The organism is Flavobacterium sp., assembly GCF_039916025.1.
In the GTDB taxonomy this organism is placed as follows: Bacteria; Bacteroidota; Bacteroidia; order Flavobacteriales; family Flavobacteriaceae; genus Flavobacterium.
Map to the genome: position 1 here is coordinate 1 of NZ_JBDSMB010000084.1, position 44,196 is coordinate 44,196.

Genomic DNA, 44,196 nt, shown 5'->3' on the forward strand with positions numbered 1-44,196 from the left:
CAGATAACGTTTGCGGATTTGCTTTTGCAATTGCTGCCAAATGAGAATTATGACAAATTCTGAAAGATGACCAATCTAACTTTTTTGCTAAATCATTTCTCCACTGACGAAGTGCATTAAAATGATTCTGTTCGTTTGGTGACAAATCTTCTTCAGAAAATTTAGCTGGGTTATTTTCTTTTTTCCTGCCCTTTGAGACATAAAAAACTGTTGCTGACCAAAAGTCTTTTGTTCCTGTTGTGACAAAATTTGTAGAAGCTAATTTCACATCTACAGAATCCAGAAACTGATTCATTATTTCCTGATCCATTTGACAGAATTCTTTCGCCAGACGAATATTAAATACCTTGATATTCATAACTTCTGTTTTGAAAATTATTTCCCCAATAAAAGAAGGTCGCTAATAACGATTTCAGTCACATACCTTTTCTCTCCATCTTTGTCGATATAATCGCTATAGGTTAGCTTTCCTTCAACGCAAATTTCTTTTCCTTTAGTTACATACTTTTCGATGATCTCTGCAAGTTTTCCCCATGCTTTTACTTTGTGCCATTGGGTGTCTTCCACTTTTTCGCCTTTGGCGTTTGTGTAACTGTCATTTGTAGCAAGGCTGATGTTTGCTACTTTTTTTCCTCCATCAAAAGTTTTGATTTCTGGTTCTTGACCAACGTGACCGATTAACTGTACTTTGTTTTTCATTGCATTCATGGCGTTTAAAATTCAAATGTTATTGTTAAAAATACTTTTGTTGTTTGAGATTGTTGTTTCAAATCAACGAGGCAAAGTTGTGGCGATTGAAATAAATTATTCGGTAACTTACCATTTACTTTCGGTTGTAATTGTTTGTAAACGTTTGTAAACGGAATTATTTGTATTATATTTGTTGAAAATCAATTAATTATGAGCCAGGAGATTAAATCCGTAGAATTAAGAAATTTACAAGTTGAAGATTACAAGCAACTAAAAAACTCCATGATTGAAGCTTATCCTGGGATGGAAAATAGCTACTGGAAAGAAGAACAAATTGAAAAGTTACTCGATATTTTTCCTGAAGGACAATTAGTAATTGTTGTTGATGATAAAGTTGTTGGTTCTGCCCTTTCTTTAATACTTGCTGAGGATTTGGTTGATAAAAATCATGATTATAAAAAAATTACAGGCAATTACACCTTTTCTACGCACAATCCCAGTGGAGAAATACTGTACGGTATTGATGTTTTTATTCATCCAAATTATAGAGGTTTGCGATTAGGCAGAAGATTATATGATGCCAGAAAAGAACTGTCCGAACAATTGAATTTAAAATCGATAGTTTTTGCAGGCCGAATTCCAAACTATGGCAAGTATGCTGACGAACTATCCCCAAAAGAATATATTGAAAAAGTAAAAAAGAAAGAATTACATGATCCTGTTTTATCTTTTCAGCTGAGTAATGATTTTCACGTAATGCGTGTTATGAAAAATTATTTAGAAGATGATAAAAAATCAAAAGAATTTGCAGTATTGCTAGAATGGAACAATATTTACTATGATGAAAGTCCACAGTATATTAATGCCACAAAAAGTATTATACGGTTGGGATTGGTACAGTGGCAAATGCGCTCACTCAACAATTTAGAGGAATTTTTTAATCAAGCTGAATTTTTTATTGATGCCGTTTCGGGTTACGGAAGTGATTTTGCTTTATTCCCAGAACTTTTTACTGCTCCACTAATGGCTGATTACAATCATCTTTCAGAAGCCGATGCGATTCGGGAATTAGCCAAACATGCTGATCCTATCAAAAAGAAATTCCAGGAATTTGCCATTTCATATAATATAAATATCATATCCGGGAGCATGCCCTATTTAGAAAATGGTATTTTGTATAATGCCGGATTTCTGTGTAAAAGAGACGGAACAAACGAAATATATAAAAAAATTCATATCACTCCCAACGAGGTGTTTCATTGGGGAATTACAGGTGGCGATATTATCCAAACGTTTGACACCGATTGTGGAAAAATTGGAATTATGGTTTGTTATGATGTTGAGTTTCCTGAATTATCTCGATTAATGGCTGATCAAGGAATGAATATTCTATTTGTACCCTTTTTGACTGATACTCAAAATGGCTATACCCGAGTAAAACATTGTGCTCAGGCACGGGCAATTGAAAACGAATGTTATGTTGCTATTGCAGGTTGTGTTGGTAATTTACCAAAAGTAAACAACATGGATATTCAATATGCACAAGCGGCTGTTTTTACCCCAAGTGATTTTGCGTTTCCCAGTAATGGTATCAAAGCCGAAGCAACTCCAAATACAGAAATGACTTTAATAGTTGATGTAGACATAGATTTATTAAAAGAATTACACGAGCACGGAAGTGTTCAAACCATTAAAGACAGAAGACATGATTTATATAGTTTGAAAAAATTGAAATAATTATGAATAAAACCTGCTTAGAATGTGGTGAAAAAATTGTTGGTCGCGAGGACAAAAAGTTCTGCAGTGATGGCTGCCGCAACGCCTTTAACAACAAAATAAATAAAGACAGCACAAATTATATGCGGAACATCAATAACAAGTTACGCAAAAATTACCGTATTTTGTCAAACCTCAATCTGGAAGGGAAATCAAAAACCACCAAAACCAAACTGTTAAGCAAAGGTTTTGATTTTGATTTTTTTACCAACATACTAAATACCGGAACTGGTAACACTTATTATTTTGTGTACGACCAGGGTTATCGAGTTTTGGATAACGATTTTTATATGTTAGTGAAAAAAGAACATTAATTTTATCTCTATGAGAAAAAACGATACTTCCCTACTTTCATTATTAGTGCTTGTCGCATTGATATTCGGCATTTTCTTCTTTATGATGCCGCAGGATTATGACCAAACCGAAGCGCCACTTTCGGAATTTTCTACTAAAAGAGCTTTGTCGACTGTAAAAGAAATTTCAAAAAAACCTCATTATGTCGGTTCCAAAAACCACGAGATTATTGCCAATTACCTTCAAAAAGAATTACAGGATTTAGGGTTAGAAACGTCGATTCAGGAAGGTTTTACCATGACCGAAAAAGGAACGTTGGTAAAGTCGAAAAACATTTTAGCCAAAATAAAAGGCTCCAAAAACACCAAAGCATTATTACTGCTTTCACATTATGATTCGGCGCCGCATTCTTATTCAAAAGGTGCCAGCGACGATGCTTCCGGAGTTGCCACAATAATGGAAAGTGTTCGTGCTTTTTTACACAACAAAACGCCTCATAAAAATGATATCATTATTCTTTTTACCGATGCCGAAGAATTAGGCCTGAATGGTGCCGCTCTTTTTGTGACGCAACATAAACTGGCAAAAGAAGTTGGTTTGGTATTGAATTTTGAAGCGCGCGGAAGTTCCGGTCCGAGTTATATGCTGATGGAAACAAATGAAGGAAACGCCAAAATGGTTGATGCATTCAAAGCCGGAAATGCAAGTTATCCTGTTTCCAATTCGTTGATGTATAGCATTTATAAAATGTTGCCAAACGATACCGATTTGACCGTTTTTAGAGAGCAGGGAAAAATTCAGGGTTACAATTTTGCTTTTATCGACAGCCATTTTAACTATCACACGGCTCAGGACAAATATGAAAATCTTGATCCAAAAACCCTGGCGCACCAGGGAAGTTATTTATTTCCATTGCTGAATTATTTTTCAAATGCTGACCTGACAGATTTGAATTCTACTGATGACGAAATTTATTTCAATGTTCCGTTTGGTTTTGTGAGCTATCCTTTTGGCTGGATTTTACCGATGCTGATTATTGCTTTTGGTTTGTTTTTTATCTTTGTTTTTGTTGGTTTGGGTAAGCGTGCTTTGCGCTTGGACGAAATCATCAAAGGATTTGTGCCGCTTTTAGGTTCGCTTGTAACTGCCGGTTTGGTGACTTATGTTGGCTGGAAATTGCTGCTGAGTTTTTATCCGCAATACAACGACATACTTCACGGATTTACATATAATGGTCACGATTATATTTATGCTTTTGTGAGTTTGACAATTGCTGTTTGCTTTTTGTTTTATCATAATGACGGCAAACGAAATCCGGAAATGAGTCAATTGATAGCGCCGTTATTTGTGTGGCTGCTTATCAATCTTGGAATTGCTTTTAAACTGCAAGGTGCAGGATTTTTGATTATTCCGGTTATTGCCAGTTCACTGATGTTGGGGTTTTATGTGCTTACACAAAAATCAGGTTGGATTTTGAATTGTTTATTGGCTATTCCAACGCTGATTATTTTGGTGCCGTTTATTCAAATGTTTCCAATTGGTTTGGGATTAAAAATTCTGGTTGGAAGCGCTGTTTTAACAGTATTGAGTTTTACCTTGTTATTACCAATTTTTGGTTCGTATGCCAAAAAAGGAATTTGGGCAATAGTTTTCATTTTGGTTTCGATTGGATTTTTTATCAAAGCGCATCAGGCTTCGGCTTATACCAATGAAAAAGCAAAACCAAACAGTTTGGTGTATATTTTAAATGCTGATATCAACAAAGCAAATTGGGCAACTTACGATACCAATCCTGACGAATGGACAAAAACTTATTTAGGTAAAAAGCCAAAGTCAGCTACTGCTTTAAATTCGTATAAATTGTATAGCAAATATGGATCGGAATATACTTTTATGGCTGATGCGCCAATCAAAAATATTCCAAGACCAACGATTGAATTTCTTCGGGATACGATAAAAGGAAACCAGCATTTGTACAAAATAAAAATCACGCCAAACAGAAATGTAAATCGTTACGACATTTTTGTAAACAACGATAGTCAAATTCATAATTTAAAAGCCAATGGCGTACAATCGATAGATTTTAAGAGCAATATTGCTTCCAAAACTTCGGATAAATTGTTGACCTATTATGTTGTCGGTAATCTTCCGCTTGAATTGGAATTCTCAACTTCAAAATCACAAAAAATGGATTTAGATTTAATGGAAAGCTCATTTGATTTGCTGGCAAATCCTTTGATAAAAATGAAGCAAAGAAAATCCGGAATGATTCCAACGCCATTTGTGTTGAACGATGCAATAATTATCAAACAAAAAATAAAACCATCGCCAATATTACCAACAGAAACACCGGCAATGCGGAACTATTATGAACGAAGAGACAGTTTGACGGTTGCAGTTGATAGTTTGAAGTAAAATATATATATTATATAATATAAAAATATTCGTACATTAGATATGCTAATGTAATCATGAATATGAAAGTTGCAAATTTACAATCCAAAATTTACGAAATCAGAAATCTAAAAGTAATGTTAGATTTTGACCTTGCTGAGTTATATGAAATACAGACTAAGTTCTCAATCAAGCTGTTAAACGTAATTATAAAAGATTCCCTTTAGATTTTATGTTTCAATTAAGTCAAGAAGAATGGGCAACTATGCGGTCACAATTTGTGACCGCATCCCAAGAAAAAAGAAATGTTAGAACTGCTCCGTATGCTTTCACTGAGCAAGGTGTTGCTATGTTAAGCGGAATTTTAAATTCTGATATAGCTATAAATGTCAACATAGCCATTATGCGAACATTTGTAATGATAAGAAAATATGCAATTAAGCATAAAGATTTCAATGAAAAGTTGAATGTTTTAGAAACCATATATGACAAAAAATTTGGCGACATTTATGAAGCATTAAACCATCTTCTTCAAAAAGAAGAAACAGAAAAGAAGCAAAAAAGAACGAAAACAAATTGGTTTCAATAAATGATGAAGCAAATCTCTATTTTAGGTTGCGGTTGGCTGGGTTTGCCTTTGGCGAATTCATTGTTGAAAAATGGCTTTTCGGTAAAAGGTTCTACGACTTCTCTGGAGAAAATTTCTTTATTAGAAAATCATAGAATTCAGGCTTTTCAAATTGAATTATCTGAAACCGAAATCAGAGGCGAAATCAATTCGTTTCTGGAAAATTCAGAAATTCTGATAATTGATATTCCACCAAAATTGCGAAGCATTTCAAGCGAAAACTTTGTAAAAAAAATTCAAAATCTAATTCCGTTTATCGAAAAATCAACTGTTGAAAAAATTATTTTTATAAGTTCTGTTTCTGTTTATGGTGATGACAATTCGATTATTACAGAAGCCACAAAACTTCAACCTGATACCGAAAGCGGAAAGCAATTAGTAGAAGCTGAAAATCTTTTGCAAAGCAATTCCAATTTTAAAACTTCTATTGTTCGCTTTGGCGGATTGATTGGAGAAAATCGCCATCCAATACATTTTTTGGCCGGGCGGCAAAATCTTGAAAATCCTGAAGGACCAATAAATTTAATTCATCAAACGGATTGTATTGGTATTATTGAGTCTATTATTTGTCACACTGAGCTTGTTGAAGTGTTCAATGCTGTTGCACCATTTCATCCTTCGAGAAAAGAATATTACACTCAAAAAGCTATAGAATTAGGATTGCCTTTACCTGAATTTGATAAAGAAAAAATCTCTGTTGGAAAAACAATTCTGAGTGATAAAACAGAAACGATTTTAAACTATAAATTCCAAAATACAACCTTATGAATACTACCGACATAATCGGAACCATTGGCGTCAGCCTTATTTTGATTGCTTATTTCCTGAATATTTTTTCTTTGATAAAAAAGGATGGAAACTTATTCTACATCTTAAATATTTTCGGCGGTGCTATAGCTTGTTTTTCTTCTTATCTTATTCGGTTTTGGCCGTTTGTAATTCTCGAAGGAACATGGGCAGTCATTAGTGTCGTTGCCTTATTAAAAAGTATAAAAAAACCTCAAGATTAACTTGAGGTTTTTTATTTATAATTTCAATTTGATTACCAAATCTTAACTCTTTTGTTTGGCTCAACATACATTCCGTCACCTTGTTTGATATCAAACGCTTTGTAGAATGTATCCAAGTTTAACAATGGCACATAAGCTCTGTACATTCCAGGTGAATGCGGATCAGTTTTTACTTGATTTTTCAAAGCTTCATCACGCATTTTACTTCTCCATATTGTAGCCCATGAAATAAACAAACGTTGCTCTGGCGTGTATCCATCGATTAATCCTGGATTACCATTTTCTTTTAAATACAATTGCAAACCATCGTAAGCTGCATTAATTCCACCTAAATCTCCAATGTTTTCACCTAAAGTGAATTTACCGTCAACATGAGTTCCAGGTAAAGGCTCTAAAGCAGAATATTGATCTGCCAAAGCTGTTCCTAATGCTGTGAATTGAGTTAAATCTCCTTCAGTCCACCAATCTACAAGATTTCCTTCTGCATTGTATCTTGAACCTTCATCGTCAAAACCATGTGAAATTTCATGACCAATAACGGCTCCAATTCCACCGTAATTTACAGCTTCGTCAGCTTTATAATCATAAAAAGGTGGTTGTAAAATTGCTGCCGGGAAAACAATCTCATTGTAAGATGGGTTGTAGTAAGCATTAACTGTTTGTGGAGACATTCCCCATTCTGTTTTATCTACTGGTTTTCCTTGTTTTTCTAAATCTTTTTTCCAGTTCCATTCAGCTATATTTCTTGCGTTGTCAAAAAAACTTCCACCTTCGTCCGGGCTTTTAACTGTTAAAGCTGAATAGTCTTTCCATTTGTCAGGATATCCAATTTTAATTGTTAAGCTATTTAATTTTTGAATAGCTTTTGCCTTAGTTTCCGGCGACATCCATACTAAGTTATTGATTCTGTTTTGATAAGCACGCATAACGTTTTTAATCATTTTGGCTGCTTTACCTTTAGCTTCTGCCGGGAACATTTTTTCAACATATAGTTTTCCTAAAGCTTCTCCAACTGTTCCATTAACAACCTGAAGTGCTTTTTCATGACGTGGTCTTTGTTTCAAAGCACCAGTTAATGTTTTTCCGTAAAATTCCCAGTTTGCTGTTTCAATATCAGTTGATAATGTAGAAGCAGAACCTCTTAACAACATCCAACGCATGTATTCTTTCCAATCCTCAACTTTATTGTCAGTGAAAATCTTTTGCAAAGAAGCCATGTAACGAGGTTGACTTACAATGATAGTATCTAATTTTTTGAATCCAACTTCTGATAAATATGTATTCCAGTCAATAGCCGGAACCATTTTTTGCAGATCAGCAATAGCTGTTGGATTGTATTGTTTTCTGGCATCTCTTCTTTCAACTCTGTCCAACCTTGGGCTTGACATTGCTGTTTCTAAAGCTAAGATTTTATCGGCATTTGCTTTCGCCTGCTCTGGTTTTTCACCCAAAAATTGCAACATTCTTGCTACGTGAAGAACATATTTTGCTCTTTTTTCCTGAGAATCTTTATCATCTGCAACATAATAATCTCTGTCAGGTAAACCTAATCCTCCAGGTCCAAGACTTACTACATTTCTGTTACTGTTTTTGTCATCAGCTCCAATTCCAACACCAAAGAATCCAACGCCACCGCCTTTGGCTTCTTCCTGCATCATCAGTTTTTGCAAATCTGACATGTTTTTAACCGCATCGATTTTTGCTAAGTAAGGTCTGATAGGATCAATTCCGTGCTTGTTTCTTGCCACAGTATCCATCGCAGCTTTATACATGTTTATGGCTTTTCCCTGATCGGTATTTGAACCATACTTTGGATTTTTAGCTGCATCATTTAAAATAGCTAAGGCATCTTTGTCTGTGTTTTGACGTAATTCATCAAAACTTCCCCAACGCGTTTTATCAGCTGGAATTTCTGTGTTTTTTAACCAAGTCCCATTTACAAACTTAAAAAAGTCGTTTTTTGGGCTCACCGTTTTGTCCATTAAAGACAAGTTGATTCCCGGTTTTTTTTGCTGTGCATTGATTTGAATAGCGCTTGTAAAAACAGCAGCCGTCAACAATGTTTTTGAGAGAATAGTAAACTTCATAAATAGTTGAATTATTTTTAGTTGGTACAAATTTATTGTTTCTAATGAAAGAAACATTTTTTTAACAGAATTATATGTCTTAATTATTTTCGAAATGTTACAAAGAATGACTTGCTTTTGTACTTTTGCAAAAAAAGAATGCTCGATTTTATAAAGAAATACAGGATTTTCATTGGGACTTTTGTTGTTTTTTCTATCATAACCATTTCGTTGTTTTACAATGTTTTAAAACCAGGTAAAACGCTGCCTATTTATAATCCTTCAGATGTTAACCCGGAATTAGTTGACTCAACGGTTCAATATATTGCACGCGCACATACAATTGCTGACTTTTCTTTTATCAATCAAAACGGAAAAGTAATTACACAAAAAGACTACGAAGGCAAAATTTATGTTGCCGATTTTTTCTTTACTACCTGTCAATCTATTTGTCCAATTATGACCACAAATATGGTTGATGTGCAAAAAGCTATTTTAAATAATCCAAAAGTGATGCTGCTTTCGCATACCGTAACTCCTGAAATTGACAGTGTTCCTGTTTTGAAAAAGTATGCTCTCGAAAAAGGTGTTGTTGATTCCAAATGGAACCTGGTTACCGGCGATAAAAAAGACATTTACAGCTTGGCACGAAAATCCTATCTAGCTGTAAAATTGGGCAAGCCAGATGAATTATATGATATGGTTCATACCGAAAATTTTGTGCTTGTTGATGCTCAAAGAAGAGTTCGTGGATTTTATGATGGTACCAAAAAAGAAGAAATTAATCGCCTGATTGACGATATCAATTGGCTCTGCGAGAATGATAAAAAGTAGTTAAACTGATAATTATCATTTGAATTTCTTTTTTTATGGTTACTTTTGCAATCTTAATTCAATCTAAATAAGCATTGAAAACTACTGTTGATTTATTACAAATTGGAGATATCGCAATAATTACCAATGTTGATTTGGACAAAATCCCGCTAAAGCTATTGGAAATGGGTTGCTTCCCGGATAATACTGTGGAAATTATCCAAATCGCACCGCTTGGCGATCCAATTTATCTGAATGTAAATAATGGTTCTCATTTGGCTATCAGAAAGGAAACTGCTCGTGAAATTGAAGTTGAAATCCTGGAGAAATAAATAAGCATGAGCATCCAAAACATTAATGTTGCCTTAATTGGAAATCCAAATACCGGAAAAACTTCGGTGTTCAACCAATTGACAGGTTTGAAGCAACAGGTTGGAAATTACCCTGGAATTACCGTTGAAAAAAAACTGGGCTTTTGCAAATTGACCAATACAATCAAAGCCAACATTCTTGATTTACCCGGAACTTATAGCCTAAATGCAAGTTCGATTGATGAAAACGTAGTTATTGAACTATTGCTCAATAAAAACGACAAACTCTTTCCTGATGTTGCTGTCGTAATTACGGATATTGAAAATTTAAAAAGAAACCTTTTACTTTTTACTCAGATAAAAGATTTAGAAATTCCGACCATTCTTGTCATTAACATGGCAGACAGAATGAAAGCCAAAGGAATTTCACTCGATATTACGCATCTTGAAGAAGAATTAAAAACCAAAATTGTTTTAGTAAGTACACGAAAAGGATATGGAATTGATGATCTGAAAAATCAAATCGTCGCATACAAATCATTATCAACGGAACCTTGCATGAATGCTTCAAGCATTGATGAAGAATATTTCAATAAACTCCGACATGCATTCCCAAATCAGTTGTTGTACAAGCTCTGGTTGGTTATTACACAAGATGTGAATTTTTTGAATTTGGAACGAAATGAAATCCGAAGTTCATTCACAAAATCACATTCTGATTTAAAACGTCTACAGCAAAAAGAAACCATAAAACGCTACCAGTTTATCAATGACACGTTGAAAGTTGGGCAAACAATTGACTCAACAAACGCTACCGATTTACGTTCGAAATTAGACAAAGTGCTAACGCATAAAATTTTTGGTTATGCTATTTTCTTTGGAATTCTATTGCTGATTTTTCAGTCTATTTTTGATTGGTCAAGTATTCCAATGGATTTTATTGACACATCTTTTGCCGATTTGGCGAACTATGCAAAAACGCATCTTCCGGCAGGAGAATTTACCAATTTAATCAGCGAAGGAATCATTCCGGGAATTGGCGGAATCGTAATTTTTATTCCACAAATTGCATTTCTTTTTCTCTTTATTTCTGTATTAGAAGAAAGTGGTTATATGAGTCGCGTAGTATTTTTGATGGATAAAATCATGCGCCGTTATGGACTTTCAGGCAAAAGTGTTGTGCCATTAATTTCGGGAACAGCGTGCGCGATTCCGGCAATTATGAGCGCCAGAAATATTGAAAACTGGAAAGAAAGATTAATCACAATTTTGGTTACACCTTTCATAACGTGTTCTGCGCGTTTACCCGTTTATGCTATCTTAATTGCGTTGATAATTCCAAACAAACGCCTATTTGGATTTTTCAGTTTACAAGGTGCAACGCTGATGATTTTGTATCTTTTAGGTTTTGGAATGGCGATTTTTTCAGCTTATATTTTAAACAAAATCCTAAAGGTTAAAACCAAATCGTATTTCGTGGTTGAGATGCCCAATTATAAATTGCCGCTTTTTAAAAACGTTGCCATTAACGTAATTGAAAAAACAAAATCATTCGTTTTTGGAGCTGGGAAAATCATTTTGGCGATTTCAATAATTCTATGGTTTTTGGGTTCACATGGCCCGGATGCTTCTTTTAAAAATGCTGAAAAAATAGTGGCTGATAACGCAAAAACGGAAGGCAAAACTCTTGAAAAAGAAGAGCTTGAAAACCTAACCAGCACATACAAACTTGAAAATTCATACATTGGAATAATCGGAAAATCAATTGAGCCTGTAATAAAACCTTTGGGTTACGACTGGAAAATTGGTATTGCTGTTGTTACCTCTTTTGCGGCTCGTGAAGTTTTTGTCGGAACATTAGCAACCATTTATAGCGTTGGAAATAACAACGATGACAGCACTATAAAAAGTAAAATGCAGGCTGATGTTCATGCCGATGGAACCAAAATATTCAACTTTGCCACCGGTGTTTCCTTATTGCTTTTTTATGCTTTCGCGATGCAGTGTGCAAGTACGTTAGCGGTAACTAAAAAGGAAACGAATACTTGGAAATGGCCAATGGTTCAGCTGGTTTTTATGAGTGGATTTGCCTATATAACTGCGCTGATTGCGTATCAATTCCTAAAATAATGGATACTCAACAAATCTTAGTTTATCTTGCAGTTGCAGTAGCCCTGGTTTTTATAATCCGAAAGTTTTTTTGGAAGAAAAAATCAAAGAAAAACTGTGGCGATGACGATTGCGGTTGTCACTAGACAATTTTCACATAAAGATTATTGGCAATTATATGTGAAATTGTGACTGCTTTTTCTTCGACTTTTATTCGCAACGACAAATCAAATTCTTCTTTGGCTAAAACGGTAATTTTAGAACCCAATGTGATTTGATTTTTATCCAGGTATTTTAAAAACTGTGTTGATGAATCTTTTACACCAATGCAAATTCCGGTTTGGTTTTCATCAAGTTCTGCCAATACCAGTTTTTCTACTTTATTGATTTTCCCGTTCGCATCCGGAATTGGATCGCCATGTGGATCTTCTGTTGGATTACCAAGGAAATCATCAAGTTTATTAATAAGTTTTTCCGATTTTATGTGTTCCAATTGTTCCGCAATATCATGAACTTCATCCCATGGGAAATGCAATTTATCTACCAAAAAAACTTCCCACAAACGGTGTTTCCTAACAATCATTTTTGCTGAAAGTTTTCCTTTTTCTGTCAATAAAACACCTTGGTATTTTTTGTAAACTATCAATTCTTTTTCAGCCAGTTTCTTCAGCATATCTGTCACCGATGAAGCTTTGGTTTCCATTTTCTCCGCAATAGCGTTGGTGCTTACCTCAACGCCTGAAGCAGCTGTAATGTGATATATTGTCTTTAGATAATTCTCTTCTGAAAAAGTCATTTTGCTTTTAATATATGTTTTTGATATTCAGATTCTAGCCCAGATAGTAGTGGAAATCCTTTTTTTAAATTCCCACGGGTTTAAACCCGTGGGAATTTAAAAAAAGATTGCAACGGATAGCTGGAAATAGCTCCAAAAAAAATTAATTCTTAACTATAAACAAAGGTATGTTTATTTTATGCCGAACGTTGTCAACCGTTGTTCCAAAAATCAAATCTTTGAAACCTGTATGCCCATGTGTTCCCATAATTAGTAAATCGTAATCGCCTTCATTAATTATTTTTGGAATGATTTTTCCTGGTTTACCAAATCCTAATTTAACCTCAATATGAAATCCTTTTTCTTCCAATAATTTTTTATAATCCAACAATAATTTCTCATCTATTGTTGTTTCGAGATCACTGGTTTTGCTGCCATACATCATTGCTCCTACGGTTTCTACAACATGTATCAATGTGTATTTTGTTTCTTTGCTACCTATGTCGAACGCATGATTCAATGCTTTCTCATCGGCATCTGAGAAATCAACTGAAATAGCGATGTTTTTCTTGTCGTAATTTCTTTCCGGACTGAGTTTTACAATCATGTTGTGAGGCGAATGATTTCCGATTACGTCTTTTGCTTCGGTAACGAATGGTTTGAAAATAATGTATAAAAGCAAAATCAGGAATCCTAATGCAAGCGGAACGACTGTAAACCATAAAACAATAGGGTTTTCTGAAGTTTCCAGCCAACCCTGAATTTCGTTAAAAACCAATTTAGCATTCAATGAAACGATTATGATGGCAACAATCCATGAGGCGATTTGTGTTACTGTGCTAATTTGAAATCCTTTCATCTTCGTTTTATCACTCACAAAATGTATCAATGGAATAATAGCAAAACCTAATTGCAAACTCAAAATCACCTGACTTAAAATCAGCATTTTTCCGGTTACGCCTTCACCAAAAACATAAATTACAATTACTGCAGGAACAATCGCAATCAAACGCGTAATAATTCTTCTTACCCAAGGTTGAATTCTCAAATTAAGATAACCTTCCATAACGATTTGACCAGCTAATGTTCCGGTTATTGTGGAGCTTTGTCCGGCTGCAATCAACGCAACAGCAAATAAAATCGGTGCCCATTTAGTTCCCAATAAAGGTTCCAAAAACTTATGTGCATCCTGAATTTCGGCAACATTAAACATTCCGTTTTGATAAAATACCGCAGCACCCAAAATCAAAATTGCGGCATTTACAAAAAAGGCCAGATTCAAAGCAATAGTCGAATCTATAAAATTATATTTCAATGCCTGCTTGATTCCTTTTTTGCTTCGGTCAAATTTTCGGGTTTGAACCAAAGAGGAATGCAGGTACAAATTATGAGGCATAACTGTTGCGCCAATAATTCCAATTGCAATATATAGTGCGTTTTCATTTGGCAATGAAGGAATTAAACCTGCAAATATTTTAGTAACTTCAGGCTGGGCAAAAATCATTTCAAAAATGAATGAAAACCCGATAATCATTACTAATGCAATGATAAAAGCTTCCATTTTTCGAATGCCTTTATTGATTAAAAACAGCAACAAAAAAGTATCCAAAACGGTTATCATTACACCCTGAATCAAAGAAATATCAAAGAGCAGATTCAAACCGATTGCCATTCCGAGAACTTCGGCCAAATCACAAGCGGCAATGGCAATTTCTGCTAAAAAATAGAGAATATAATTTATAAAAGGCGGGTACGTTTCACGCGATGCCTGCGCCAAATCACGTTGGGTAACAATTCCTAATCGCGCGCTTAAACTTTGTAATAGCAACGCCATTATGTTACTCATTAATAAAACCCAAAGCAAAGCATAACCAAACTGACTACCGCCGGCAATATCAGTTGCCCAGTTTCCCGGATCCATATAACCAACACTGATTAAGTATGCCGGGCCAAGAAATGCTAAAATTTTTCTAAAGCCTGTTTTTTTATTTTCGGTTGCAACCGATTGATTTACTTCTTCTAATGACTTGCTCATTTTAAAATGTTTTTACTTCGTAACAGTCGACCTAACGGTCTCGAGTGCACAAATATAAAAATAAATTTGATTAGGGTAAATATTTTTTTAGTTTTGTCTAAAAAATTAATTATGAGAAAAATTCTACTATTGTTTTGTGTTTTTGGAAGTTTTACAATTCAGGCACAAACGACTGAACCGATTCAATGTGACCGTCCGGACCAAACAGAAACTCCATCAATCGTTCCAAAAGGAATGTTCCAGGTTGAAACAGGTTTCACTTTTCAAAAGAATGATGAAATCAGTACGACTAATAGTTTACCAGCTGTTTTATGGAAATATGGTGTCAACGAAAACTTTGAATTGCGATTGATTACCGAATTTGTTTCAGAAAAAATAAATGCTGAAGAAATTTCTGGTTTCACTCCTGTTTTAATTGGTTTCAAAGTGAAGCTTTGTGACGAAAAAGGAATTATCCCAAAGACATCTTTTATTGGACATATTGGTCTACCAAATGCCGCTTCTTCAAAATACAAGTCTGACTTTGTCGCCCCTGAATTCAGGTTTACGATGCAACACACACTTTCTGATAAACTTTCATTAGGTTATAATTTGGGTTGTGAATGGGATGGAATGACGCCGGAAACTACTTTTGTTTACACACTTACTACAGGATATTCCATCAATAATAAAATGGGCTGTTATGCCGAATTATTTGGTTTTGCTCCTGAAAAAGATAAAGCCAATCACAATTTTGACGCAGGTGTTACCTATTTGATAAACAACAATTTTATGGTAGATTTGTCTTCAGGAATTGGCATTACCGATAATGCACCAGAGCATTATATCGCTTTTGGTTTTTCGTTCCGGATATAGATGAAACACTATCATTACATTTTTACGGGTTCAGGGTTATCGGCTTTGATGACCGTTTATGAAATGGTGCTTTCCAGGAAATTTGAAGATAAAACTATTTTGCTGATAGATGAAGATTCTAAGAAGACCAACGACAGAACCTGGTGTTTTTGGGATGAAAATAATTTGTTTGAACAAGTGGTTTCTAAAAAATGGGATGCTGCCCTTTTTGCTGATAAAAACTTCAAAAGAGAATTAAATCTCGAGCCTTATCAATATAAAATGATCAAAGGTTTGGATTTTTATAAACTGGTTTTTGATACAATTTCGAAACAAGGCAACATTCATTTTATCAATCAGAAAGTTATAGATTTTCAGGAATTAGGAAATCATTGTGTGGTAAAAACAGAAACAGAAAGCTTTACCTGCAACAAAATTTTCAACTCGATTTTCAATCTAATACTCGTAAAAACCCAAAATAAATATCCGTTGCTGCAACAACATTTTATTGGTTGGTTTATCAAATCTAAAGAAGCTGTTTTCAATCCGGATTGTGCAACGTTCATGGATTTTTCTATTCAACAGAAAGGCAATACGCGATTTATGTATGTTTTGCCAACATCTGAAACCGAAGCATTAATTGAATATACTTTGTTTTCCAAAGATTTACTTTCAACAACAGAATATGAAACTGAAATTCAAAATTATATTCTGAAACTCGGAATCACCGAATACGAAATCATAGAAAAAGAACAAGGCAATATTCCAATGACTTCTTATAAATTCTGGAAACACAATTCAAAAAACATTATCAATATAGGTTCTGCCGGTGGTTGGACAAAAGCCAGCACGGGTTATACTTTTAAAAACACAACCAAAAAATCAAAAGCCTTAGTGCAATTTTTATTGACAAAAAATAACTTTAGAAACTTTCATAAAAGAGATAAATTCTGGTTTTATGATTTACTTTTTTTGGATGTTTTAGATAGAAGAAACGACAAAGGTTCCGAAGTTTTTTTAGCACTTTTTAAAAAAGGAAACCCAACATTAATCTTCAAATTCCTTGATGAAGAAACGTCACTTTGGGAAGATTTTCAAGTCATTTGGAAATGCCCAAAACGTCTTTTTATTCGTGCATTATTCGGCAGAATTTTTAGGTTTTAATTTGGCTATGAAATGATAACAAATCTTTATGAGTTCTTTAAATCTAACTTTTAGAATTCTCGTTATCTTTGTAGTGGATTTTTTAAATCCTAATTCGTAATTCCTAATTCATAAATAAAAAATTATGTATCCAGAAGAAATGGTAAAACCAATGAGAGCTGAACTTTCAGACGCTGGTTTTCAAGATTTATATAATGCAGAAGACGTAAAAAATGCTATAAAAGCAGAAGGAACAACACTTGTGGTTGTAAATTCGGTTTGTGGATGTGCGGCAAGAAATGCACGCCCGGGAGCAAAAATGAGTTTAGACGGAGCAAAAAAACCGGATCACTTAATAACGGTTTTTGCCGGTGTTGACAAAGAAGCGGTTGATGCTGCAAGAGAAGAAATGTTCCCTTTCCCTCCATCTTCACCAAGTATGGCTTTGTTCAAAGACGGTGAATTGGTTCACATGTTAGAGCGTCACCACATTGAAGGTCGTCCGGCTGAAATGATTGCTGAGAACTTAAAAGACGCTTACGCAGAATTCTGTTAATCAAAAAAACATTTTTAAACAAAAACCCTTTCGAAACAATTTCGAAAGGGTTTTTGTTTTAGTGATAAGGGAAGAGGCATAAGGGATAAAAAGCATTAAATAAACTTATCCCTTTTCCCTAATCCCTTATTTTAATATCTTTGCACCGAATTCTTCCATTTAGGGTTCAAAAAAATATTTCTGTAATTTAAAGTTTATAGCATGCAACTGTATAACACCTTAAGCGCAGAAGAAAGAGCCGAGCTTATTGACCAAGCCGGAAAACAAAGGCTGACTTTGTCTTTCTATGCGTATGCCAAAATTCAAGATCCACAACAATTTCGCGACGATTTATTTATTGCCTGGAATGCACTCGATGCGCTTGGCAGAATTTATGTTGCCCACGAAGGAATTAATGCCCAGATGAGTGTTCCTGCCGAAAACTTTGAAGCTTTCCGCGACACTTTGGAAGTGTCTGATTTTATGAAAGGCATTCGTCTGAATGTTGCTGTCGATCAAGACGACCATTCGTTTTTGAAACTTACAATAAAAGTCCGTGACAAGATTGTAGCCGATGGTTTGAACGACGAAACTTTTGATGTTACAAACATTGGCATTCATTTAAAAGCTGCAGCATTCAACCAAATCTTAGAAGATCCAAATACGATTGTTGTTGATTTTAGAAATCACTACGAAAGCGAAATTGGTCATTTTAAAGGTGCGATAACTCCGGATGTGGAAACTTTCAGGGAAAGTTTGCCGATTATCAATGAACAACTTCAGAATCATAAAGAAGATAAAAATCTGGTGATGTATTGCACTGGCGGAATCCGTTGCGAAAAAGCTTCTGCTTATTTCAAACATCAGGGTTTTAAAAATGTTTATCAGCTTGAAGGTGGAATTATTCAATACGCCAAACAAATAAAAGAAGAAGGTTTAGAGAGCAAATTCATTGGTAAAAATTTCGTTTTCGATCACCGCCTTGGCGAAAGAATTACGGATGATATCGTTTCACAATGCCATCAATGCGGAAAACCTTGTGATAATCACACCAATTGTGAAAACGAAGGCTGTCATTTATTATTCATTCAATGTGATGAATGCAAAACTGCAATGGAAAACTGCTGCTCGGCTGAATGTCAGGAAATAATTCACATGTCATTGGTTGATCAGGTAAAACTGCGTCGCGGTGTAAAAAACGGAAATATGATTTTCAGAAAAGGAAAATCGGATAAATTATTATTCAAACATTCGGGTGAACTTTCGGATAAATCTTTGGCTCTAGCCGAGAAACCGAAAAACATTCGTCAAAAAATAAAAGTCAAAAAAGTCCTGATTGGCAAAGCCGAACATTACTATGCAAAACCACAGGTTGGGCTTTTCAGTATCGAAAATCATGAATTAGCTATTGGCGATAAAATTTTGATTTCAGGACCAACCACAGGAAACGAGGAAGTTATCGTTGAAAAAATGTTCGTTAACGGAAGTGAAAATACAATAGCAAAAACTGGCGATAAAGTAACCATGAGTCTGCCTTTCCGAATTCGTTTATCTGATAAATTGTTTAAGATTTTAGAATAGGTGTCAAATAGTAAAGAGCCGATAAATCGGCTCTTTATTTAACTAAGTTCTTGTCAAAACTTCAATTACTTGTTCTTCATCTCCATCTCCATCATAGTCATAAGTGCTTTTAACTTTCAACGTTGTTGATGAGAGTTCTGTGATTTGAACTGTTGATGGTTCGCCGCCGAAGGTTAGTGTAATATTATTACCGTTTCTTGTGTAAGTAAAAATTTCATCAAATTCTGCACAATTATATACATCTACTGATTTCCCAGTTCCATCTGCATTAAATTGAATATAATCTTTTCCACAAACTTCATGGTCGTCATAAGGAATAGTTTCTCCTCCAACTCTAGTTTCTTTGAAATACCATTTCCCGGTAAATTCCCCAGATGTTGAAGGACCATCATCTGAAGAGCATGAAAACGCCAGTCCTGATAGTATGGCAAGCGCGATTAATTTTATTTTTTTCATTTAAAATGTTTTTAGAGGTTCTTTGGCTAAAATAACCCTTTTTCCCTGCCAATACAAATAAAATCAAAATATGAGAAAAGAATTTTAAAACCTTCAAAAAATACTATCTTTACACTTTTAACGTTTTATGAATTATAAGTTGCTTTTTGCAACACTACATATATAATTATGGCTTGTCAAAGTTGTTCAACATCCGATGGTGGTGCACCAAAAGGATGCAAAAATAATGGGACTTGCGGCACCGATAGCTGCAACAAATTAACGGTTTTTGATTGGTTGGCCAATATGAGTTTGCCAAATGGGGAAACTGCTTTCGACTGTGTTGAAGTTCGCTTCAAAAACGGAAGAAAAGAATTTTTTCGCAATACCGAAAAACTTACACTTGGCATTGGAGATGTCGTTGCTACTGAAGCTTCACCCGGACATGATGTTGGAATTGTAACGCTTACCGGAGAATTGGTAAAGATTCAAATGAAGAAAAAAGGTGCAAATCACACCAGCCCCGATATCCCAAAAGTATACCGAAAAGCTTCCCAAAAAGATATCGATATTTGGAGCGATTCCCGCGACAAAGAAGAACCAATGAAAGTGAAAGCACGTGAATTGGCGATTACTCATAAATTGGAAATGAAAATTTCAGACATCGAATTTCAAGGCGATGGTTCCAAAGTAACTTTCTATTACACCGCAAACGACAGAGTCGATTTCAGGCTTTTGATCAAAGATTATTCCCGTGTATTCAGCACCAGAATTGAAATGAAACAAGTTGGTTTGCGACAAGAAGCAGCACGTCTTGGCGGCATTGGTTCTTGTGGTAGAGAATTATGTTGTTCTACCTGGCTGACTGATTTCCGTAGCGTAAATACTTCGGCAGCGCGTTACCAGCAATTGTCTTTAAATCCACAGAAATTAGCCGGACAATGCGGTAAATTAAAATGCTGTCTGAACTACGAATTGGACACTTATCTTGATGCTTTAAAAGGCTTTCCTGATTTTGAAACCAAATTAAAAACAGAAAAAGGCGATGCAATTTGCCAAAAACAAGATATTTTTAAAGGATTAATGTGGTTTGCATATACCGATAATTTTGCGAATTGGCATGTTTTAAACATTGAGCAGGTCAAAGAAATAATGGCTGAAAACAAACTAAACAATAAGGTAAGTTCTCTTGAAGATTTTGCTATTGAAACGGTTGCTGAGCCTGAAAAAGATTTTAACAATGCTATGGGACAAGAGAGTTTAACCCGATTTGACCAACCAAAAAAGAGCAAAAACAGAAACAAGAATAAAAGCAAGGTTTCAAATCAAAATGCAAATGCAGCTGAGCCAAAGGCGAACAGAACGCAGTTAATCCAAAAAAAGGAACAAGGTCAAAATCCAAACCAAAACCAGAAAAAGGAACAAGGGAAAGGTCAAGGGCAAAATCAAAATCAAAAACGAGCCACAGGCGAACGGAGTGAAGCTAAACCAGAGAACAAAAAACCAATAATCATAAAAAAGAATGAAAATAAAGAATAGCATCCTTTTTATTTTAATCCTGCTTTTAGTTATTTCCTGTGATAAAAAAAGAGTTTTTGACCAATATAAATCAGTTGGAAAAACCTGGCATAAGGACAGCATTGTGACTTTTGAGCTGCCAAAACTGGATCCAAAAAAGTTCTTTAATCTGTATGTAAATGTCAGAGATAATGACGATTATCCATTCAATAATTTGTTTCTGATTGTTTCTCTTGAACAACCCAACAGAAAGATAAAAGTCGACACGCTTGAATACCAAATGACAAATGCTGACGGAACACTTCTTGGAGATGGCTTTTCGGATATTAAAGAAAGTAAACTTTTTTATAAAGACAAAGTAAACTTTACTCAAAAAGGAATTTATAAAATTCACATACAGCAGGCAAACAGACAAACCGGGAAAATTGAAGGTGTTGCGACACTTCCCGGCGTTTCAGATGTTGGCTTCAGAATAGAATCTACAGAATAAAAATTATGGCACAAAAAAATAACACTCCGGTAAAAGACATTAAATACTACCAAAAGAAATTTTGGAAGTTGTTCTTTTATGGTCTTGGAGTAATTGCTTTGTTTTTCGCTTTGGCTTCATGGGGATTTTTTGGAAACATGCCTTCGTTTGAAGATTTAGAAAATCCGGAATCGAACTTGGCAACCGAAGTTATTTCATCCGATGGTGTAACTATTGGGAAGTTTTATAACGAAAACAGAACGCCAATCAAATACGAAGACTTACCACCACATTTAGTAAAAGCATTAGTCGCTACCGAAGATGAACGTTTCTACGAGCATTCCGGAATTGATGCCAGAAGAACTTTTGGTGCTGCTTTAAAATTAGGTGCAAATGGTGGAGCCAGTACGCTAACGCAACAGTTGGCCAAATTGTTATTCCATGGTGAAGGATCAACATTCAAGCTTTTCCGTGTCATTCAAAAAGTAAAAGAATGGATTATTGCTGTCAAACTTGAACGTCAATACACCAAAAACGAAATTATCGCAATGTACCTTAACAAAGCGGATTTTGTAAATACCGCTGTCGGAATTCGTTCAGCTTCAAAAGTATATTTTGGCAAAGAACCACGCGATTTGACTGTGGACGAAGCGGCAATGTTTGTCGGAATGCTAAAGAATCCATCCTATTTTAACCCTTTACGCCGCATCGAAAAAGTACGTACAAGAAGAAATACGGTTTTGGGGCAAATGGTTAGAAATGGTATTTTGGATAAAGCTACCAAAGATAAATTGGCCGCTCAACCAATCGTTTTACACTTTCATCCTGAAAGCCACAAAGAAGGAACAGCGACTTATTTTAGAGAATTCCTTCGCGAGTACATGAAAAACTGGGCGAAAGAAAACAAAAAACCAGACGGAAGCGATTATGATATCTATAGTGATGGTTTGAAAATTTACACTACCATAGATTCTAAGATTCAGGAACATGCCGAAGAAGCCGTTTCTGCTCACATGAAAAATCTGCAAAAGCAATTCTTTACGGAACAAAAGGATAATAAAAATGCTCCGTTTTTAAAGATTACTCCGGAAGAAACCAAGAGAATCATGGACAAAGCCATGAAGTCATCCGATCGTTGGCGAATCATGAAGGAAGATGACAAATCAGATGAAGAAATTATCGCCTCGTTTGAAGTCAAAACAAAAATGAAAGTCTTTTCATGGAAAGGCGAAGTCGATACGTTGATGACACCGACTGACTCAATCCGATATTACAAACATTTTCTTCAGGCAGGTTTAATGTCAATGGAACCAAAAACCGGACATATCAAGGCTTGGGTTGGTGGAATTGATTATAAATATTTCCAATACGATCACGTTGGACAAGGTGCACGTCAAGTGGGCTCAACATTCAAACCATTTGTTTATGCTACAGCAATCGAACAATTAGGAATGTCTCCATGTGATTCGATTATTGATTCGCCGTTTACAATTCCGGTTGGTAGACATCACGTTACTGAAGCATGGACACCAAAAAACTCAGACAACAAATACCGCGGAATGGTTACTCTGAAAAAAGCATTGGCGAATTCTATCAATACCGTTTCGGCAAAACTGATGGATAAAGTTGGTCCCGAAGCAGTAGTTGCCTTAACCAAAAAATTAGGCGTGAAATCAGAAATTCCTGTGCAACCTTCAATTGCGCTTGGCGCGGTAGAAATTACGGTGGAAGATATGGTTGCGGCTTACAGCACTTTTGCCAATCAAGGTGTTTATGTCAAACCACAATTTATCAGCCGAATTGAAGACAAAAATGGCGTAGTGCTTTACGAGCCTGTTCCGGAAACACACGATGTTTTGAATAAAGATATTGCTTATGCGGTTATCAAACTTCTTGAAGGTGTAACTGAAGAAGGTTCAGGAGTTCGTCTAAGAACACAGGGCGGCGGAAGCGGCGACAATCGTTGGACTGGTTATCCGTATATGTTTACGAATCCAATTGCAGGAAAAACAGGAACTTCTCAAAACCAATCTGATGGTTGGTTTATCGGAATGGTGCCCAATTTAGTTACCGGAGTTTGGGTTGGCTGCGAAGACCGTTCGGCGCGTTTCAAAGGAATCACTTATGGTCAGGGTGCCACGGCTGCTCTACCTATTTGGGGTTATATGATGAAGAAATGTTATGAAGATAAAGATTTGCTGATTTCAAAAGACCCATTTGAAAGACCTGATAATTTATCTATAAAAGTGGATTGTTGGACTCCGAAAAAAGTAGAAGTCGACTCAACTGCACTTCCTCCGGAAGAAGAACAAAACACAGACGAATTTGGGTTGTAATATTTAGGAGCTATTTCCTGCTATTCGCTATATTCCCGATAAATCGGGAGATACCGCTACTATCAGGGCTAAAAAAATAACTATGATTAACAAAAAAGTAAATTCCGTTCACGAAGCACTGCAAGGCATTGAGGACAATATGACAATAATGCTTGGTGGCTTTGGACTTTGTGGCATTCCAGAAAATAGTATTGCTGAATTAGTTAAAAAAGAAACTACTGGCTTAACTTGTATTTCAAACAATGCTGGTGTTGATGATTTTGGTCTTGGATTGCTTCTGCAAAAAAGACAAATCAAAAAAATGATTTCTTCCTATGTTGGAGAAAACGCCGAATTTGAGCGTCAGATGCTTTCCGGAGAATTAGATGTTGAGTTAACACCACAAGGAACTTTAGCCGAAAAATGCCGTGCTGCTCAAGCCGGAATTCCAGCATTCTTCACGCCTGCCGGATTTGGAACAGAAGTCGCTGAAGGAAAAGAAGCTCGAGAATTCAACGGAAAAATGCACGTAATGGAATTAGCCTATAAAGCTGATTTTTCAATCGTAAAAGCATGGAAAGGTGACGAAGCTGGAAACTTAATTTTTAAAGGAACAGCTCGAAACTTCAACGCTTGTATGGCTGGCGCCGGAAAAATTACCATCGCCGAGGTTGAAGAATTATTACCTGTAGGTTCGTTAGATCCAAATCAAATACACATTCCCGGGATATTAGTTCAAAGAATTTTCAAAGGAGAAAAATTTGAAAAAAGAATTGAGCAACGCACAACTAGAAAAAGAGATTAATCATGGCTTTAGATAAAAACGACATCGCAAAACGAATAGCCAAAGAAGTCAAAGACCGCTATTATGTAAACTTAGGAATTGGGATTCCAACCTTGGTGGCAAACTATGTCCGCAATGATATTTCTGTTGAATTTCAAAGTGAAAACGGCGTTCTCGGAATGGGACCATTCCCGTTTGAAGGCGAAGAAGATGCTGATATAATCAATGCCGGAAAACAAACCATCACAACGTTACCAGGAGCAAGTTTCTTCGATTCTGCATTTAGCTTCGGAATGATTCGCAGCCAAAAAGTAGATTTAACGATTCTTGGCGCTATGGAAGTTTCCGAAAACGGTGATATTGCCAATTGGAAAATTCCTGGAAAAATGGTCAAAGGAATGGGTGGCGCTATGGATTTGGTGGCTTCTGCAGAAAATATAATCGTGGCAATGATGCACGTCAATAAAGCTGGAGAAAGCAAAATCCTGAAAAAATGTTCATTACCATTAACTGGTGTTGGCTGCGTCAAAAAAGTTGTTACCGAATTAGCTGTTTTAGAAATCACCCCAAAAGGTTTCAAACTTTTGGAACGTGCGCCAGGTGTTTCTGTAGAACACATCATAGCTTCCACTGAAGCCAATTTAATTATTGAGGGAGAAATTCCGGAAATGGTTATTGATTAAGATACTCCAATAAAACTTCTGAAGCGTTACCAAAAGTATTCCCTTTTTCAGTGATACTGACTGCTCTTTTTTTATTCAGTTTATAAGTCAAATCAAATTCTGTAGTGAACAATATCGCCGACATAAACGGATTGTTGATATACGTAACCAATTTATCCCGAGCAGCATCAATCGTATGAATTTCTATTTGTTCTTCCTGCTGGAATTTGTATTTAAGTTCCATTTTCAAAACACCATCTTCTACAATCGGGCGAACATAAATATTCATCAAATCGGTATTTCCAATAGTTTTTGCCATAGTTAATTTGGCAAACGTTCCATCAGCTAAACTCGCTTTAACTTTGTTGTAGAAATCGGAAAAGGTTTCGGTAAATGACATTGTTTATTTTAAAAAATTTATAATTATAAGAGTGACAAGGATTAGTATTCCCAATGAAACATAGCCTATGCTCGTGTTCCCTTTCTGCTCCAAAACTTCTGAAAAAGAAACTTTGAATTTTAAGTAAATCCATTTTAAAAAGGCTCCAACATATCTTGGGATAAATTCGAAAGCAATTTCTATAATTTCTCCGAAGACTTCATTTGCCATAATTTAATTCTTTAAAAAAACCAGCTCGCCACAAAAATAGCGGTAATCACACAAACCAAATCTACCAAAAGCATCGTGCCAAGCGTATACCTTGTGTTTTTAACATTGATGCTTCCAAAATAAACCGCAATCACATAAAACGTAGTTTCGGCACTGCACTGGAAAATACAGCTCAATCTTCCGGTAAAGGAATCCGGGCCAAAGGTTCGCATCGAATCAATCATAAATCCTCTTGAACCACCAGAACTAAACGGTCGCAACATCGCAACAGGCAACGAATCCGTAATTTGTTTGCTAACACCGATATTCGAAAATACAATTGAAATTCCGTCACTGATAATCTCAAACAAACCACTATTCCTAAAAAACGAAATCGCAACCAACATTCCCATTACATATGGGAAAATTTTAACTCCGGTTTGTAATCCATTGTTAGCTCCTGTCACAAAAGAGTCAAAAATGGTCGTGTCTTTTTCAACAAATTTTTTCTCATGTATAAAAGAAAATATCAAGGTAAAACCAATTATCGCGACAAGCATTAAACCAGATAGATTAGAAGTAAACTCATTTTTACCTATCAAATCCAAAGTGTTAATGTAGAACAACAATCCAACAATAGCAGCAATTATTGTCATTAATGCAACCACAAGAGAAGCGCTTTTAAAATTTATTTTTTGTCGGATTCCAACAATTAAAAACGCTGCAATGGTTCCAATAAATGAAGTAATAATACAAGGCAGCATTACATCGGCAGGATTGCTTGCATTTTCTGCAGCACGATAACCGATTATAGAAGTCGGAATCAGTGTTAAGCCGGCGGCATGCAAACACATAAACATGATTTGGGCATCGCTGGCTTTGTCCTTTTCGGGATTGAGTTCCTGCAAACTCTGCATGGCTTTTAATCCAAAAGGTGTTGCTGCAGAATCTAATCCAAGAAAGTTTGCGGCAAAATTTAAAGTCATGTATGAAATCGATTCGTGGTTTTTTGGCACTGTTGGAAAGACTTTTACAAAAACCGGACTTAGTTTTTTGGCTAGTTTTTCAGAAGCACCCGAGTCTATTAATAACTGCATCAGTCCACAGAAAAATGCTAAATAAGCAATCAAAGGAAGAATTAAATCGAGTAAGCTGTTTTTGCATGTTGGCAACAGTCCATCCGATTTTTGAACACCCGAATATATTTTAACAGTCTTAGCTTTATAAACATACGTGGTATCGGCATTAAGCGTATCTCTGTTAATAATCATGGTTTGCTCTGGTGCTTTTTTGATGCTATCCATGATAAATTTTGGCACTTGCTCCAAATATTTTTCAGAAATTAAAATTGGATCATCTTTTTTTCCATTCAAAACATTATCAATTGTGTAGCTACTTCCAACGCACAGACTAAATATTACAAAAGTTATGGAGGAAACAAAAATAGCCAGCCAGAATCTACTTAAAACCATAAATTGTTTTTTTGTAAATATAACATTTATCGATTTCGAATAAAACAATTGAACTCGATTTTTATAAATACCTATTATTAAGTCTTAAGTAATGCTTAATTTTTTATGAATAATTGATAATAAAATGCGGATATTAACCTAGGGTTTATATATTTGCTAACTTTTATTAACACACAACACCCATTTCAATAAATTATGAAAAAGAGTTACTTCTTATTGTTAGGAATTATACTTGTTTCGTGCAGCGTTTTCGCTCAAACACAAGCAGATATAAAAAAAATCACTGCCAACTACGATATGGCAAAACTTAAAAAAACTGAAGAGTTTTACAGAAAAAAACAAGCCGCGGAAAAACAAAAAGCAATTGCTGTTGCTTTAACCAAAAACTGGCCACTTATTATCAAAAATAATGATGGGAATTTTTCTGAATTAATGAGACTTACTCCAGAAGGATTACCAATTTATTATTCAACACAAAATGTAAATGCCGCAAAATCAACCAGAGCAAATCACTTGAATACTGGTGGCTCTCTTGGTTTGAACTTAAATGGCCAGGCAATGGTTGTTAGAGAATGGGATGGCGGGAATGTTAGAGCGAGTCATAATGCTTTTGGCGGAAGAGTTACTGTAGTAGACGATCCCACAGGTACAACGTACGCAGCACATTCAACACACGTTTGCGGAACTATGATTGCCGCTGCCAGTCCAGCTACTGTAAAAGGTATGGCATGGCAGGCTAATGCAAGAACATTCGACTGGGATTTAGACGATTCTGAGGCTATTTCTGAAGTACAACTTGGAATGCTTATTTCAAACCATTCTTATGGTGTTCCAATAACTACTAGTGGAACAACATTGCCTTCATGGTTTATAGGTTCTTATTCATCAGATGCTTATATCTGGGATGAACTTGTTTACAATGCTCCTTATTATCTGCCTGTAATGTCGGCAGGAAATGATGGAGATAATGAAAATAATCCAGATCCTCTTTCATCTGGATTTGACAAACTGGTTGGTAATAAAACCGCTAAAAACAATTTAGTTGTTGCGAGTTGTGCAGATGTAGCAGCATTAAGTGATGGATCTGTGATTCTTGCAAACATAAACATCAGTTCGTTCAGTAGTCAAGGTCCAACAGATGATTTAAGGGTAAAACCGGATATTACAGGAAACGGAGAAAATTTAACTTCAACTTCAAATACAAGTAATACTGCTACGACAGTTATGTCGGGTACATCAATGGCTTCGCCAAATGTTGCAGGAACTTTAGTTTTAATACAACAACATTATAAAAATTTCACCAATAGCTTTATGCGTGCTGCTACTCTGAAAGGTTTAGCTTGCCACACTGCGGATGATGCCGGAGAAATTGGTCCTGATCCACATTTTGGTTGGGGTTTGTTAAATGCAAAAAAAGCGGTAGAAACAATTAGTGGCAATGGATTGACTTCATGGATTTCGGAAGAAAATTTAAACACAGGACAAGTTTTCACAATGACTGTGAATTCAAATGGAACAACTCCTTTAGTTGCTTCAATTAGCTGGACAGACCTTCCTGGTACAGTAAATTCTGGACAGACCGGTCCAAATGATCCAACTCCAGCTTTAGTAAATGATTTAGATATCAGAATTACAAAAAACACTACTACTTTTTTACCTTGGAAATTGACTGGTGACCCAAGTTCACCTGCTGTTAGAGGAGACAATGATGTAGATAATGTTGAGCAGGTAAAAATCGACGCGCCAACTGCCGGACAATACACTGTTACTGTTACTTCAAAAGGAACTTTAGTAACAGGAAGACAAAAATATTCTCTTGTAATCACAGGGATAAATTCAGCCTTCGCTATTAATTCAACTTCAGATGATTTAACCGTTTGTGCTAATCAAAATGCGGTTTATACTTTTAATTATACTCAAACTGGATCGGGAACAACTACATTCTCTGCAGTTGATTTACCAGTTGGAGCAACAGCTACATTTTCACCTACATCATTAAGTGCGAATGGAGTAGTTACTATGACAATCTCTGGCTTAACAAATATTACACCTAATGAATATATTGTTGGAATTAGAGGAACAAGTGCTACTGATACCGAAACGAGATACAAATCGTTACGCGTTTTCAATGGAACTTTCCAACCAATTGCTTTACAAAGCCCAACAAATGGACAAACTGGATTATCTACTACGGTTGATTTAACATGGGCTATTGAACCAAATGCTTTAAGTTATACAATTCAGGTTTCGTTAACTCCAGCTTTTACAAGTTTTGTAGTAAATGAATCTGTAACGACTAACACTTATAATGTTTTAAACCTGAATGAGGTAGCAAGATATTATTGGAGAGTTATTCCAGCAAATGACTGTGGTACTGCTGTTGATTCTAATGCGCCTGTTTTTTCATTTGTAACTGGAAATCTGACTTGTGACCTGACTTTTACTGCAACTGATTATTCAAATAATGTTATTGCTGAAGTTCCAAACTCAGAAGCTACTGTGCCTTTAACAATCACTGGTGGATATACTATTGGAGATATTAATGTAGAAATGGATATTACTCATACCTGGATTGGAGATATAACCATAACACTTGAAGGTCCGGCTGCTATCGGAAGTCCAATTATTACCTTATTGGATTTGCCTTGTGGAGATAATAAAGACATCAACTGTATTATGGATGATAATGGCGGAGATCCTGCTTGTAGCGGAATTCCAGCTGTAACCGGAAGCATTGCTCCAGTTGATCCTTTAAGTTCTTTAAATACCTTACCTGCAGATGGAGAATGGATTTTAAGAGTTTTTGACCATAATAACGAAGATGGAGGAACAATCAATAACTTTAGCATTAACTTATGTAGAGTGGAAAATGTATTAGGTGTAGTAACTAACCCTGTTTTAAACAGCAGCGTTTATCCTAATCCAACAAAAGGCATTGTAAATGTGTCGATTCCTGCTTTAACAGATAAAGCTGTTATAAATCTATACGATATCCAAGGAAGACAAATTCTTTCGAAAGAAACGAATCAGGTATACACTTCATTCGGAATTGAAAATCTTCAGGACGGAATCTATCTAGTGAATATCGAAACTGATTTAGGATCGGTAACAAAAAAGATAATTTTAAGAAGAAACTAAAACTCATAAAAAAGCCTCGAAATTCGAGGCTTTTTTTATACATGAATAATTTCATCATCTATCAATAAATCTTCTCTTCGCATTCGGAGAAAGATTTGTGCCACTGCAATGACATCTTTTTCGCAGTAGATAACAATTCTGTCAATATCTTTTTCGATATAAAAAACATGCGCTACCTGACTTCCGTCGATGTCGCCTTTTGGAGATGGAACTCCCAGAATCTTGGTTAATAATTTTAAAGATGTAAAGTGTTTGTAGTCGCCAAATTTCCATAATTCCAAAGTGTCCAAATGTGGAATTTCCCATGGTTTTTTACCAAATAGATTGAGTTTGTTTGGAATGGCGATTTGATTGATTATCATTCTTCGGGCAATAAACGGAATGTCAAATTCTTTGGCATTGTGTCCGCATAAAACATGTTGCGCCTGATTAAAATGTGTATCCAATAGATTAGAAAAGTCTTTTAAAATTTTCTTCTCTTCTCCAAAAAAAGAGGTGACTCTAAAATTTCGAATGTCACTTTTATTGACAAAATATCCAACTGAAATACAGATTATTTTTCCAAACTCTGCCCAAATTCCGGCACGGTCATAAAAATCTTCAGGAGTAAATTCGTCGCGTCTTTGGTACTGCGTTTTTTGCTCCCAAAGTTGTTTCATGTCATCATCCAAAGAGAGAAAATTTTCTTCTTCGGGAACCGTTTCTATATCAAGAAACAATATGTTATTGAGATTTATCTTTTCTATCATCTTAAAAAATTTAGGAATTTACCGACTTAAAATTAAGCAATGTAATTCATATATGAAAGAAAATTATTAAAAAAGTGATTGTTGCTGTGACGGACTTTCATGTTCCAATAACCATTTTTTGCGCCACAAACCACCGGCATAGCCAGTTAATGAACCATCGGTTCCAATAACGCGGTGACACGGAACCACAATCCAAAGTGGATTTCTTCCATTAGCGGAAGCCACAGCACGAATGGCTTTTACATCACCTAGCTTTTTGGACAAATCTAGATAAGACATGGTTTTTCCATAAGGAATATTCAATAATTCCTGCCAAACTCTTTGTTGGAAATCGGTTCCCTGCGGATTCATTTTAAAATCGAAATCGTTTCGCTGACCGTTAAAATATTCCCGAAGCTGGGAAACGCATTCTTTAAGATTTTGTGGAATTTCAGCCGTAGTTTCGCCTTCGCTTAGAACAGAAATCACAGCAATACCGTTTTCATCTCCAACAATTTTGGTGATTCCAAGCGGCGATTCTATAAAGGCAGTTTCCATTTGATAAAGTTATCAAATATTATTTTGAAAAGCTATAAATATAATCTTCCAAAGCTTTCAATTCTTCATCGCTCATACTTTTGGTGATGGCGAAATTGGTCTTCATAATGTCGTATTGGCTTGGGTCGACGATTGGTTCACTTTGTTCCTGTAGGAACGAAACAATATTTCCTTTTTTGGTTTTGTAGATTTTGGAAATTTCCTCTAAGCTTGGTCCAATGATTTTTTGGTCGGGTTTATGACAGGCAATGCAGTTTCCTTCGCCTTCAAAAAGCACCTGACCGGAAATTTTAGTTGCTGTTTCGTCTATGGAAGTTTCTGTTTTTTCTTCTTTGTTCTGACATCCAATTAAAGAAAAGAATGATAGTAGTAGTAATATGTTTTTCATGGATAACAAAAATTCAATACATTTTTTCAATTAGCCCCGATTGCAGTGGAAATCCTCGAAGAGATTGCAACGGAAAGCGGGAACATGGTTTGTCTAAAACTCCCGAGCCTTTCGCTCCTATTTATTCAATAAAATCGCAGCTTCTTTAGCAAAATAAGTCGAAATCAAACTGGCTCCGGCGCGTTTGATGCACATCAGTTGCTCCATCATGATTTTGTCATGATCAAGCCAACCTCTTTCTGAAGCGGCTTTAATCATAGCATATTCGCCCGAAACGTGGAAAACTGTAACTGGAACATTGACTGCATTTTTGACTTCGCGGACGATATCCAGATAAGCAATTCCTGGTTTTACCATAACCATATCGGCTCCTTCTTCAACATCCATTAGCGCTTCTCTGATGGCTTCGATGCGATTGGCGTAATCCATTTGATATGTTTTTTTGTCTTTCGGAACTTCCACATCCGCTTCTCTCGGAGCACTGTCCAAAGCATCTCTAAACGGACCATAAAATGCAGACGCATATTTAGCTGAATAACTCATGATTCCAACATTTGAAAATCCTGCAGCGTCTAAACCCTGACGTAAACGCAAAACCCTTCCGTCCATCATATCGCTTGGTGCAACAAAATCGGCTCCAGCCTGAGCATGTGAAACCGCCATTTTTACTAATGCTTCGTTCGTTGCATCGTTGGCAATATCTCCGTTTTCGATGATTCCGTCGTGACCATAAATTGAATACGGATCTAAAGCTACATCAGGCATTACAATCATTTCAGGACAAGCTGCTTTGATAGCTTTTATGGCTTGCTGCATTAATCCATTTGGATTCCAGGCTTCTTTTCCAGTGTTGTCTTTTAGGCTTTCGTCAACTTTTACATAGATGTTTACAGCACGGATTCCGAGAGCAAAAATCTCTTTTACTTCTTCCACCGTCAAATCAATCGAACGACGGAAAATTCCCGGCATCGATGAAATCTCCGACTGATAGTTTTCGCCTTCTGTTATGAACATCGGGAACATAAAATCGGCCGGACTTAAGCTTGTCTCACGTACCAGCGAACGAATGCTTTCGTTAACGCGTAATCTTCTGCCTCTTTGTAATGGGAACATATATTTAGCTTTTAGCTTTCAGCAATTAGCCGTTAGCGTTGTTTAATTTTGTTATTAATCCATTTAGCATTTTTTTAATTTCTTCGATTTGAATCAAAAATTTTTGTCCTTTTTCTAAATCGATAAAATTTAAATCTATGCTTAATAATATTTGATATTCTAATTCGTTGGCCGAACCAAAAGCAATATATAGAAATCTGCAAAAATCTTTTTCTGAATTTCTGCCACAACCTTCAGCTATATTTGTTGGAATAGAGCTTGAAGACCTTTTCATTTGACTTATTAATCCAAATAATTCTTCTTTAGGAAATGATGACATGCATTTATAAACATCAAGGGTTAGTTGATGTGATTTTTCCCAAACTAAGAATTTTTTATAATCTCTCATCTTTATTTTTTCTGAAAGCTAATTGCTAAAAGCTGACAGCTAAACTATCCAATCGACTGGATTTTCTAATACTTTAATTAATTTTTCTTCTGCGCTTCCAACTTCAGGATGATGGTCATAAACCCACTGCACATGCGGTGGCAAACTCATCAAAATACTTTCAATTCTTCCGTTGGTTTTTAAGCCAAATAAAGTTCCTTTATCGTGAACCAAATTGAACTCAACATAACGACCACGACGGATTTCCTGCCAGGTTTTTTGTGCGGAAGTATATTCTAAATCTTTTCTTTTTTGAACAATCGGAACATAAGCTTCAAGGAAACTATTGCCAACTTCTGTGACAAAATTAAACCAATTTTCCATTGACATTTGTTCAGTTTCTTTACAATAATCGAAAAATAAGCCGCCGATTCCACGGGCTTCATTTCGGTGTGCATTCCAAAAATAAGCATCGCATTGTGTTTTGAATTTTGGATAAAACCCCGGATTGTGTTTGTCGCAAGAGTTTTTACAGACTTGATGAAAGTGTTTCGCATCTTCTTCAAACAGATAATATGGTGTCAAATCCTGACCGCCGCCAAACCACGAGTTGATTACTTTTCCGTTATCATCATACATTTCGAAGTAACGCCAATTAGCATGAACTGTTGGCACCATTGGACTTTTGGGATGGATAACCAAACTCAGTCCACAGGCAAAAAAATCAGCTTCACCAACATTGAACATTTTCTGCATCGCTTCGGGCAATTTGCCGTGAACAGCTGAAATGTTTACTCCGCCTTTTTCAATTACGTTTCCGTTTTCTATAACACGCGTTCTTCCGCCGCCGCCTTCGGGTCGTTCCCAAATATCTTCACGGAATTTGGCTAAACCATCAACCGCTTCCAATCCGGAAGTGATTTGGTTTTGGAGTTGTAATATGTATTGATAAAATTTATTTTTCATAATCTGATTTCAATAATCCAAAATACACGACATCTTCTAAATTTCCTTCGTTGTTTTTGAATTCTTCACGCAAAATCCCTTCTTGCTGAAAGCCATGTTTTAAAGCAATCTGCTGGCTGGCTTTGTTAATTTTAGACGTACAAATAAATACTTTATTCATTTTCAATTCACCAAAACAGCGGGAAATTGTTTGCGAAACTACTTTCGAAATAATGCCCTGTCCTTCAAAATCCTTATCGATGAAATAGGCAAATTCACATTTCATAATATCTCTTTTGACATTTTTAATGCAAACGTAACCTATGAGTTTGTTGGTTTCTAAATTCCGAATGTAGAAATAGTAGCCTTCTTTATTTTTTCCTTTTTCAATGTTTTCTGCAATGAAATTTGATGCCTTTTCTAAATTTAAACAATTGGCAACAGTAGCCGGAAAAGTACTATGAATATGGATTTTGTTTTTCTGAATCAATTCAAAAAACTCTTCAGCACGAATGTTTTCAATAGTTTCTGTTTTCCAGTTTTCAAATTTCATGATGCTCCGGGGGTTCGAATCCCTCTTTCTCCGCTATTGTTTATACTCTTTCACTGCTTCAATAAAAGCTTTGGCGTGATCAACTGGAATATTTGGTAAAATTCCGTGGCCAAGGTTTACGATATAATTATCTTTCCCGAATTCGTCTATCATTTCATGAACCATTTTTTTGATGGTTGGAATTGGCGAAAGCAAACGGCTTGGGTCAAAATTTCCCTGTAAAGTAATTTTTCCGCCTGAAAGATAACGGGCATTTCTTGCCGAACATGTCCAGTCAACACCAAGAGCTGATGCTTTTGATTTTGCCATATCGTTCAGTGCAAACCAACAACCTTTTCCGAAAACAATAACCTTTGTGTCTTCTGCTAATGCTTCAACGATTTGGTTTATATATTTCCATGAGAATTCCTGATAATCAACTGGCGATAACATTCCGCCCCAGGAATCAAAAATCTGAACTGCATTACAGCCAGCTTTTACTTTTTCTTTTAAATATAGAATTGTTGTATCGGTGATTTTTTGCAATAAAGTGTGTGCTGCAACCGGATTTGAAAAACAAAATCCTTTAGCAGTATCAAAACTTTTTGAACCTTTGCCTTCAACAGCATAACAGAAAATTGTCCATGGCGAACCCGCAAAACCAATCAATGGAACTTCATCGTTCAGCATTTCTTTGGTCAATTTGATTGCGTCAAAAACATAACCTAATGTTTCATGAACATCAGGAACAAATGTTCTGTTCACATCTTCCATTGAACGGATTGGATTTGGAATTATTGGTCCCAAATTGTCTTTTAATTCCACGTGAATTCCCATTGCGCGTGGCACAACTAAAATATCCGAAAACAAAATCGCAGCATCTGGTTTTACAATTCTGATTGGTTGCACTGTAATTTCAGCTGCTAATTCTGGAGTTTCACAACGTGTGAAGAAATCATATTTATCGCGTAAAGCTCTGAATTCCGGTAAATATCTTCCTGCCTGACGCATCATCCAAACTGGCGGACGTTCAACGGTTTCATTATTTAAAGCTCTTAAAAAAAGGTCGTTTTTAATCATTTTGTTGTCTATAATATTCTATACATTTCATTATCGTGCTTTCAACCGTTGGCTGATTGGCAATGATTCTGTTTGGTGTTACATATTTTAATGCTTCGGCAGTAGTATTGCCAATGCAGAAGCAGTTTTCATTTACAATTTTATTTTCCTGCAGATAACTTTTAACTCCGGATGGACTAAAAAAGAAAATTCCGTTTGGGATGAAATCAATTTTATGTGGTGTCAAAATCGTTTCATATACTTCAACTTCATCTAACTCAATTTCCACCAATCGCAGCGCAGCGGGTAAAAAATCTCTTCGCATATTTCCACAAAAAAAGGTGAAACTATTTTTGGAATATTGGTTACAAATCATCGAGGCTAATTCGGCAGCATACTCCGAAAATTCTATAACTTCAAATCCATTTTCTTCTAACAATGCCTTGGTTTTTTCACCAACACAAAAGCACTTTTTTATTTTAATGTCTGATCCGTTTCTATTTTTAAGAACGCTTTCTACTGCATTTTGACTCGTAAAAATCAAATAGTCATTCGTTTTATCAATGTCAAAATTTCTGTTTTGAATAGTGATAAAATCGGCTTCAAAAACTGAAAAATCCACAGTCAACAACGTTTGCTTTTGTTTTTTAGAAAGCTTTTTGGTTGATACTATGCGAATTTTATTTTGCATCATTTCTTTAATTCACTTTTGATTTTTGTCATCAATTCAGCGCCGCCATTATCTAAAATTTGCTGAGCCGAATTGAACCCCAATTTCTTCCATTCTGAAATGTCGACAGCTTTGTCAATTTCAAGTTTTTGTTTTCCGTCTATTGATAACAAAACTCCTTTGAAATCTATTGTATCGTCATGTTCATTATATTTTGCCAAAGCGCCAATTGGTGCTGTACATCCGCCTTCGAGAGTTTTTAAAAACTGACGCTCGATATAGGTGCAAATTTCTGTTTCAATATCATTGAGCTGTGAAACTGCATCGATTGTAAATGCATCATTTTCCATTGCAACAATAACCATTGCGCCTTGCGCCGGTGCTGGAATCATCCAATCTAAATTGATAAAACTATCCGGTTTTAGATTAATTCGTTCCAAACCTGCAGCGGCAAAAACGGCTCCGTTCCAATCGTTATCTTTCAGTTTTTGCATTCTGGTATTCACGTTTCCACGTAAATCTACAACCTTGTGATTTGGGTATTTATTCCACCATTGCGCCTGACGACGCAGACTCCCGGTGGCAATTGTTCCTTCTTTCTCAAGAAAATCAAGATTTCCTTTGTGAACCAAAATATCCAATACATTCGCACGCTCTAAAACTGCTGCCTGTACGATTCCTTTTGGCAAAGCCGTTGGGACATCTTTCATCGAATGCACCGCAATATCGACTTGCCCATTTATCATGGCAATGTCTAAAGTTTTGGTGAAAATTCCGGTAATTCCGAGTTCGTAAAGTGGTTTGTCCAGCATAATATCGCCATCCGATTTGACAGCAATAATTTCTGTTTTATATCCTAAATCCTGGAGTTGTTTTTGGACTGTGTGTGCTTGCCAAAGTGCTAATTGGCTGTCACGGGTTCCTATACGAATGGTTTTTTTGGTCACTTTGTTTTGGTTTTTCCTATAAAAAGCAACTTTTTAAAAGAATGATCTCTCCTGTTCTAATTGAAATACTTTTTCAATCCATTCAATTCCTTCATCCATTGAATCGCCATCTTTTAGATGATTTACAAAATGATTCGTGATTTTCTGGATGATTTGGTTGCTGATAAATTCCGCTTGTTCTTCGTCAAATTTGACATTTTTTTTGCGTTGTTTATTCAGCTCGCCATCTTTAATAGAATTTAATTTCTCTTTTAGCGCCTGAATGGTTGGTGCAAACTTTCTGTTTTTGGTCCAGGCTGTAAACTCTTCTTTGATTTCCTCAATAATAGCTTCAGCATGTGGAATATGAAGTTTACGGTTTTCTAAAGTTTCATCCGTAATTTGAGAAAGATGATCAAGGTGAATTAAAGTTACACCTTCTACTTCCTGAACATTTTCGTTTACGTTTTTCGGAATCGATAAATCTAAAATCAACAATGGTTTTTTCAGATTCAATATGGCTTTGTCAACAGTTGGATTTTGTGCGCCAGTTGCCACAACAACAACATCTGCTTTTTGCAGTTCTAATTGCAAATCGGCATAATCTTTTACAACTACATCTAGTTTTTGAGCTAATTTCTCAGCTTTATCTTTTGTTCTGTTGATTAAAGTTATATGATCGTGCTTCGTGTGTTTTACCAGATTTTCGCAAGTATTTCTTCCAATTTTTCCAGTTCCGAAAAGCAGAATGTTTTTATTGGCGATGTCTTCTACGTTTCTAATTATGTATTGAACAGAGGCAAAAGAAACCGAAGTAGCTCCAGAAGAAATCTCAGTATCCGTTTTGATTTTTTTACTGGCCTGTATAACGGAATTTACTAATCTTTCCATGAAGGAATTAGCTAATCCGTTTGATTTGCTTTGGGTAAATGCAATTTTTAATTGACTGATAATCTCGAAATCTCCAAGAATTTGACTGTCTAAACCAGTACCAACACGAAACATATGACTAACAGCATCTTGATTTTTGTAAATATATGCGACTTCCTGAAATTCTTCAACTGTTCCCTGACTGTTCTCGCAAAGCAATTTGATTAACTCATACGGATGATTGGCAAAACCGTAGATTTCGGTTCTGTTACAGGTTGAAGTAACGATTAACGATTCAATTCCTTCGGCTTCGGCCTGCATCAACAAAGTCGATTTAGCATTGGTATCCAAACTAAATTTACCTCTTACCTCAGCATCTGCTTTCTTATAACTCAATCCAATGGCGTAAAAAGAAGTATGTTTCGTCATATTAAAATTTTCCATATTATACTTTCCTTAAAAAGTTCAACAAAATTATTATTAACTAATTTATAAAAGTAACGCTGTAGGGACTTTTTGTATCGCTGTGAGATATTTTAATCCAAAATGATATAAACAACGTAAATTCTATTAAATTTGTACTGAAATCAAGTGCTCCGAAATAGCTTATGTAGATTAATTCTAAATAAGAATTCTTGTTGATTTCAAAAACATGTACGAAAAAATATCGCTATGGGTTCTCAGGAAGTAATAACAATTGAAAATGATTTTACCCTCATTCGGTTTCAGAATGACGGTAGCGAAATTTTTCAGATAAAAAGACCTATAAATCAAGGGCTTATTCAGTTTCATTTTGGCATAAAGGGGAAAGCGAAATTTGTCTTTAATGAAGGAACTTATGCTTTAGAATTGAAAGATGAGAAGTCACTTTTGTTTTATAATCCACAAAAAGAACTGCCACTGAATTTAGAATTAGCACCAAATTCCTGGGTGATTTCGGTTATAATTTCAATTCAAAAGTTTCACGGTTTGTTTTCAGATGATGCTAATCACATTCCTTTTTTGAGCGATGAAAATAAAGACAGGAAATATTATAAAGAGAACGACATAAGTCCGTCGATGGCAATTGTTTTGAGCCAACTTTTTCATTATAACCTAAATCCGTCGATAAAGAATCTGTATTACAAAGGTAAAGGTTATGAATTGTTGAGTTTGTATTTCAATCGTTCCGAAGATCCAAATGCAGAACAATGCCCATTCCTGATTGATGAAGAAAACGTTTTGAAAATCAGGAAAGCCAAAGAAATAATTATTGCTAATATGGCTGAGCCACCAGGTTTAGAAGAGTTGTCAGAGAAAGTAGGTTTAAGTCTGAAAAAACTAAAAATGGGTTTCAAGCAAATTTATGGCGACACAGTTTATGGTTATTTATTTGATCACAAAATGGATTACGCCAGACAATTATTAGACAGCGGCTCGTATAACGTAAACGAAGTTGGTCTCAAAATTGGCTACAGCACCGGAAGTCATTTTATTGCGGCTTTCAAAAAGAAATTTGCCACGACACCAAAGAAATATTTGATGTCATTGAATCAAAACGCGTAAAAAAATTATTATTTTATAAAATTGCCAAATGAAAGGAGTATTATTAGTCAATCTGGGTTCGCCCGAGAGTCCAACTGCAAAAGATGTAAAGCCATATTTAGATGAGTTTTTAATGGATAAATACGTCATTGATGTGCCGTTTTTATTGCGTGCATTATTGGTTCGAGGAATCATCCTGAGAAAAAGACCTGAGAAATCTGCAGCGGCTTATGCCAAAATCTGGACAGAAGATGGTTCTCCGCTGATTGTGTTTTCTAAAAAAATGCATCAGAAAGTTCAAAATCAAGTTGACATTCCGGTGGCTTTGTCGATGCGTTACGGAACAATGACCATTCAAAAAGGATTGCAGGAACTTAAAGATAAAGGCGTTACTGAAGTGATGCTTTTTCCTTTGTATCCGCAGCATGCTATGGCTTCAACGGTTACCATTCTGGAATTGGCTGAAGAATTGAGAAAAAAACATTTTCCGGAAATGAAATTTACAATCGTTCCTGCTTTTTATAACAAACCGGATTATATAAAATCGTTGGCGAATTCGATGAAAAAATATCTGGACACTTTTGAATACGACCATTTATTGTTTTCGTATCACGGAATTCCCGAACGTCATATCCGCAAAACAGACATCACTAAATCCCATTGTAAAATTGATGGTTCGTGCTGCAACACACCTTCGCCTGCGCATGAATTCTGCTATCGTCATCAATGTTATGAAACTACGAAACAAGTTGTAGAGTTACTTAATATTCCAAAAGATAAATACAGCCAGACTTTTCAATCGAGATTAGCTGGCGACAAATGGCTAGAGCCTTACACAGATGTCGAAGTCAACAAAATGCCCGAAAAAGGAATTAAGAAATTAGCGGTTGTAACACCTGCTTTCGTTTCGGATTGTTTGGAAACTCTGGAAGAAATCGCAATGGAAGCCAATCATCAGTTTAAGGAACACGGCGGCGAAGAATTTTTGGCAATTCCGTGTATGAATGATGGTGATGAATGGTGCGAAACTGTTGCAAAATGGATAAAAGATTGGTCAAAATAACATTTAAAAATGGAACTTTACAACTACATTAAATCGTTACACCTCATCTTTGTCATAACCTGGTTCGCTGGTTTGTTTTATATCGTGCGTTTGTTTGTTTATCAAATTGAAGCCAACGACAAACCTTCGCCTGAGAAGGAAATTCTGCAAAAGCAATACAAAATAATGACCTATCGTTTGTGGTATATTATCACATGGCCAAGCGCAGTTTTGGCTGTAATTTTTGCGATTTGGTTGCTGATTTTAATGCCTGTTTGGCTTCAAATGCCATGGATGCATGTCAAATTGGGATTCGTAGTTTTACTGATTGCATACCAGATAAAATGTCATTTGATTTTTAAGGAATTACAAAATGATGTTGTCAAATATTCTTCCAACTTCATGCGATTATGGAATGAAGGCGCAACGATTATTCTGTTTGCCGTTGTTTTTTTAGTAATTTTAAAAAATGCTTTAAACTGGATTTATGGCGTCATCGGAATTGTTTTGTTTTCGGTTTTGATAATGCTTGGATTCAAATTTTACAAACGAATAAGAGAGAAAAAGTAATTAGTGATTAGTAAATAGTGAATAGCATTTACAATTTATTACAAACGAAAACTAATTACTAATAACTATTTACTAATTACTCAATAATGCTCAACGGTTTCAAAATGTCAATGCTTTCACTTCGAATTAGGATTTTCCTATCGATGATTATATTGATATTAATTGCTTCCATTTTGATGGCTTCCATTTCGATTATTCAGTTTAAGAATGAAGCCAAAGATTACCATCAAAAACGGTTAGACCAAAAGGAATTTGCGATAAAAGAACATATCAATTATGTGCTTGCCAATACAACTTATCCGCTTACAGAGAAAAATCTACCGCTGATTTTTAAGGATAAAATCCACGAACTGGCAGACATTCACAACCTCGAAATCAATATCTACGGCTTGAACGGAAAATTGCTGAAATCTTCCAAAGCTTCATTTTCTGTTGATAAAGTCGCCCCGCCAATTCCGAATTATGTGCTCAAACTAGTTCAGTCTTCCGTCGAAAAAAGATATGTGGATATCAAAAGCGTCAATGGTGTAAAAAACCGTTCGTCTTATAGCCAAATTAAGGATGATAAATTCAAACCTCTTGGGATTTTGAATATTCCCTATGTTGAAGATGATGGTTTCTATGAAACAGAATTACATCAATTTTTGCTGCGTTTGAGCCAGGTATATTCATTTATGCTGATTATAGCATTTGCTTTGGCGTATTTCCTTGCGAGTTATATTACCAAATCACTGAAAACCATTTCGGATAAAATCTATGAAACAAGTTTGAATCAAAAAAACGAGAAAATCGTTATTGAAGCCAACAGTCGTGAAATCAATTCATTGATAAACGCCTATAACCAAATGGTGGATAAACTGGAAGAAAGTGCAACGATGCTTGCGCAAAGCGAGCGTGAACAGGCTTGGCGCGAAATGGCAAAACAAGTGGCGCACGAAATCAAAAATCCATTGACACCAATGCGATTAACTGTCCAAAGTTTCCAGCGGAAATTTGATGCCAATGATCCGGAATTAAAACAAAAGCTTAACGATTATTCCAAAACCTTAATCCAGCAAATTGATACGATGAGCGCGGTGGCTTCGGCTTTTTCAAACTTTGCTTCGATGCCGGCACAACAAAACGAAACACTTAATGTGGTTCAGGTTGTCGAGTTAGCTTTGGATATTTTTAATGAAGATTTTATTGTTTTTGAAAGCAACAAAGAATATGTAATTTCCAAGATAGACAGAACACAATTGATTCGGATTATTACCAATTTGGTTAAAAATGCCATTCAGTCTATTCCGGATGAGCAGGAAGAAAAGCAAATTTCAGTTTCGGTAAACGAAGCAGAAGATAATGTTATCATTTCTGTAAAAGACAATGGCGTTGGAATAGAACTTGAAAATATTGAACACGTTTTTGAACCAAAATTTACCACCAAAACAAGTGGAATGGGTTTAGGTTTAGGAATTATAAAAAATATTATAGAAAATTACAAAGGAACTATTACATTTGAAACAGAACTCGGAAAAGGATCAACATTTATTGTTTCGCTTCCCATTGTTAAATAAAACTTCTAGTTATGAATTTTGAAAACATACTCGTTTCTGTGGAAAACGGCATTGGACAAATCACTATCAATCGTCCATCAAAATTAAACGCGCTCAATGTGGCGACAATTCAGGAATTGCACAATGCTCTTGAAAGTCTGGAGAATAATACAGATGTCAGAGTTATTATCATTACAGGCGAAGGCGAAAAAGCTTTTGTTGCTGGTGCTGATATTTCAGAATTTGCTAATTTTTCTATTGAAGAAGGTGCACAATTGGCTGCTCAGGGACAAGAATTACTTTTTGATTTTGTCGAAAATTTAAAAAAACCAACCATTGCTGCTATCAACGGTTTTGCACTTGGTGGCGGATTAGAATTAGCGATGGCGTGTCACTTCAGGATTGCATCAGACAATGCCAAAATGGGTTTGCCTGAAGTTTCTCTTGGCGTAATTCCCGGTTATGGAGGAACGCAACGCTTGCCACAATTAATTGGAAAAGGCCGCGCAATGGAAATGATAATGACTGCCGGAATGGTTTCTGCAGAAGATGCTTTTCGTGTTGGTTTAGTCAATCATGTTGTGCCACAATCAGAGCTTTTAGATTTCACAAAAGGCATCGCACTCCGAATCACGAGAAATTCTCCTTTTGCCATAGGCAGAGCTATAAAATCTGTCAATGCAAACTACAAAGATGGCGTAAATGGTTATGAAACTGAAATCAGGAACTTTGGAAAGTGCTTTGGCACCGAGGATTTTAAAGAAGGAACTACTGCTTTTTTAGAAAAAAGAAAAGCGGAGTTTTCCAGAAAATAAAAATCAAGTCTCGCTTATATAGCGGGATTTTTTCTATATATTCGGCGCAACAATAAAAACCACCTAAACCAATGAAAAAAATTATTATTTGCTTAGCATTTTTAATGCTAACCTGGCATTCTTTTGCGCAGGAAATTCCGGTAAAAATTACCAAAAGTGAACTTTTTAAAGACGAATA

Annotated in this window: 46 protein-coding genes; 26 read left to right on the plus strand and 20 right to left on the minus strand. The window is 35.7% G+C overall.

Annotated elements, in window-relative coordinates; all coding sequences use genetic code 11:
• Both ABIQ27_RS05415 and ssb read right to left on the minus strand, forming a co-directional pair.
• Positions 1-358: HRDC domain-containing protein (locus ABIQ27_RS05415; protein ID WP_348032763.1), on the minus strand; the 358-nt coding region annotated here is incomplete at its 3' end.
• A 17-nt stretch (positions 359-375) separates the two neighbouring features.
• Positions 376-708 carry a single-stranded DNA-binding protein gene (gene ssb / locus ABIQ27_RS05420; RefSeq protein WP_348032764.1) on the minus strand — a complete coding sequence of 111 codons (333 nt, stop codon included), beginning with the start codon at positions 706-708 and terminating at the stop codon, positions 376-378.
• A gap of 192 nt (positions 709-900) precedes the next feature.
• Here ssb and ABIQ27_RS05425 point away from each other — a divergent pair, with 192 nt between their 5' ends.
• The 7 genes from ABIQ27_RS05425 to ABIQ27_RS05455 all read left to right on the plus strand — a co-directional run bounded on the left by ABIQ27_RS05425 (position 901) and on the right by ABIQ27_RS05455 (position 6,792).
• A complete protein-coding gene (locus tag ABIQ27_RS05425) occupies positions 901-2,427 on the plus strand; it encodes a bifunctional GNAT family N-acetyltransferase/carbon-nitrogen hydrolase family protein (protein WP_348032765.1) in 1,527 nt (508 codons plus the stop codon).
• A gap of 2 nt (positions 2,428-2,429) precedes the next feature.
• Positions 2,430-2,780 (plus strand): hypothetical protein, encoded by a 351-nt coding sequence (locus tag ABIQ27_RS05430; RefSeq protein WP_348032766.1) that lies wholly within the window; start codon positions 2,430-2,432, stop codon positions 2,778-2,780.
• Between the two features lie 10 nt (positions 2,781-2,790).
• Positions 2,791-5,175, plus strand: a complete 2,385-nt coding sequence (locus ABIQ27_RS05435; RefSeq protein ID WP_348032767.1) for a M20/M25/M40 family metallo-hydrolase — start codon at positions 2,791-2,793, stop codon at positions 5,173-5,175.
• 116 nt (positions 5,176-5,291) lie between these two features.
• The gene (locus tag ABIQ27_RS05440; protein WP_348032808.1) at positions 5,292-5,381 is read left to right on the plus strand and encodes a hypothetical protein; all 90 of its coding nucleotides are present in this window, start codon (positions 5,292-5,294) and stop codon (positions 5,379-5,381) included.
• A 5-nt stretch (positions 5,382-5,386) separates the two neighbouring features.
• Positions 5,387-5,743 (plus strand): ORF6N domain-containing protein, encoded by a 357-nt coding sequence (locus ABIQ27_RS05445; protein WP_348032768.1) that lies wholly within the window; start codon positions 5,387-5,389, stop codon positions 5,741-5,743.
• A complete protein-coding gene (locus tag ABIQ27_RS05450; protein WP_348032769.1) occupies positions 5,744-6,550 on the plus strand; it encodes an SDR family oxidoreductase in 807 nt (268 codons plus the stop codon).
• Positions 6,547-6,792, plus strand: a complete 246-nt coding sequence (locus ABIQ27_RS05455; protein WP_348032770.1) for a hypothetical protein — start codon at positions 6,547-6,549, stop codon at positions 6,790-6,792. The genes ABIQ27_RS05450 and ABIQ27_RS05455 overlap by 4 nt, the downstream gene beginning before the upstream one ends.
• 32 nt (positions 6,793-6,824) lie before the next feature.
• Here ABIQ27_RS05455 and ABIQ27_RS05460 read toward each other — a convergent pair whose 3' ends face one another.
• A complete protein-coding gene (locus ABIQ27_RS05460; protein ID WP_348032771.1) occupies positions 6,825-8,879 on the minus strand; it encodes a M13 family metallopeptidase in 2,055 nt (684 codons plus the stop codon).
• Positions 8,880-9,017: 138 nt separating this feature from the next.
• On the opposite strand from ABIQ27_RS05460, the gene ABIQ27_RS05465 reads away from it, so the two are divergent.
• The 4 genes from ABIQ27_RS05465 (at position 9,018) to ABIQ27_RS05480 (ending at position 12,237) form a co-directional block, all read left to right on the plus strand.
• Positions 9,018-9,692: an SCO family protein gene (locus tag ABIQ27_RS05465; protein WP_348032772.1), complete on the plus strand. Its 675-nt coding sequence runs from the start codon at positions 9,018-9,020 to the stop codon at positions 9,690-9,692.
• A gap of 74 nt (positions 9,693-9,766) precedes the next feature.
• The gene (locus tag ABIQ27_RS05470; protein ID WP_348032773.1) at positions 9,767-10,003 is read left to right on the plus strand and encodes a FeoA family protein; all 237 of its coding nucleotides are present in this window, start codon (positions 9,767-9,769) and stop codon (positions 10,001-10,003) included.
• 6 nt (positions 10,004-10,009) lie between these two features.
• Positions 10,010-12,112 (plus strand): ferrous iron transport protein B, encoded by a 2,103-nt coding sequence (feoB, locus tag ABIQ27_RS05475; RefSeq protein WP_348032774.1) that lies wholly within the window; start codon positions 10,010-10,012, stop codon positions 12,110-12,112.
• Positions 12,112-12,237, plus strand: a complete 126-nt coding sequence (locus tag ABIQ27_RS05480) for a FeoB-associated Cys-rich membrane protein (RefSeq protein WP_348032775.1) — start codon at positions 12,112-12,114, stop codon at positions 12,235-12,237. The genes feoB and ABIQ27_RS05480 overlap by 1 nt, the downstream gene beginning before the upstream one ends.
• On the opposite strand, the gene ABIQ27_RS05485 is transcribed toward ABIQ27_RS05480, so the two are convergent.
• Together ABIQ27_RS05485 and ABIQ27_RS05490 are read right to left on the minus strand one after the other, a co-directional pair.
• A complete protein-coding gene (locus tag ABIQ27_RS05485; RefSeq protein ID WP_348032776.1) occupies positions 12,234-12,887 on the minus strand; it encodes a metal-dependent transcriptional regulator in 654 nt (217 codons plus the stop codon). The two genes, ABIQ27_RS05480 and ABIQ27_RS05485, sit on opposite strands and share 4 nt — an antisense overlap.
• Before the next feature lie 142 nt (positions 12,888-13,029).
• Positions 13,030-14,901 carry an Nramp family divalent metal transporter gene (locus ABIQ27_RS05490; protein ID WP_348032777.1) on the minus strand — a complete coding sequence of 624 codons (1,872 nt, stop codon included), beginning with the start codon at positions 14,899-14,901 and terminating at the stop codon, positions 13,030-13,032.
• Positions 14,902-15,012: 111 nt separating this feature from the next.
• Between ABIQ27_RS05490 and ABIQ27_RS05495 the strand changes: the two genes are divergently transcribed.
• The 4 genes from ABIQ27_RS05495 (at position 15,013) to ABIQ27_RS05510 (ending at position 18,994) form a co-directional block, all read left to right on the plus strand.
• On the plus strand, positions 15,013-15,756 hold the full coding sequence (locus ABIQ27_RS05495; protein ID WP_348032778.1) for a transporter: 744 nt from the start codon (positions 15,013-15,015) through the stop codon (positions 15,754-15,756).
• Positions 15,757-16,899, plus strand: a complete 1,143-nt coding sequence (locus ABIQ27_RS05500) for a lycopene cyclase family protein (RefSeq protein ID WP_348032779.1) — start codon at positions 15,757-15,759, stop codon at positions 16,897-16,899. It abuts the gene before it with no gap.
• 124 nt (positions 16,900-17,023) lie between these two features.
• Positions 17,024-17,434: a BrxA/BrxB family bacilliredoxin gene (locus ABIQ27_RS05505; protein WP_348032780.1), complete on the plus strand. Its 411-nt coding sequence runs from the start codon at positions 17,024-17,026 to the stop codon at positions 17,432-17,434.
• A gap of 201 nt (positions 17,435-17,635) precedes the next feature.
• Positions 17,636-18,994, plus strand: a complete 1,359-nt coding sequence (locus ABIQ27_RS05510; RefSeq protein ID WP_348032781.1) for a rhodanese-related sulfurtransferase — start codon at positions 17,636-17,638, stop codon at positions 18,992-18,994.
• Between the two features lie 42 nt (positions 18,995-19,036).
• On the opposite strand, the gene ABIQ27_RS05515 is transcribed toward ABIQ27_RS05510, so the two are convergent.
• Positions 19,037-19,450: a lipocalin family protein gene (locus tag ABIQ27_RS05515; protein ID WP_348032782.1), complete on the minus strand. Its 414-nt coding sequence runs from the start codon at positions 19,448-19,450 to the stop codon at positions 19,037-19,039.
• 168 nt (positions 19,451-19,618) lie between these two features.
• On the opposite strand from ABIQ27_RS05515, the gene ricT reads away from it, so the two are divergent.
• From ricT to ABIQ27_RS05540, 5 genes are all read left to right on the plus strand, one after another.
• The gene (gene ricT, locus ABIQ27_RS05520) at positions 19,619-20,968 is read left to right on the plus strand and encodes a regulatory iron-sulfur-containing complex subunit RicT (protein WP_348032783.1); all 1,350 of its coding nucleotides are present in this window, start codon (positions 19,619-19,621) and stop codon (positions 20,966-20,968) included.
• Positions 20,952-21,437 (plus strand): gliding motility lipoprotein GldH, encoded by a 486-nt coding sequence (locus ABIQ27_RS05525; RefSeq protein ID WP_348032784.1) that lies wholly within the window; start codon positions 20,952-20,954, stop codon positions 21,435-21,437. The genes ricT and ABIQ27_RS05525 overlap by 17 nt, the downstream gene beginning before the upstream one ends.
• 5 nt (positions 21,438-21,442) lie before the next feature.
• Positions 21,443-23,752 carry a PBP1A family penicillin-binding protein gene (locus tag ABIQ27_RS05530; RefSeq protein ID WP_348032785.1) on the plus strand — a complete coding sequence of 770 codons (2,310 nt, stop codon included), beginning with the start codon at positions 21,443-21,445 and terminating at the stop codon, positions 23,750-23,752.
• Positions 23,753-23,834: 82 nt separating this feature from the next.
• A complete protein-coding gene (locus tag ABIQ27_RS05535) occupies positions 23,835-24,536 on the plus strand; it encodes a CoA transferase subunit A (RefSeq protein ID WP_348032786.1) in 702 nt (233 codons plus the stop codon).
• Positions 24,537-24,538: 2 nt separating this feature from the next.
• Positions 24,539-25,198, plus strand: a complete 660-nt coding sequence (locus tag ABIQ27_RS05540) for a CoA transferase subunit B (protein WP_348032787.1) — start codon at positions 24,539-24,541, stop codon at positions 25,196-25,198.
• Here the strand turns inward: ABIQ27_RS05540 and ABIQ27_RS05545 are convergent.
• The 3 genes from ABIQ27_RS05545 to ABIQ27_RS05555 are packed head-to-tail and all read right to left on the minus strand — an operon-like array spanning position 25,188 to position 27,238.
• Positions 25,188-25,577, minus strand: coding sequence for a hypothetical protein (locus tag ABIQ27_RS05545; RefSeq protein ID WP_348032788.1), 390 nt, complete (start codon positions 25,575-25,577; stop codon positions 25,188-25,190). The genes ABIQ27_RS05540 and ABIQ27_RS05545 overlap by 11 nt on opposite strands.
• Before the next feature lie 3 nt (positions 25,578-25,580).
• Complete coding sequence (locus ABIQ27_RS05550) at positions 25,581-25,787, minus strand: hypothetical protein (RefSeq protein ID WP_348032789.1); 207 nt, start codon at positions 25,785-25,787, stop codon at positions 25,581-25,583.
• An 11-nt stretch (positions 25,788-25,798) separates the two neighbouring features.
• The gene (locus ABIQ27_RS05555) at positions 25,799-27,238 is read right to left on the minus strand and encodes a nucleoside recognition domain-containing protein (protein ID WP_348032790.1); all 1,440 of its coding nucleotides are present in this window, start codon (positions 27,236-27,238) and stop codon (positions 25,799-25,801) included.
• Positions 27,239-27,433: 195 nt separating this feature from the next.
• On the opposite strand from ABIQ27_RS05555, the gene ABIQ27_RS05560 reads away from it, so the two are divergent.
• On the plus strand, positions 27,434-30,376 hold the full coding sequence (locus tag ABIQ27_RS05560) for a S8 family serine peptidase (protein WP_348032791.1): 2,943 nt from the start codon (positions 27,434-27,436) through the stop codon (positions 30,374-30,376).
• Between the two features lie 35 nt (positions 30,377-30,411).
• Here the strand turns inward: ABIQ27_RS05560 and ABIQ27_RS05565 are convergent, their stop codons facing one another.
• From ABIQ27_RS05565 to hemA, 11 genes are all read right to left on the minus strand, one after another.
• On the minus strand, positions 30,412-31,125 hold the full coding sequence (locus ABIQ27_RS05565) for a 3'-5' exonuclease (protein WP_348032792.1): 714 nt from the start codon (positions 31,123-31,125) through the stop codon (positions 30,412-30,414).
• A 66-nt stretch (positions 31,126-31,191) separates the two neighbouring features.
• Positions 31,192-31,662: a methylated-DNA--[protein]-cysteine S-methyltransferase gene (locus ABIQ27_RS05570; protein ID WP_348032793.1), complete on the minus strand. Its 471-nt coding sequence runs from the start codon at positions 31,660-31,662 to the stop codon at positions 31,192-31,194.
• 19 nt (positions 31,663-31,681) lie between these two features.
• Positions 31,682-32,050: a c-type cytochrome gene (locus ABIQ27_RS05575; RefSeq protein ID WP_348032794.1), complete on the minus strand. Its 369-nt coding sequence runs from the start codon at positions 32,048-32,050 to the stop codon at positions 31,682-31,684.
• Between the two features lie 117 nt (positions 32,051-32,167).
• Positions 32,168-33,163 carry a porphobilinogen synthase gene (gene hemB, locus ABIQ27_RS05580; protein WP_348032795.1) on the minus strand — a complete coding sequence of 332 codons (996 nt, stop codon included), beginning with the start codon at positions 33,161-33,163 and terminating at the stop codon, positions 32,168-32,170.
• Positions 33,164-33,188: 25 nt separating this feature from the next.
• Positions 33,189-33,551, minus strand: coding sequence for a four helix bundle protein (locus ABIQ27_RS05585; RefSeq protein WP_348032796.1), 363 nt, complete (start codon positions 33,549-33,551; stop codon positions 33,189-33,191).
• A gap of 39 nt (positions 33,552-33,590) precedes the next feature.
• Entirely contained in the window at positions 33,591-34,496 is a 906-nt protein-coding gene (gene hemF, locus ABIQ27_RS05590; protein WP_348032797.1) for an oxygen-dependent coproporphyrinogen oxidase, read from the minus strand.
• Positions 34,486-35,028 (minus strand): GNAT family protein, encoded by a 543-nt coding sequence (locus ABIQ27_RS05595; RefSeq protein ID WP_348032798.1) that lies wholly within the window; start codon positions 35,026-35,028, stop codon positions 34,486-34,488. The genes hemF and ABIQ27_RS05595 overlap by 11 nt, the downstream gene beginning before the upstream one ends.
• A gap of 33 nt (positions 35,029-35,061) precedes the next feature.
• Positions 35,062-36,087 (minus strand): uroporphyrinogen decarboxylase, encoded by a 1,026-nt coding sequence (gene hemE, locus ABIQ27_RS05600; protein WP_348032799.1) that lies wholly within the window; start codon positions 36,085-36,087, stop codon positions 35,062-35,064.
• Entirely contained in the window at positions 36,080-36,760 is a 681-nt protein-coding gene (locus tag ABIQ27_RS05605; protein ID WP_348032800.1) for a uroporphyrinogen-III synthase, read from the minus strand. Before ABIQ27_RS05605 ends, hemE begins: the two co-directional genes overlap by 8 nt.
• Complete coding sequence (gene hemC, locus ABIQ27_RS05610) at positions 36,757-37,683, minus strand: hydroxymethylbilane synthase (protein WP_348032801.1); 927 nt, start codon at positions 37,681-37,683, stop codon at positions 36,757-36,759. Before hemC ends, ABIQ27_RS05605 begins: the two co-directional genes overlap by 4 nt.
• Before the next feature lie 33 nt (positions 37,684-37,716).
• Entirely contained in the window at positions 37,717-38,976 is a 1,260-nt protein-coding gene (gene hemA / locus ABIQ27_RS05615; RefSeq protein WP_348032802.1) for a glutamyl-tRNA reductase, read from the minus strand.
• Positions 38,977-39,204: 228 nt separating this feature from the next.
• On the opposite strand from hemA, the gene ABIQ27_RS05620 reads away from it, so the two are divergent.
• From ABIQ27_RS05620 to ABIQ27_RS05640, 5 genes are all read left to right on the plus strand, one after another.
• Positions 39,205-40,077: an AraC family transcriptional regulator gene (locus ABIQ27_RS05620; protein ID WP_348032803.1), complete on the plus strand. Its 873-nt coding sequence runs from the start codon at positions 39,205-39,207 to the stop codon at positions 40,075-40,077.
• A gap of 28 nt (positions 40,078-40,105) precedes the next feature.
• The gene (gene hemH / locus ABIQ27_RS05625; protein ID WP_348032804.1) at positions 40,106-41,119 is read left to right on the plus strand and encodes a ferrochelatase; all 1,014 of its coding nucleotides are present in this window, start codon (positions 40,106-40,108) and stop codon (positions 41,117-41,119) included.
• A gap of 9 nt (positions 41,120-41,128) precedes the next feature.
• A complete protein-coding gene (locus ABIQ27_RS05630; RefSeq protein ID WP_348032805.1) occupies positions 41,129-41,668 on the plus strand; it encodes a CopD family protein in 540 nt (179 codons plus the stop codon).
• A gap of 86 nt (positions 41,669-41,754) precedes the next feature.
• Positions 41,755-43,224, plus strand: a complete 1,470-nt coding sequence (locus ABIQ27_RS05635; protein WP_348032806.1) for an ATP-binding protein — start codon at positions 41,755-41,757, stop codon at positions 43,222-43,224.
• A gap of 11 nt (positions 43,225-43,235) precedes the next feature.
• Entirely contained in the window at positions 43,236-44,018 is a 783-nt protein-coding gene (locus ABIQ27_RS05640; protein ID WP_348032807.1) for an enoyl-CoA hydratase-related protein, read from the plus strand.
• The last annotated feature ends 178 nt before the right edge of the window (positions 44,019-44,196 follow it).

Bases quoted from the DNA above. Each gene is read 5' to 3' on its own strand.
- ssb (WP_348032764.1), bottom strand. From the start codon at position 708: ATGAATGCAATGAAAAACAAAGTACAGTTAATCGGTCACGTTGGTCAA.
- ABIQ27_RS05425 (WP_348032765.1), top strand. From the start codon at position 901: ATGAGCCAGGAGATTAAATCCGTAGAATTAAGAAATTTACAAGTTGAA.
- ABIQ27_RS05430 (WP_348032766.1), top strand. From the start codon at position 2,430: ATGAATAAAACCTGCTTAGAATGTGGTGAAAAAATTGTTGGTCGCGAG.
- ABIQ27_RS05435 (WP_348032767.1), top strand. From the start codon at position 2,791: ATGAGAAAAAACGATACTTCCCTACTTTCATTATTAGTGCTTGTCGCA.
- ABIQ27_RS05440 (WP_348032808.1), top strand. From the start codon at position 5,292: ATGTTAGATTTTGACCTTGCTGAGTTATATGAAATACAGACTAAGTTC.
- ABIQ27_RS05445 (WP_348032768.1), top strand. From the start codon at position 5,387: ATGTTTCAATTAAGTCAAGAAGAATGGGCAACTATGCGGTCACAATTT.
- ABIQ27_RS05450 (WP_348032769.1), top strand. From the start codon at position 5,744: ATGATGAAGCAAATCTCTATTTTAGGTTGCGGTTGGCTGGGTTTGCCT.
- ABIQ27_RS05455 (WP_348032770.1), top strand. From the start codon at position 6,547: ATGAATACTACCGACATAATCGGAACCATTGGCGTCAGCCTTATTTTG.
- ABIQ27_RS05460 (WP_348032771.1), bottom strand. From the start codon at position 8,879: ATGAAGTTTACTATTCTCTCAAAAACATTGTTGACGGCTGCTGTTTTT.
- ABIQ27_RS05465 (WP_348032772.1), top strand. From the start codon at position 9,018: ATGCTCGATTTTATAAAGAAATACAGGATTTTCATTGGGACTTTTGTT.
- feoB (WP_348032774.1), top strand. From the start codon at position 10,010: ATGAGCATCCAAAACATTAATGTTGCCTTAATTGGAAATCCAAATACC.
- ABIQ27_RS05480 (WP_348032775.1), top strand. From the start codon at position 12,112: ATGGATACTCAACAAATCTTAGTTTATCTTGCAGTTGCAGTAGCCCTG.
- ABIQ27_RS05485 (WP_348032776.1), bottom strand. From the start codon at position 12,887: ATGACTTTTTCAGAAGAGAATTATCTAAAGACAATATATCACATTACA.
- ABIQ27_RS05490 (WP_348032777.1), bottom strand. From the start codon at position 14,901: ATGAGCAAGTCATTAGAAGAAGTAAATCAATCGGTTGCAACCGAAAAT.
- ABIQ27_RS05495 (WP_348032778.1), top strand. From the start codon at position 15,013: ATGAGAAAAATTCTACTATTGTTTTGTGTTTTTGGAAGTTTTACAATT.
- ABIQ27_RS05500 (WP_348032779.1), top strand. From the start codon at position 15,757: ATGAAACACTATCATTACATTTTTACGGGTTCAGGGTTATCGGCTTTG.
- ABIQ27_RS05505 (WP_348032780.1), top strand. From the start codon at position 17,024: ATGTATCCAGAAGAAATGGTAAAACCAATGAGAGCTGAACTTTCAGAC.
- ABIQ27_RS05510 (WP_348032781.1), top strand. From the start codon at position 17,636: ATGCAACTGTATAACACCTTAAGCGCAGAAGAAAGAGCCGAGCTTATT.
- ABIQ27_RS05515 (WP_348032782.1), bottom strand. From the start codon at position 19,450: ATGAAAAAAATAAAATTAATCGCGCTTGCCATACTATCAGGACTGGCG.
- ricT (WP_348032783.1), top strand. From the start codon at position 19,619: ATGGCTTGTCAAAGTTGTTCAACATCCGATGGTGGTGCACCAAAAGGA.
- ABIQ27_RS05525 (WP_348032784.1), top strand. From the start codon at position 20,952: ATGAAAATAAAGAATAGCATCCTTTTTATTTTAATCCTGCTTTTAGTT.
- ABIQ27_RS05530 (WP_348032785.1), top strand. From the start codon at position 21,443: ATGGCACAAAAAAATAACACTCCGGTAAAAGACATTAAATACTACCAA.
- ABIQ27_RS05535 (WP_348032786.1), top strand. From the start codon at position 23,835: ATGATTAACAAAAAAGTAAATTCCGTTCACGAAGCACTGCAAGGCATT.
- ABIQ27_RS05540 (WP_348032787.1), top strand. From the start codon at position 24,539: ATGGCTTTAGATAAAAACGACATCGCAAAACGAATAGCCAAAGAAGTC.
- ABIQ27_RS05545 (WP_348032788.1), bottom strand. From the start codon at position 25,577: ATGTCATTTACCGAAACCTTTTCCGATTTCTACAACAAAGTTAAAGCG.
- ABIQ27_RS05550 (WP_348032789.1), bottom strand. From the start codon at position 25,787: ATGGCAAATGAAGTCTTCGGAGAAATTATAGAAATTGCTTTCGAATTT.
- ABIQ27_RS05555 (WP_348032790.1), bottom strand. From the start codon at position 27,238: ATGGTTTTAAGTAGATTCTGGCTGGCTATTTTTGTTTCCTCCATAACT.
- ABIQ27_RS05560 (WP_348032791.1), top strand. From the start codon at position 27,434: ATGAAAAAGAGTTACTTCTTATTGTTAGGAATTATACTTGTTTCGTGC.
- ABIQ27_RS05565 (WP_348032792.1), bottom strand. From the start codon at position 31,125: ATGATAGAAAAGATAAATCTCAATAACATATTGTTTCTTGATATAGAA.
- ABIQ27_RS05570 (WP_348032793.1), bottom strand. From the start codon at position 31,662: ATGGAAACTGCCTTTATAGAATCGCCGCTTGGAATCACCAAAATTGTT.
- ABIQ27_RS05575 (WP_348032794.1), bottom strand. From the start codon at position 32,050: ATGAAAAACATATTACTACTACTATCATTCTTTTCTTTAATTGGATGT.
- hemB (WP_348032795.1), bottom strand. From the start codon at position 33,163: ATGTTCCCATTACAAAGAGGCAGAAGATTACGCGTTAACGAAAGCATT.
- ABIQ27_RS05585 (WP_348032796.1), bottom strand. From the start codon at position 33,551: ATGAGAGATTATAAAAAATTCTTAGTTTGGGAAAAATCACATCAACTA.
- hemF (WP_348032797.1), bottom strand. From the start codon at position 34,496: ATGAAAAATAAATTTTATCAATACATATTACAACTCCAAAACCAAATC.
- ABIQ27_RS05595 (WP_348032798.1), bottom strand. From the start codon at position 35,028: ATGAAATTTGAAAACTGGAAAACAGAAACTATTGAAAACATTCGTGCT.
- hemE (WP_348032799.1), bottom strand. From the start codon at position 36,087: ATGATTAAAAACGACCTTTTTTTAAGAGCTTTAAATAATGAAACCGTT.
- ABIQ27_RS05605 (WP_348032800.1), bottom strand. From the start codon at position 36,760: ATGATGCAAAATAAAATTCGCATAGTATCAACCAAAAAGCTTTCTAAA.
- hemA (WP_348032802.1), bottom strand. From the start codon at position 38,976: ATGGAAAATTTTAATATGACGAAACATACTTCTTTTTACGCCATTGGA.
- ABIQ27_RS05620 (WP_348032803.1), top strand. From the start codon at position 39,205: ATGGGTTCTCAGGAAGTAATAACAATTGAAAATGATTTTACCCTCATT.
- hemH (WP_348032804.1), top strand. From the start codon at position 40,106: ATGAAAGGAGTATTATTAGTCAATCTGGGTTCGCCCGAGAGTCCAACT.
- ABIQ27_RS05630 (WP_348032805.1), top strand. From the start codon at position 41,129: ATGGAACTTTACAACTACATTAAATCGTTACACCTCATCTTTGTCATA.
- ABIQ27_RS05635 (WP_348032806.1), top strand. From the start codon at position 41,755: ATGCTCAACGGTTTCAAAATGTCAATGCTTTCACTTCGAATTAGGATT.
- ABIQ27_RS05640 (WP_348032807.1), top strand. From the start codon at position 43,236: ATGAATTTTGAAAACATACTCGTTTCTGTGGAAAACGGCATTGGACAA.